Origin of the sequence: Serratia sp. AXJ-M (genome assembly GCF_046531865.1) — a bacterium.
In the GTDB taxonomy this organism is placed as follows: Bacteria; Pseudomonadota; Gammaproteobacteria; order Enterobacterales; family Enterobacteriaceae; genus Serratia; species Serratia liquefaciens.
This window is the reverse complement of the sequence record NZ_CP059394.1, coordinates 2,590,985-2,648,655: the sequence shown is the minus strand read 5'-3', so window position 1 is coordinate 2,648,655 and position 57,671 is coordinate 2,590,985. Positions and strand designations below refer to the sequence as shown.

Sequence of the window (57,671 nt, the reverse complement as noted above, 5' to 3'; positions counted from 1 at the left end):
TTACAACTGGCGGAACATCCGCATATTTACGCTTATAGCCGCACCGTGGGTACACAGCAGAGGTTGGTGCTTTGTAATTTGAGCAACGAGGCGCAACGGATAAATTCACAGGTATTAGCGCTGGGTGAATGGCAGCTGGCATTAGGGAATTATCAGGACAGCGGTGAGCTGCAAAGGCTGCGCCCATATGAAACTCGAGTCTATCAGCGGCAAAAAAATCTCAGCTGTATTTAATCCCGGCCGTGTTCGCTCTCCTCGGATGCAGCTGGCTGCATCCGAGGAGACAGGATCAGAAATCTACCGTAGCCTGCAAACTCAGGCTACGGGGTTCGCCCTCGATCACACGCAGGTTCCCTGCACTGGACTCATAATATTCACGGTTGAACAGGTTTTTGACGTTCAGCTTAATCTGGGTGTGTTTACCCACCAGTTTGCTGTCCCAGGCAATAAACGCATCCGCCACGGTATATGCTGGCATGGTAAAACTGTTTTCCGGATCGCCGGCGCGGCGTCCGACATAGCGTCCGCCGCCACCAAGGCGCACATCACCAGGCACTAACGGCACAGTGATGCGATGGCTGAGGTACAGGCTACCCATATTGGTTGGGGCGTTGACCAACCGGTTACCGACGTTATCCGGATTGAGGTTGTCTTCGACAATCTGGGTTTTGTCGTAGCTGTAATTGGCCGTAAGATCCCAATCGTGGGCCACTTCACCGTTGAGTTCCAGCTCAATGCCGGTGGAGCGAGCCTTAGGAATGCTGCGGGTCACGCCGTTGATGAAGATCGACATGTTTTCTTCATCTATACGGTACAGCGCCAGCGTGGCATCCACCGCCGGAGTGATTTGCCATTTGCCGCCCATTTCATAGGTCGTACCGGTTTCAGGCGTCGCGACGTTACCGTTGTCATCCACCGCCGTCGAGGGGGTAAAGGACTGACTGTAGTTGGCGTACAGAGAAACGCCCGGCGTCAACTTATATACCACGCCAGCCTGCGGCAGAAATTTGTTGCCTTTGTCATTCAGTGTGTTTTGCGGGTTTTGGAATCCGTTGCTGTTGTTCTGGTAGTACGACTGGTAGCGTGCGCCCAGGACGGCAATCCACTGGTCAGTTAAATGAATGCTGTCTTTGGCGTAGACCGAGCGGCTATATAAGCGGCTGCGCAGATTACTTAGCGCATCATTGTAAGTGCTGCTGTTGGTTATCGGCGTTTCGCCGTAGACCGGATCGTACATATTAAAGGTATTCGACACCTTGCCGCGGTAAGAGTAGGCCTTGTACGTTTCATTTTTTTCATAGTCAACGCCAACCAGCAGGTCATGCTGCATGCTCAATACCACCGGCGACCCGTTTACGTCCCAGGAATAGTAAGAGGTTTGATGGTTGAAGCCGCGGTTGGCATCCGCCCTGCGTGAAACCACACCGGTTGTAGTGTTGATGGCGGTGGCGCGCACTTCGTTGCTGTCATAGCGTCGCTGCATCCAGGCATAGTTAAAACGGGTGGTCCAGGTACTGTCCAGCGCGTACTCATAATGAGTATTGAGGCGTTTGTTTTTGCCCCAGGCGTGGTTGGCATAGTCGTCCAGCCTGCGGTTATAGGGGACATCGACCGGCGTGCCATTGATAAAGGCAGTGCCGCGATCATAAGGAATATCGTACTTATACTCACTGTAGGCTATGTTGAAGGTCGCTTTATCACCATACCAACTGAGTGAGGGTGCTAACAGCGTATGTTCATTGGTGCCAAAATTGCGCCAGTAATCCTGATGCTGATGCTCGGCGATAAAACGGAAAGCAAAACCGTTTCCCAAAGGGCCGGTGACGTCGAGGGTACCACTGCCGCCACCAAAGCTGCTGGTGGCAGCGCTGATGCGGGTATTCCAGTCGTATTGCGGTTTTTTGCTGATCAGATTAATGATGCCGCCGGGATTGAGAATTCCGTACAGCAAAGAGGCAGAGCCTTTCAACACCTCAACGCGATCGGTGGTGGCATCCATGCTCAACCCCTGATTGCTGCGGACACCGTCGACAAATACCGAGCCGTCAGAGTTGACGCCAAAGCCGCGTTTGACAAAGCCGTCCTCCGTGCCGCCCAGGGTATTACCTTGAGTCACGCCGCTGACGAATTTCATCGCATCATTGACGCTTTTAACCTGAAAGTCGTTAATGATCTCAGGCGTGACGACGCTGACGGACTGCGGCACGTCACTGAGCGGAGTGGCTGTTTTACTCCCCGTTGAGGCCGTGTCGGCATTGTAACCCTCAGTGGGAAGTGAGCGCGTGGTCACGGTAAGCGTGTCATCTTCGGCCCAGACGGTGGTCATGGACAGCCCCGGTAAAACGGTGACGAGGAGGGGAAGTGTACGAAGCGCCGGATGCTTTTTTGTTTTAGTCGGACGTGGGTTTTCTACCTGATGCATACCATTCCATATCAAATTAATAAATAAAAACGATTATCATTATTATTATAATTTGCATGTGTAGGATTTGTGTAGTGAATGTTTATCAAGCGGGCACTGGTGGGGGAATTTGGCCACATTGTTCCGTGTTGGATTCGGTCGGCGGTGTTTTTATCTGAAGATTAATCGCCAAGATAGCGATATCCGCTCCCTTGCTCTTCAGGCTGCCGCAGAGGTGACAGCTTGAAACATAATAATATTTTTAAATTTTCAATTAGCTGATGCCAGTCCGGTGAAAACTGGCAATAATATCTGTCTGACAGCACATTTTGCGTGCAACGTCAGGCATGCTGGCCAGCGGGTTGGACGCCGTCATGCAGACAGGATTTTTCGTATTTTTTGCAAGCTTCTGGAAGCAAGATGCACACCACTGAGTTACCTGGTGCCACAAAATTACAGCACGCATTAATCGTATTCCTGCTGGTGTTCGGCCTGTGCCTGTTTGGCATTGTGAGCCGGCCCACCGGGCTGCTGTCCTCGTTTTGGCCGGCCAATGCGGTGCTGCTGGCGCTGCTGGTGCGTTATCCGGCGCTGGCCAGCCCCTGGGGTTGGCTGATGGCGATTCTGGGGTATATGGCGGCGGATCTGATCACCGGCAGCACGGTCGTGAAAGCCGCATTGCTCAATGGCGCCAACATTACCGGTGTCGCGGTCGGGTTTTTCCTGTTTATGCGTTTGTCGCCGCAGGTCAGAACGCTGGAACGCACCTCGTCCAGCATTTTTCTGTTCGCCATCTGCCTGACGAGCGCGACCGCCACGGGGTTAGTCGGTGCCGGGGCTTCGGTGCTGCTTTTCGACCGCCAATTCCTGCCCGCCATGGCGCTGTGGCTGTCTTCGGAGTTTACCCATTACATTACCCTGATGCCGTTTATCCTGACTTTCCCCACCGATTGGAAAGGCTACCTGCATAGCCTTAACCAGGCGGTGTTCCGCCGCAGCCAGTGGTACAGCATCTGTAGAAAAATGGCGGTGTTAATCCTGCTGCTGGTGGCGTGCATTTGCAGCGTCCTGATCGGCGGCCCCGGTGCGGTGATTTTCCCGATGCCGATCCTGTTGTGGCTGGCAATGACCTTCTCCTTGTTCAGCACCATGATCGCGGTGCTGGCCTATGTATTGTGGTGCCATTTCGCCATCGACATGGGGCTGATTGCGACCAATCTCGACATGAAGCTGTTGCAGAATACGGTGTCGATGCGGCTTGGCGTGGCTTTGTTGGCGTTGGGCCCGATCGCCGTTGCCAGCATGAACTATGCCCGCAATGCATTGTTGCGCAGGCTGGAACATGTGGCGAATCACGATGCATTGACCCACGTATTAACCCGCAGCGCGTTTATGCAGCGCGGTACCAAGCTGGTCAGCCAGAAAGGGGAACACGTCTGCATCATGATGCTGGATATCGACTACTTTAAGTCGATCAACGATCGTTTTGGCCACGCCGGCGGTGACGCGGCGCTGCTGTCCTTCACGCGGGCCATTACCGCTGATCTACGCGATCAGGATCTGTTTGGTCGCATGGGTGGGGAAGAGTTTGCCATTGTTGCGCCGATAGCCCAGCAGCAGGACGCACTGTCACTGGCCGAGCGGCTGCGCCGTCGTGTGGAAATCGAATCCATCACCATGCCCGCCGGAACCTCGTTGCAAATTACCGTCAGTATCGGCATGGTCACCTGCATTGGTGGGGCAGGCCAAAACCTGGACAACCTGCTGAAAATCGCCGATCTGGCAGTCTACAAAGCTAAAAACAGCGGCCGCAATCGGGTCGCCACGCCAGAATTACTCTCCCGTGCTTATACCGACCTCTGAAGCCACCAGCAGCCTGAATGGTTGACCCCACTAATGGGGTCTAAAATGGTAGAGGGCACCGGCAACTCCGCCGGCGCCACCCCGACTGTCGAATCGACAAGAGGAATCTCCTATGAAATATGTTGATGGCTTTGTAGTGGCGGTGCCGGCCGCCAATAAGGAGGCGTATCTAAAACTGGCTGCTGCGGCAGCTCCTCTGTTTAAGGAATTCGGTGCCACACGCGTTGTTGAGTGTTGGGGCAATGATGTCCCCGACGGCAAACTTACCGATTTTCGTGGTGCGGTGAAGGCCGAAGCCGATGAAGTGGTGGTGTTCAGCTGGATTGAGTACCCCTCCAAGGCGGCGCGTGACGATGCCAACCAGAAGATGATGGCCGATCCGCGCATGAAAGCCTTGGGTGACCAAATGCCCTTTGACGGCAAACGCATGATTTTCGGCGGTTTCGAACCGGTCCTGGATCAGTAGCGGAGGGGGATATCGTGAAAATCACCCAACACTTATGGTTTGAAAAAGATATGGATGCGGCGCTGCGGTGCTACATAGATTTGATCCCCGGCTCCTCCCTGACCTGGCATTCTAGCTTGCCCGCCGATACCCCCAGCGGCCCGGCTGGCAGCGTCAAACTGGCGACTTTTATTCTCGGCGACCAGCGCTATGCGGCGATTGAAGCCGGGCCCCTGGATCCGTTCAATCACAGCTTTTCCATCATGGTCGAGTGTGCGGATCAGGCGGAAGTGGATCGGCTGTGGGAAGCCCTGAGCGACGGTGGCAGCGTTGAACAGTGCGGTTGGCTGCGCGACCGCTGGGGATTGAGCTGGCAGATTGTGCCCAAACGGCTGACGGAGCTGATGGCTGACCCCGATAGCCTGAAGGTGAAAAGGGTCACCGAAGCGATGCTACGGATGGTCAAGCTGGATATCGCCGGGCTGGAAGCGGCGGCTCGTAAGTAATATGGCCTTGGCAAATGCCCCGCAGAAGATACGCCTGCGGGGCGTTTTAGATGATTGCCTGTCATTCAAAACCTACCAAAAGTTTATAAATTGACGTAAATCACCTTATTGCATCAATACTGCTCATCTAAAGCTGATTTTTTATCATTTGTCAGCTCAGGCGAATCGCTGCACTCTAGGGCTAACCTTTTTGCAGCGCAGAGAAAAACAATGGAAAAGACACAGATTCAGCAATTAGTGACGCAATTCCCGCTGGTGCAGGAGCTGATAGACCTTAAGCCGGTGACCTGGTTCAATCCGCAAGCGACGACTTTGCAGGTCGGGCTGCCCCACGTCGGGCTGGGCGCTGACGACGTCGCTGAGGCAGAACAGCGGCTGGCGCGTTTTGCGCCTTACCTGAGCGTAGCCTTCCCCGAAACTCAAGCCACTAAAGGGGTAATCGAGTCTGAGGTTGTCGCTCTGCCTGCGATGCAAACGGCATTGAATCAACGCTATGGCCTGACGCTGGGCGGGCGGTTACTGCTTAAAAAAGACAGCCATCTGCCGATCTCCGGTTCGATCAAGGCTCGCGGGGGTATTTACGAGGTGCTGGCGCATGCGGAAAAGCTGGCTCTGAAAGCCGGGCTGCTTCAGCTGACGGATGACTACGCCAAGCTGTTTTCGCCGGAGTTCCGCGAGTTTTTCGGCGGCTATCGCATTGCCGTAGGGTCGACTGGCAACCTTGGCATGTCGATCGGCATTATCAGCGCTCGCCTCGGCTTTAGCGTCAGCGTGCACATGTCGGCGGATGCCCGCGAATGGAAAAAGCAAAAGCTGCGCGATAACGGCGTCAACGTGGTGGAATATGAACAAGATTATGGGGTCGCCGTTGAACAGGGTCGTTTGCAGGCGGCGAGCGATCCACGCTGCTTCTTCATCGATGACGAAAACTCGCAAACGCTGTTTCTGGGCTATGCCGTGGCCGGTGGGCGGCTGAAACGCCAGTTTGCCGAGAGCGGCATTCGGGTCGATGCACAGCATCCTTTGTTTGTTTATCTGCCCTGTGGCGTCGGCGGCGGTCCTGGCGGAGTGGCATTTGGCTTGAAACTGGCCTTCGGGGACCACGTACGCTGTATCTTTGCCGAGCCAACGCATTCGCCTTGCATGCTGCTTGGTGTGCATACCGGGCTGCACGACGGTATCTCGGTCCAGGATCTGGGTATCGACAACCAGACCGCCGCGGATGGATTGGCGGTGGGGCGCGCCTCCGGTTTTGTCGGCCGTGCGATGGAACGTCTGCTTGCGGGGTTCTATACCCTGAGCGATGTGGAGATGTTTGCGCTGTTAGGCCTGTTGGATCGACATGAACATATCCGGCTCGAACCCTCAGCGCTGGCGGGTATGCCAGGGCCATGGCGCGTAGCGGCCGATGCGGAGTGGTTGGCGAGCCAGGGGTTGAATGAGGAGCAGATGAACCATGCTACTCACCTGGTGTGGGCAACCGGCGGCGGCATGGTGCCGGAAGCGGAGATGGCGAAATACCTGGCTGCGGCTCAGCAATCCCTTTAATGGCTCAGTAACGAAAGCTCCTGCGCGCCTTCCAACAGGATCGGCAAGATGCGGTCGGTCAGCTCGCTTAGCGGGACATGACCGGCCTGCACACCCACGTTTAATGCGGCGGTGACCCGCCCATCCATCGAGGCGATTGGCACGGCAATCGAACGCAGACCAATCTCCAGTTCTTGATCGTTTATCGCATAACCCTGCGCGCGAACCTTATCCAGTTCGTCGCGCAGTTTGTCGATCGAACCGATAGTGTATTGCGTATAGCGCACCAGGCTGATGCGCTGCAGGTAATCATCAAGCTTATCGGGTGGCAAATGGCTTAATAGCACGCGGCCCATTGAGGTGGCAAATGCCGGTAGGCGACTGCCTATGTTCAGATCAATTGTCATAATGCGCTCGGCAGAGGCGCGAGCGATATACAGAATATTGTCGCCGTCCAACGTGGCGATGGAGCAGGACTCATTCAACAACTGGCTGATGTGTTTCAGCACCGGCTGGGTGGCTTTAGCCAGCGGTGTGGCGCCAAGATAGGCGTGGGCCAGTGTCAGAATGCGCGGACGCAGCTCAAAATTCTTGCCGTCCTGCGCGTAGACGAAGCCTAATTTGTTAAGCGTATACAGGCAGCGGCGCACCGCCGCGCGCGGAATACCGGTTTTCTGGCTGATTTGGGAAATGGACATCAGGCGGCGCTGCGGGGTAAAAGCCTGGATCACCTCAAGACCGCGCGCCAGCGACGCCATAAAATTGGGATCGCCCTTGAAAGGATCGCCACTGGCAGGGGACAGTAAAGCATCAGGTGCGGAAATTTCTTCTCCGCCAGCGGTTTTGGTCATCACACAGGCTCCCTGGTTGGCACTTACAGTGTTACATAGCGCAGCGTTGCCATGACGGTCAATCGACGATTACGGATCACCTGATCTTCAGCAGCTTCATGGCTTTCGAACAGCGTATTGAAGGTATACCGGTTGGCCACATAGTGGAAACACAGGCTGCTGATCAAACGGTGCACATCTGTAGCGCTGACGTCCGCAATAAACAGTTGCGCTTGTTTACCTCGCTGCAAAATATCCTCAAGCAAGGTCAGTGCGCTTTGATTCAGCGCCTTGATGCGGAGCGACTGGCGAATGTACTGGCCGCGCATCATGTTCTCCATACAGATAACGCGGATGAAGTCAGGATGCTCAGCATGGTAATTGAAGCTTTCCTCTGCCAGACGGGCCATGGCTTCAACCGGGGGCAATGCGTGCAGATCCAGGCCCGATTCATGCGCGCGGATATGCTGATAGACATGCTCCAACACCTCTATGTAGAGCGACTCCTTATTCTTGAAATGATATACCACCATACGTTTGGTGGTGGCCGCATGCTCGGCGATGTTCTCCATGCGACCGCCTTTAAGGCCGGCTTCAGCAAACTCGCTCAGCGCCGCAGCGAAAATGCGCTGTTTCAGGCCAACGGGGTCATTTTTGCGCTTGGTGGCGGGCATCTCGTCATTCTTCAAAACATCAGTCACTTATCTTTTGGAGGGCACCGGTTAAGATTAACCGGGGTTCGCCGGCAATACAATCTGGCGCGTTAGCGCTTTGCGAAGCTCATCATGTTGAACCACCGTCAGATTACGCAGTAATAATAATGGCGCATCGGGATTATATCTGTATGTGATGATATATCCCCTCTGGTTTTTTTAAAGTTTAGGCAACAGAACATGGAATAGGGGAGGTTAGATAACGTACCGAAAAGGAAATGCAAAAGCTTGGTGTTAATTTTTAATTTCCGCCGCGTGGGCGAGCTGATTAATTCTTTAGATATGACATTTTTGCATAAAAATCTTAATTCAGAGGAGAAAAAGTAAGCCACCCGCCGCTGACGGTGATTTGTACTGATGCTCGTTTTCACTGTCTTTTCTAGCCTCCTACGGTTTTGATATTCATTGTTATGAAGATGATTAAGAAGGAAGCGATCTGAACAAAGTGAGGGAGAGGGCAAGAAACTTCAATGTCGGAAGTGTCTTCATTGATGCCAAAGCAAGGATATTATCGGCAAGTCGAATTGGGTATCCGCGGTTAATGGCACAATAGCAGGTGAAATATTGAAGCCAGACAGACAAAAAAAGCCGGAGGGTTGCAAAAGCCAGCGTAATGTCCTGGCTCAGGCTGACTTGCTCCATTTGGTATGCTCGGTAAACGGGAACATCAGGCCCAGAGCCGCTTTGACACGGGTTTCACTTGATAAAGCCCACCTGCAACGGTAGCTAAACCAAGGTGAAATTTTAGCATTTTTTACGATTTCACTTTTAATTTTACATTAACAACGCGGGTTTTGACTTCAATATTATTTTTTTTCACATGCCAGAGTGCAACTTTGGCGCTACTCTCATTTGGCAATGTCTGATCAAGGAAGATGCCATGCGTGGTATGCAGATTAACATAGGGATATGTTATGAATTACTCTGTTAATTCATTGGGTTTTATTATCTTAAAAGCCTCTCCCAAAACACTCTCTTTATATAATGCTGTAAAACGTTTTTTTACTTTCACGGAAGAATGCCCGGCTGAAATATTGCGCTCAAAACCCCAGAAAAATAAATTTCCGTGGTGATTCGGTTGTTTTTATTGTCATGGCTAATGCGCTGATTCTCGACGGCGATAATGCAGGGTACTTTCGATAGGAACACTCGTTCAAGAGAGGTTCTATCATTCCCATGTCGGGGTTAAGTTTCGTTACGGTATTTTACCGGGCCAATAATATATATCTGGTAAATATTTTTACTTATTCAGGAGCACACTCAATGAACCAGCGTTTGGACTTTATCGGTATTGGCATCGGTCCGTCCAACCTCAGTATTGCTGCGCTTGCTAGCGAAATCGAGGGATTCAGTTGCAAATTCCTCGAGCGCAAACCGCACTTTTCTTGGCATCCAGGCATGATCCTGGCAGAGAGCAGCATGCAGACGAATTTTTTAAAGGATCTGGTCACTGCCGTTGCCCCTACCAACCCTTATAGTTTTCTCAATTATCTGGTGAAGCGGAAAAAGTTCTACCGTTTCCTAACCACCGAGCAACGCACTGCGTCGCGCGAAGAGTTCGCCGACTACCTGAACTGGGCGGCAACGGGTTTGGACTCACTGGCGTTCAACCAGGAAGTCCAGCATGTGGCGTTTGATGACCAGCAACGACACTTTGTCGTCACCACCCAGAATGATGTGCTCTACGCCAAACACCTGTGCGTGGGGATTGGCAAGCAGATCAAACTGCCTGACTGCGTGACGCAGCAAAATGATCAATGCTTCCACGCCAGCGAAATGATGCTGCGCCAGCCGAATCTTACCGGAAAACGCGTGGCCATCGTGGGCGGGGGGCAAAGCGGTGCCGATCTGTTCCTGAACATTTTTAAAGGGGAATGGGGTCAGCCAGAACACCTGGGTTGGCTGTCCCGGCGCAACAATTACAACGCTCTGGATGAAGCGGCATTTGCTAACGAGTATTTTACGCCTGAGTATGTCGAGAAGTTCTGCACGCTGGGCAATGAGGCCAAACGGCACATGCTGCACGAGCAAAAAATGACCTCTGATGGCATTACCAGCGAGTCTCTGTTGGCGATTTATCGCGCCATGTATCATCGCTTCGATGTGCTCCGTGAGAAGCGCTGGGTCCAACTGTTGCCCAGCCGTTCAGTGACCGCCCTCAGCACCAAAGACAATGCCTATCGGTTGGAGACGCAGCATCACCTTGATCACGGTCGGGAAACCTTTGACGCCGACGTGGTGATTTTTGCGACCGGCTATCAACAGGCACGCCCGGCTTTTCTTGACTCCCTGGCCGGCGTTTTATCAACCACCGCTGATGGACAATACCGCATTGCCTCTGATTTTACCCTGGCACGACCAGGAGCCGAGGGGAACTGTTTGTTTGCCGTCAACGCCAGCATGCACCACCACGGCATTGCCGATCCCCAACTGAGCCTGATGGCTTGGCGTTCGGCCTGCATTCTCAATCGCGCCTTAGGCCGCAACCAGTTTGATTTAAGCACCACCCCGGCGATGATCCAGTGGCGCAGTGAGCAAGAAAAAGCCACCGCTTCAGCTTCCTTTGGTGTCTAACCGTCACCGTTTTAATATTTTCGTCATAATGATGAGACAGGGCGTATGAGAAAAAACATTAATAAATTTATCATGAATCAACTGGCGACATTTACGCCGACGTTCAAGACAAAATTTATCTATAAAAAGGCATTTGGAAAAAAATTAAACCTTAATCCGCCGGTGACGTGGAACGAAAAAATCAACTACCTCAAACTGAACGGTTACAGCAAAAATGCGCTGGTCACGCAGTGTGCGGACAAATACGCCGTGCGCGAGTATTTGAAGGCGCAGGGATGCGAAGAGATTCTCAATGAGCTGTACTTCGCCTGCGACTCGGTCGATGAGATCCCTTGGGATTCTTTGCCCGACAAGTTTGTCATCAAAGGCAACCATGGCTCCGGTTACAACCTGATTTGCCAGGATAAAAGCAAGCTGGACATCGGGCGCGCCTCTAAAATCATAGATAACTGGATGCGGGAGGACTATTGGAAGGTCTACGCGGAATTAAACTACAAGAAAATCAATAAAAAGATAATCGGTGAGAAGTATATAGAGTCAGCGGGCGGTCATGGCCCCGAAGACTACAAAATATACTGCTTCAATGGCGTTCCATACTGCACGTTACTTTGTGTCGGCAGGGACAAGGGCATGCCGAAATATTACTTTTTCGATAAGGACTTCAAGTTTCTGTGCTACAGCCAAGACTGTCTGGCCCTAGGCCCAGAAGAGATTGCGGCTTTTGTTAAGCCGGAAGGTTACGATGACCTTTTTGACTACGCCAGAAAGCTTTCGGCGCCGTTTGAGTTTGTCCGTGTCGATTTCTATATCTCCAATGGCAAAGTCATCTTTGGCGAGTTGACCTTCACACCCTCAGCCGGGATTGATACGGATATCCTCGAACCCACGGATATTCTGCTTGGGGAGATGCTTAAACTGAAATAACCGCGTGTGTGTTCAATAGCTCGCAAGAGAAGTCCCCCCGACACCCTGTGGCCCCGCAGGGTGTTTTTATTGGTGCGCAGCCAGTCTTGTTTCTTCAATGTTAATCGGCTCACAGAATCCATGCTCCATCGCCTTACGTGAATGCGACGTATCTTTCTGAAACTAATCTGGTTATGTGAATGTCCCTCTTTTCTCGTTCGGTTATCGCACGCTAATTGATTTAACAATATTGAAACTTATAGCCGCCGATGCTTTGATAATTAGGCGATTAACGAACCAAGTTTCGATAATCGCACAATTAGCGGCTTTGCCAGGGGAACGCCTGGTCGTATCCGCAGGGTTTATTTCGCCAGACCAACCCAGGAAACGCTCTATGTCCCAGCCAAACACGTTAGAAATTCAGTCGTTTATCAATGAAAACCCTTTCTCACGTTACCAGTGGTTGATCCTGGTTCTGTGCTTTTTGACCGTGGCGTTGGACGGTTTCGATACCGCAATCATCGGTTTTATCGCTACCTCACTGGTACAGGACTGGGGGATTGAGAAAACCTCGCTGGGGCCGGTAATGAGTGCCGCCCTGGTCGGCCTGGCGGTTGGCGCGCTTACCGCCGGACCGCTGGCGGATCGTATCGGCCGCAAGAAGGTGCTGGTACTGTCGCTGATCCTGTTCGGCGGCTTCAGTTTATTGACGGCCTTTGCCACCACGCTGCCGATGCTGACGCTGTTGCGCTTTTTAACCGGCCTGGGATTGGGCGCAGCGATGCCGAACGCAGCCACTTTAATGTCGGAATATGCACCGGAGCGTAAACGGGCACTGTTGGTAAACCTGATGTTCTGCGGTTTTCCGCTGGGATCGTCGATGGGGGGCTTCGTCTCCGCCTGGCTGATCCCGCATTTCGGCTGGCAGAGCGTGATGGTGCTGGGTGGGGTAATGCCGCTGCTGCTGGCGGTGGTGTTGATTGTCGCGCTGCCGGAGTCCGCGCGATTTATGGTGGTGCGCGGCTACCCGGCGCAGCGTATCGCTGCCGTACTTAAGCGTATTGCACCGCTCAATCTCGCCGAACCGCTGCACTTTAGCCTGAGTGAAGACGGGCAGGTAAAGAACAAGTCGGCGCTGGGGGTGATTTTCTCCCCTCGTTATCTGTTGGGGACGCTGATGCTGTGCCTGACTTATTTTATGGGACTGATGATTTTCTACCTGTTGACCAGCTGGTTGCCGCTGCTGATCCGTGAAACCGGGGCTTCTATCCGTCAGGCATCGCTGATTACCGCGCTGTTTCCTTTGGGCGGCGGTATTGGCGTGCTGATCATCGGTTGGCTGATGGATCGCATGAACCCGCACAAGGTGGTGGCGGTGGGCTATCTGCTGACCGGAGTGTTCGTCTGCGCGATTGGCTATGTCTACACCGATCCGTTGCTGATGGCCGTGACAGTCTTTATCGCAGGAACCTGCATGAATGGCGCTCAGTCTTCGATGCCTGCACTGGCCGCCGGTTTCTATCCCACCCAGGGACGGGCGACCGGTGTCGCCTGGATGCTGGGGCTGGGACGCTTCGGCGGCATTCTGGGGGCCATGAGCGGCGGGGTACTGATGCAAATGCAGCTGTCGTTCAGCACCATTTTTACGCTGTTGGCGATCCCTGCACTGGTGGCGGCACTGGCGCTGGTAGCCAAACACTTTTCCAGCAAAGCGGCGGCATTGCCCGGTTCGCTCAACAAAGCCTTATAAAGCCTTATAAGGAGATAATCATGCGGACACAAATAGCGATTATTGGTGCCGGTCCAGCCGGATTGATGTTGTCGCACCTGCTGCATCTGCAAGGCATCGAGTCGGTAGTGCTGGAGTCACGCAGCCAACAGGCGGTGGAATCGACCATTCGCGCCGGGGTACTCGAACAGGGAACGGTGGATTTGCTCAATCAAACCGGGCTGGGTGAACGCATGCGCAGAGAAGGGGCGCAACATCATGGCATCCGGCTGGCATTTGGTGGCCAACAATACCGGATCGACTTGACGGAACTGACCGATCGGGCGATCACCGTTTATGCTCAGCACGAGGTGCTGAAAGATATGATTGCCGCACGGCAGGCCGCGCAGGGGCAACTCCATTTTGAGGTGGAGGAGGTGGCGCTGAAGGGGCTGGACGGCGAAAGGCCGCAGGTACATTACCGCCACAACGGCGAACAACGACGGCTTGACTGCGATTTTGTCATTGGTTGCGACGGGTTCCATGGCATCAGCCGGGCCGCGATGCCCGGTGGGCTGCGTCAGGACTACACCCGGGTTTATCCCTTCGGCTGGTTCGGCATTTTGGTGGACGCGCCGCCGTCCAGCGACGAACTGATCTACGCCAGCCATTCACGCGGATTTGCGCTGATCAGCACCCGTTCGCCGGGCGTGCAGCGCATGTATTTCCAGTGTGATCCGGCGGAGAATGTTGACCACTGGTCAGACGATCGCATCTGGAACGAACTGGAAAGCCGGCTGGAAAATCACGATGGCTGGTCGCTGAAAAAGGGACGTATCTTCCAGAAAAACGTGGTTGGCATGCGCAGCTTCGTCACTGAGCCTATGCGCTGCAAGCGCCTGCTGCTGGCCGGGGACTCGGCGCATATCGTGCCGCCGACCGGGGCAAAGGGGTTGAACCTGGCAATGGCGGACGTCTGCCTGTTGTCGCAGGCGCTTGAGGCATTTTACCGGCATAAGAGCTGGCGGCGACTGGACAGCTACAGCGATGATGCCCTGCAACGGGTTTGGCGCGCCGAGCATTTTTCCTGGTGGATGACCAATATGCTGCACACCCACCAGGACGACAGCGCATTCCAGCAACGCCTGCAGCTTTCGGAACTGCAATACACCGTGAAGTCACGCAGCGCCATGACGGTGCTGGCAGAAAACTACGTCGGTTCGCCCTTTCAGATGATGTGAGTGAACACCATGGCTGGCCGGAGCCCGCCATGGTGGAAGGGATCACAGCGGGGCGGAGGGGGATGCCGTTTGATCGTAGCCCCCCCAGACTGACTGATCGAAGTTAACGATAGAACCGGTCATCAGGCCGGATTCATCGCTGGCCAGGAAAGCGACGGTACGTGCCACTTCTTCTGGCTGAATCAAACGACCAAAAGGCTGCTCGGCGGCGGCTTTTTCCAGCCAGTTATCCTCGGCACCATGATATTGCTTCATTATGCGGTCTTCCCCTTCGGATGCCATCCACCCGATGTTCAGACCATTGACGCGGATCCGGTTGCGTAACAGGGCGTAGGCGGTGTTGCGTGTCAACGTAGCCAATGCACCTTTCGACGAACAGTAGGCGGAGATAAAAGGCTGCCCGGCCAACGCTGACATGGAACAGATGTTAACAATGCTGCCCGCCGTATTTTCACGACGCATAATTTTTATCGACTCTTGCATCAGATAAAACGGCCCGCGAACATTGGTGGCAAACATCTTGTCGAACAGCTCGGGTGCCGTATCGATGATGGTGCCGCGATCGGTCATGCCCCCGGCGTTGACCAGAACATCGACGCGGCCAAATAATTCATCTGTTTTAGCGATAACCTGGCGACAGTCTTCCACGGAAGATAAATCGGCGCGTACAAAAATCACTGGGGTGTCAGTTTCTGCATTTAACCTCTCAGCGATTTCTGCACCTTTTGCCTGGTTTCTTCCGCAAATAATCACCCCGGCAGCCCCTTGCTGGCTAAAATGGCGCGCGATTGCGGCCCCCAGCCCCTGCGTGCCACCGGTGATGACGGCCACTTTTCCGACTAACTGATCCATCATATATCTCCTTCTGTATAGCGATAGCCTGCCGCGCTGAGCGCTTTGCACAGGGTGTTATAGCCGAGACGGGCATACTCAAGGGGCGGCGCTTTGGCCGGATCCTGTTCGGCTTCAACCACAAACCATCCCTGATAACCTATAGCGGCAAGCTTATTAATGACGGCGGTGAAGTCGATGGATCCATCACCCGGTACGGTATAAACCCCCTTCAATACGGCATCCAGAAAAGAGTCTTTATGGCGGTCGATACCGTTTAGCACGTCCGAACGGACATCTTTGGTATGCACATGGATGATGCGATCGCCATGTTTTTCCAGCACTCTGACAGGGTCCACGCCGGCGAACACCAAATGTCCGGTATCAAATAACAGGCCAACGTCTTTACTGGTTGCCGCCATTAAGCGGTCAATATCCTGTTCATCTTCAATTGCCGTGCCCATATGATGATGGAAGGCGAGCGGCACGCCGAAATCCTTGCAGAAGGCGGCGAATCGAGACAGTTTGTCGCCATACTCGCTGATTTCTGCGTCGGACAACCGACGTCGTTCAGCCAGGGGGACGTTCTGCCGGTTCTGGATGGTACCGGCAGTTTCTCCGTAAACCAGGCAGGCGGCACCGCAGTCGCGGAAAAGTTGCATTTGTGGCAGCGAGCGGCTGATTTCTTCGTTCAGGCTGTTATCAAGCAGCGTGCCCGAATACCATCCCGAGACCAGTTCAAGCTGGAAGTATTTCAGGGTAGGTTTGAGCTCCTCACTGGTTTTTGGGAATTTGCCGCCCGTTTCAACGCCCTGAAACCCCGCAAGGTGGCTTTCAAACAGGCAGGTTGCCAACGAGGTTTCACCTCCTAGCTGAGGGAGATCGTCATTCGACCAAGCGATAGGCGCGATGCCAAGCTTTGCTTTAAGAACCATGTTCTGCCCCTTCTTTAAATGCCGATACGCTGATTTTTGCGTCCTTCGAGATGTTCGCGATGCGCCTGGTTAACGCTCTCGCGCTCGCTCACTTCCGGCACGCCGACATCCCACCATGCATCTCCGGGCGTCCAGTGGTGGGCGTCGGTGGCAATGGAAATTACCGTGGTACGATCGTTGCCTTTGGCCCATTTAAGGGCGTCTTCAAGCTGTTCGAGCGAGGTCACCTTGCGGGCATAAGCCCCCATCGACTCGGCATTGGCGACGAAATCCACCGGGAAAGGCTCTTTCACGCGGCAATCCTTCAACAGGTTATTGAAGGAAGCACCGCCTTTGGCGTTCTGCAAACGGTTGATCACCGCATAACCGCCGTTGTCGCACACCAGTAAAATAAATTTATGACCGGACAGTACGCTCGAATAGATATCTGAGTTCATCATCATGTAGGTGCCGTCCCCAATCATGACGAAGACATCCTGTTTTTTGCCCGCCATGGCGGCTCCCCAGCCTGCAGAGAGCTCATAACCCATACAGGAAAAACCGAACTCGCAATCGAAGGTGCCGGGATCTTTGACACGCCAGCCTTTCACCAACTCGCCAGGCAGCCCGCCGGCGGCACTGATGATGTAATCTTCCGGCGCCGCCACTGCATTCACCACGCCGATCACCTGGGCGTAGCTGGGGACATCGGTGGTGACCCCAGGTTCTTGGGTTTTTGCAATCAGTGCGTTCCAGTCAGCAAAAGCCGCTCGTCCCTTAGCCAACCAGGCGGGCGCGGCCACCCATTCGCCCAGTGCATGATTTAGCTCGATGATCCCTTCGCGGGCATCGCACACCAGCGGAATAGCGCGGTGTTTATGCGCATCAAAGCGCGCAGCATTGAGTGAAATGAACTGTGCCTGTTGATCGAATACCGTCCATGAACCGGTGACGAAATCCATCAACCGGGTTCCTATGGCGACCACGACATCGGCTCGGGAAGCCAACTCATTGGCTGAGGTGGAACCAAGGATACCAATTGGCCCCATATGGATAGGGTGGTCGTGCGTAAAAGCGCCTTTACCGGCAATGGTTTCCACGACGGGTATGCCATGGCGAACCGCGAAAGCCTCCAGTTCAGCTTCGGCCTGAGAGTAGCGCACGCCTCCACCAGAGACAATCAATGGGCGTTTGGCGTTCATCAGGCATTGTGCTGCGTGAGCAAGCTGAAGGCAATCGGGCCGTGGACGAGGCATCAGATGCAACTGCGGGGCGAAAAAGGCTTCCGGGTAATCCCAGGCCATTTCCTGCACGTCCTGACACATGCCGATAAAGGCCGGGCCGCAGTCGCCCGGATCCAGCATGGTGGCCACGGCCTGCGGCAGCGAGGACACGATTTGTTCAGGATAGGTGATGCGGTCCCAATAGCGGCTTACCGTTTTGAAAGCATCGTTGATGGTTTGTGTCGGATCGTTGAAATGCTCGATCTGTTGCATTACCGGATCCGGATGCCGCCGCGCAAAGCTGTCGCCGCAAATCATCAGCATGGGCAAACGGCTGGTGTGCGCGACGCCGGCAGCGGTTAGCAGGTTGGCGGTACCCGGACCGATCGACGCGGTAACCACCATGATCTGCCTGCGAACCATCGCCTTGGCAAAACCAATAGCCGCAAAACCCATCGATTGTTCATTTTGGCCGCGCCAGGTTGGCAATATATCCTGTACCGCTTCCAGCGCTTCACCCAGACAGGTGACGTTGCCATGGCCAAAAATCCCATACACGCCGGGAAAAAGCGGGACGCGTTCGCCCTCGATTTCCGTAAACTGGTTGCTCAGATAACGAACGACTGCCTGAGCCGCTGTACAACGAATCTTGGCCATATCTTCCCCCATTCGGATTGGACGCCTGAAAGCAGCATGATTATTTTTTTTGCATTTTAAATTGCTGTTTATTTTAATTGGCAATAAAAATTGCAAATTCAAACGACAAGACTCCCATCCCGACAGGGCAGAAGTCTGTTTTAAACGTGACTCAACTGCGATGACGCTTGCGGTTCCCCTCAGTGCGCTTTTCACGCTCGGTAATGGTTTCAATGCAGGGCTGGGCTTTTTCCGGCTGTAATGCCGCAGCCAATGCCATCGCAATGCTCTGCGCCAGACACACCGGCGCCGCCAGAGATCGCGAAAAACTGTATTCTTCTTCCGGTATGGTAAACAGCACTTTTGCACTTTTCGCCAGTGGTGAAAGCTGACTGTCAGTAATGGCCACAATAGGGATGCCACGCGCACCGGCATCATCCGCAATGGCGATCACTTCTTTCGCGTAATGGCGAAATGCTATGGCAATAAGCACATCATTTTCCAGCATATTGTTGGCCATTTGCGGTGCCAGTCCCCCGGCAGCATCCAGCAGTATCACGCGACGATTGAGCATGGTTAAAAGGTACCGCATCAGCGACGCGACAGGTTCGGAGCGCAGCTGGCCGGCAATATAGACAGTTTCAGCCTCCTTCAGCAGATGGGCGGTCTCATCGAGATCCTGTTCGGTGATGTTATTCAATAACTCCTGCAGCGTTGCGATATCACGAATGACCAGACTTTGCAGGAAACCCAAGCTGCCTTTTTCATCATTTTTTCGCAGATCATTTTCCAGTGCGGTGATCCGCTCGTTGTAACCGGGCGCTGCCGTAGCCAACCGCGTCTGGAAAACGCTCTGCATCTGTTTAAAACCGCTATAACCAAAAGCCTGGGCAAAACGCACCAACACCGATGGATGTAATCCGCATTTGGCCGCCACGGCGTTAATCGACTCCAGAGCAACCGTATTGGGGTTCTGGGTTATGTAGCGTGCCGCCTGCTGATAGCGCTCCGACAACTGCGGATAGCGTCGGGTGATTTCGTTGACGACCTGCTCGTAATTGTCATGAGGTAGCGGTTTCAGCGCGGCCAGAGTTGGGTCTGTTTTTTTCACCATCAGAATTTCCTTTCCAGGCATTAGCCAGTCATTTTCCAGCACGCTACAGCAATAAAAATTGCAAGTAAAACTCACATGCAATTATTTCTATCTCATTTGCCTTGGGCTGGGAAAAATTCTTCGTGAGATTTGTGATTCATCTCTAAAATATTTATTTCAATTACGGGTGCGCATTGAAATTTTCAAACCAAAATAATTTTTAATGTCTTGATATATCTGAGTTTAAATCGATTTTAATAATGATTTTTTGCCCAAGGTGATGTTGTTGCAACTTTTATTGCTGTGTGTCTAGTATTGCAAATATTGATGCTTTAGCGGCACTCTGCCGAAGCAAAATGCTGAGGGACAACCCATCATGTATGACAATTTTGGACAGTTTATCAACGGTGAGTGGTGTACCGGCCGTGGCACCGAAAGGATAAAGGTGATCGACCCGGGCAAGGGCTGCGAGTTGGGTCAGATTAAGGCGGCGTCTGCGGTGGATACGCTGGTTGCGTTGGACTGTGCCGATCGAGCATTTCCCGGCTGGAAAAACACACCGGCCTGGCAACGCGCGGATCTGCTTCAGGCGGTAGCGCGTGCCATGGTGGCGATAACGCAAGAAGCTGCAGTGATGGTTTCGAAAGAAAGTGGCAAACCCTTGGCGCAGGCAAAACGTGAATGGGAGCTGTCTGTCGATCAGTTTATTTGGCATGCGGAAGAGGCGCGGCGCATCTATGGGCGAATTGTCGAAAGTCGCGTTCCCGCAGGCCGCTGCGAAGTCCTGCATGAGCCGATCGGCGTGGTTGCGGCGTTCACCGCCTGGAATTTCCCGGTGGTATTGGTGGCTCGCAAACTGGCCCCCGCACTTGCCGCAGGCTGTACGGTGGTGTTGCGTCCTTCGAGTGAAGTACCGGGTTCCGCGATGCTGATCTTCGAATGTTTGCGTCAGGCTGGGCTGCCGGCCGGCGTCGCCAACCTGGTGGTGGGGCCGACCGCAACCACCTATGGGCCTTTAATGTCATCGCCAACGGTCAGGAAGGTTTCCCTGACTGGCTCTACGCAAATCGGTCGGCAGATGATCCGCGATTCTGCATCAACCATCAAGCGGCTCAGCATGGAGTTGGGCGGCAATGCGCCAGTAGTCATTTTTAACGACGCCGATATCGATAAAGCGCTAGATCTCTCAGTTGCCACGAAATTTGCCAACAGTGGTCAGGTGTGTGTAACCGGCGATCGTTTTTATGTTCATGAACACTGCTATCAGGCCTTTGTGGAAGGCTTTGCTCGGCGAGCCAGCCAGCTGAATGTGGGTTATGGGCTCGATGAAGGCACCACCATGGGGCCGCTTATCAACATGAAACGGCTTCACGCGATCGAAGACATCGTTACCGACGCGCGCGCCAAAGGCGGAAGAGTGGTGACTGGCGGGCATCGTCTTGAACTTGGCGGGGGCTATTTTTATGCACCCACGGTGATTGCCGATTTACCCGACGATGCGCTCGCAATGGCTGAGGAGAATTTCGGCCCCATTGCGGCAATCACTTCTTTTAGCGACAGCGAAGCCTTATGGGACAGGGTTAACAATTCCAATTTTGCTCTCTCGGCCTATGCCTTTACGCGAGATCCGGCTCGGATCCGCGAAGCCGTTTCTCGCTTCGAGTCCGGCATGGTGGGGATCAACAGCTATGCGCTGGCAGCGGCTGAAGTGCCGTTCGGGGGAATCAAGGCCAGCGGTATGGGACGTGAAGGGGGTTCAGAAGGTATCCACGACTACATGAACACCAAACTTGCACAGATCGTGGTTTAAGGAGCCGCAATGAAACGCAATAACGTCAAAAAGCGTTGGGATGAGGGGCAAACGGTGTTGAACGGCTGGCTGAGCGTTGCCAGCGCCTTTACCGCCGAGATTATGGCTGAGCAGGGGTACGATGCGCTCACGATAGACCTCCAGCATGGGTTTGTCGGTTACGAGCAGGCAACCCATATGCTGCAGGCGATGCGCGCCAGCGGAATAGCCCCGCTGGTCAGGGTGCCCTGGCTCGAACCGGGCATGATCATGAAAGCGCTGGATGCCGGAGCCTGGGGCATTATCTGCCCGATGGTAAACACTGCCGAGCAGGCCCGCACCCTGGTTTCCTGCGTGCGTTATCCCCCCACTGGCAGCCGGAGTTTCGGCCCCACCCGTGCGGTGATTTCTGCCGGATCGGACTATGGTCAATTTGCCGATGAGCAGGTGGTCTGTCTGGCTATGATCGAGACGGCCGAGGCCGTTGAAAATATCGAATCCATTGTGGCTACGCCAGGTCTGGACGGCGTTTACATCGGCCCGGCGGATCTGACGCTTGGCTTGACCGGTCGAAAATACCGTACCGGGTTTGACCGAGACGAGCCCGAAATCATCGAAGCCATAAAGCATATCCTGGCCACGGCGCATCGTGCAGGCAAGAAGGCAGGGTTGCATAACGGCACTGCCGCCTATGCCGCGCAAGCCGCTGAATGGGGCTTTGACCTGGTGACGGTATCCAACGACGTACAACTACTGCGGTCCGCGGCTTCAGCCAGCGTGGCGCAGTTTCGTCAGTTGAATGGCGAAGTCAAAGACGCAGAGCACGCCGTTCGGGGAGGGTACTGAAATGCCGCATGTACTGGTGGCCGGAAAAATCCACGATGCCGGTTTGGCCATCTTACGCAACGCACCTGGCTTTACGGTACAGCTGGTGGCGGAAGTGAGCGTGGAAAGTTACGCGCCTTATCTTGCCGAGGCCGATGCATTGTTGATTCGCACCCAACCCTTGAGCGCGAAAGAAATCCAGACGGCTCGGCGACTCAGGATCGTCTCGCGCCATGGCGTGGGCTATGACTCGGTGGACGTGGCGGCTTTGACCGAACGACAGATCCCACTGACCATTATCGGCGATGTCAATTCACTGTCGGTGGCTGAACATACCTTCTCCTTGCTGTTGGCTTTGGCTAAGCGTCTCTGTTACTTCGACCGCAGTATTCGTGAAGGTGAATGGAACAGACGCAACGGGTTTTCCGCGATGGAAATGGCCGGAAGGACGCTTTTCATCCTGGGTTTCGGCCGTATTGGCAGGGAGGTGGCCCGGTTGGCTAAAAGTTTCCGCATGCGGGTTACTGCCTACGATCCCTATCTTCCAGACGAGGTGTTTACCCAGCTCGGCGTTGAACGAATGGGTGACATCAGCACAGGGCTGAAGACCGCCGATGCGGTCACTGTTCACCTTCCACTCAGTGACGAGAAACCGCTGATTGGCCGACAGCAGTTGGCGATGATGAAACCAGGCGCACTGTTGATCAACACCGCACGAGGGGGAATTGTCGATGAAGAGGCGCTCGCGGAAGCCTTGCAAAGCGGACATCTCGGCGGCGCCGGTTTAGACGTGCTGAAACAGGAGCCGGCAAACCTGGGTTCGACACTGTTAGCGCAAACTGAACGGCTGATCCTCACGCCACACTCTGCCGGGCTCACTGCAGAGGCGGCGATGCGAATGTCAGTGTCGGCCGCTTCCAATATCCTCGATTTTTTCAATGGTCAGCTCGAGAGCGGACTGGTGGTTAATCAGCAGGCCCTGAAGCTTCATGGGCACCAATAACTGACTTCTTATGGAGACTGTCATGATCAGAATTGCGATTCTCGGCGCCGGGCGTATCGGTCAGGTACATGCGGCGAATGTGGCTCGTCATAACGATGCATTTCTTGCCGCTGTTGCAGACCCTGTTATCGAAAATGCCCAAGCGTTGACCGCGGGCTGGGGGGGCGTTGCGTTAGCGGACCCGCTTGAAGCCATTCAAAACCCTGATATTGATGCCGTCATCATAGGCACACCCACGCATACCCATATTGATCTGATGCTGGCCGCGGCTAAAGCCGGCAAGGCGGTGCTGTGCGAAAAGCCGGTGGATTTGGATATCAACAAGGCGTATGCGGCGCAAAGGGCACTGGGCGAGCATGCCAGTCAGGTCATGCTGGGCTTCAATCGCCGGTTTGATCTGGGGTTTAGTGAGATTAACCAACGTATCCGCAGTGGCGATATTGGCGACCTTCATCAGGTGATCATTACCAGTCGAGATCCTGGATTGGCGCCCATGGGCTATTTGAAAAACTCGGGAGGAATTTTCCGCGACATGGTGATCCACGATTTTGACCTTGCCCGCTGGATCCTGGGCGAAGAGCCGGTGGAGGTGTTTGCAACCGGCAGCCGTCTGTTCGCCCCTGAACTGGAGGCGTTGGGCGATTATGACACTGTAATGGTGCAATTGCGCACCGCCTCAGGCAAACAGTGTCAGATCAACTGCAGTCGTCAGGCAATCTATGGCTATGACCAGCGTATGGAGGTCTTCGGTTCCGGGGGGATGTTGTTGAATGACAACCTGCGGGCGACTCCGGTTAGACGTTATAGCAAGCAAGAAACCGAAGCGCGTGGGCCATTGCTTAACTTCTTCATGGAGCGCTATAGCGATGCCTATCGGCTGGAAATAGACGCTTTTATCTCGGCAATTAAGCAGGGCACACCTATGCCGATCACGGTGCATGACGGTTGCATGGCCCTGAGGTTGGCGGATGCCGCTCAGCTTTCCGCAGACACTCATGCGGCTGTGGCGCTGGATTGAGGAGAATGGCGATGCAAAAAATCGGTATTGGACTTATTGGCACCGGCTTTATGGGGAAATCGCACGCCAGAGCCTGGCGTGCCGCTGCCACGCTTTCCGGTGATATTCAGCCGGTATTAATCAGCGTGGCGGATATTGACGCCGCTGCGGCTGAAAGTGCCGCGCAGCAGTTTGGTTTTATGCGCTGGACCCAACGCTGGCAAGATCTGATCGACGATCCGGATATTGATGTTATTTCGATAACCTCACCAAACAGGTTTCACGCCGAACAGGCCCTTGCCGCCATCGCGGCGGGGAAACATGTGCACTGTGAAAAGCCCTTGGCACCGGACAGCGAGACCGCTGAGCGAATGCGCCTTGCGGCAGAGAAAGCCGGTGTCTTCACCCAGGTGGGGTTCAATTACATTAAAAACCCGTTGCTGAAGTTGGCTCGCCAGATGATAGCCAACGGCGATTTAGGCGAGATTACCGGCTTTAGGGGGATCCACGCGGAGGATTTCATGGCGGATCCTGCAATCCCCTGGTCGTGGCGGTTAGATCCGGCTGGAGGGGCCGGCGCGGTGGCGGATTTGGGCAGCCATATTCTGGGTATGGCCAGATTTTTGCTCGGCCCGGTAAGCGAAGTGTTCGCCGATCTCGATACGGTGATTAAAGCTCGGCCGGAAAGCGCGGGTTCGAGGGTACTGAAACCGGTAGAGGTTGACGACATTGCGCGTCTGACCCTGATATTTGCTCGTGGCTGCCGCGGTCATATAGAAGCCAACTGGGTCGCCACGGGCCATAAAATGCAGCTGGGGTTTGAAGTCACCGGTACCCAGGGGGCCCTGAGCTTCAATCAGGAACGTTTTAACGAAATCCAGTATTTCCGTTATGACGGCCCTAGCGGCCTGAACGGCTTTAAAACGCTGGTTGCCGGGCCGGAGCACGCGCCTTACGGGCTTTTTTGTCCGGCTCCGGGGCACCAACTGGGGTTCAACGATCTAAAAACCATTGAAATGCTTGAGTTCATTCAGTCAATTCAGCGGGGAGATACACAAGGGCCAGATTTTAAAGAGGCGGTTGAAATACAGCGTCTGGTGGACGCTGCGGTACGCTCATCCGCGGAACGAAACTGGATCGCACTTTGACGAGTCCGTCGTATCGGCGGCGTCACCTGCGTTAGCTATGCCGTACAGGCCAACGCAATGTCATAGCAGTAAATAATTAACCCTTCGTACTGAAATTACACGCTATTCACCATTAATGGGAAAACGATTATGAAGAAAATTATCTTACTCTGTCTTTCATTGCTATCGCTCAGCCCTTCGGTATTTGCTGTGCAGGTTGGCGTCAGCATTGCCCAAATGGATGATGTTTTTCTCTCGAGGTTACGCGGCTACATTATCGAAAGAGCAAAAACACACCCGGATCTAAAATTGCAGTTTGAAGATGCCCAGGGGGCGGTAGATAAGCAACTGAGTCAGGTGCAGAGTTTCATCAATGGGAAAGTGGACGTGATTATTGTTAATCCGGTCGATACCCAGGGCACCAAAAATATTACCGAGGCCGCCAGAAAGGCCAAAATACCGCTGATTTATCTTAACCGTATGCCCTCGGATTCCACCATGGGCAATGGCATCAGCTATATCGGCAGCGACGAGATTGAAGCCGGCAGGTTACAGATGCAATACCTGGCTGAGATGGTCAAGGATCGTAAAAGCGTCAATGTCGCCATTATGAAAGGGTTATTGAGTAATGATGCCACTCGTTTTAGAACCCAAGGGGCGAAAGAGATTATTGCCAAGAATCCCAACATGCACGTCATTCTGGAAGACACGGCCAAATGGATGCGTGAAGATGGCATGAATCTGATGAACAACTGGATATTGTCAGGCGACAAAATCGATATTCTTTCCTCTAATGCTGATGAAATGGCGATTGGCGCAGCTATGGCGATTAAAAGTAATGGCAAGAGCGTCGGTAAAGATATTCTGATTGGTGGAACCGATGGCGGACCAAATGGCCTGCAGGCGATAAAAAAGGGCATGCTGACGGTCACGGTGTTCCAGGATGCCAAATCGCAGGCCTACGGCGCGGTCGATATGGCGGAGCAAGCGGCAAAGGGGGAAGCTATCAAGGATGTGAACTTTATTCCTTTCCAACTGGTTACTCCCCAGAACTATGAGAAGTTTATGACCCCTTAATCCACCGATGGCAGTGCAGAATGCGTTCGCGGAATTCGCCAGCGCATTTTTTCCCATATCCCCCCAGCCAGGATCCTCGACCAGCTGGCATTACTGAGAAAAAGATCGCCAATGTTTCGATAATCGCCCAAGGTAGCGTTTATCGTTGTTGACGCTGCCGGCGGCGTCGCGCCATCATCGGGAAAATTGCTTTTGCCCGGAGGATCTATGGAGTTACTGACGCCGTTGCTGCGGTCATCAGCGGTGACGGCTTGTTTTAGCGATGCCGCCACACTGCAGGGAATGCTGGACTTCGAAGCGGCGTTGGCTGCGGCTCAGGCCCGCCTTGGCATTATTCCCCAGGAGGCGGCCCAGCGGATCGCTGAAGCCTGCCACAGTGCCTTATTCGATGAGACCGACTTGGCGCAGGCGGCCGCGCAGGCCGGTAATCTGGCGATCCCTCTGGTTAAACAACTGACGACACGGGTGGCGCAGCAGGATGCTGATGCCGCTCGCTTCGTGCATTGGGGCGCCACCAGTCAGGATGCTCTCGACACCGGATTGATGCTGCAACTGCGAAACGCACTGGCATTAACGCTTATCGACCTGGATCGACTGATGGCGGCGCTGGTGCAGCAAATCACCCGTCATCAGGATTGCGTGCTGGTTGGACGCACCTGGATGCAGCATGCCTTGCCGACCACGCTGGGCTTAAAGCTGGCGGGGACGCTGGATGCGCTGTTGCGCTTTCGGCAGCGGTTGCAAGAAATGCGACCGCGTGTGTTGACGCTACAGTTGGGCGGTGCTGCCGGCACGCTGGCTTCGTTGGGTGAGCAGGGGGCAGAATTGGTGACTGCGCTGGCCGCCGGCCTGCAACTGACCGCCGCCCCTACGCCATGGCACAGTCAGCGCGATCGCCTGCTGGAAATTGCCGGCTGGTACGCCGGATTAACCGGTACGCTGGGCAAGTTGGCGCGGGATATCTCTTTGCTGACCCAAACCGAAGTGGCGGAAGTGGCCGAACCGACGGCCGCGGGGCGCGGCGGTTCTTCTACCATGCCGCACAAGCGTAATCCGGTTGCTTGCGCGGTGATCCTTGCGGCGGCCAATCGGGTTCCGGCGCTGGTGGGAGGGCTTTATGCCGCCATGGTACAGGAGCACGAACGCGGTCTGGGTGGCTGGCATGCAGAATGGGAAAGCCTGCCGCAGCTGGTGATGTTGGCGGCGGGTGCCTTGCACACCGCAGTTGATTTGATTGCCGGGCTGCAGGTATTCCCCCAACAGATGCAACATAACCTGAAGTTAACCGACGGGTTGATCATGGCGGAAGCGGTGACGATGGCACTGGGTGAGACTATGGGCCGCCAGCAAGCGCATCATCACATTGAAAAACAGTGCCATCAGGCGCTGGCGCAGGGGCTCACGTTGCTGGAGGTGTTGTTGGACGATCCGGTCGTCATGGCGAATTTAACGGCGCAACGGCTTCATGAATTGCTGGAGCCGCAGCAATATCTCGGCAGTGCGCGGATCTTTACCCAACGGGTGCTGCAACAGGCCACGGAATTAACTTCAGGAGTCCATAGTCATGAAGGATGAACAACGTTATCAGCAGGGTATTGAGGTACGCAGGTCGGTCTTGGGGGACGCGCATGTGGATCGAACTCTCAGTCAACTCACCCCGTTGAATGAAGAGTTTCAGGACTTTATCAGCCGCTATGCCTGGGGCGAGATCTGGACCCGCCCCGGGCTGGCGCGTCATACCCGCAGCCTGATCACCATTGCCATGCTGATCGCCCTTAATCGCGAGGCTGAACTGCGCATGCACCTGAAAGCGGCGGTGAACAACGGCGTGACTCGCGAGGAAATTAAGGAAGTGCTGATGCAGAGCGCGCTGTACTGTGGTTTGCCGGCGGCGAACTCGGCGTTTCATCTGGCGGCGGAGGTGTTTGCCGAGCAGGATACGCAGACTGACTAAGCCGATCTCACTGCGCCGGCAATATGGCGCACCGTCGCGATGAACGCCAGTACCGCCTCGCTTGGTTGGCCGTCGTTGCGAGTCAGAATGCCCACCGCTTCCTCCATGCCCTGGGTGGGCAGCGGCAAGGGCACCAACTGGCCGGTGGCGATATCGGTTTTCACCGCGCTGGACGGCACAAACCATACATAGTCAAATTGCAGCGTCATTTGACGCGCCAGCGAGGCGGAAAGCGTTTCAATATATTGGGCGGGCAGGCTGAATCCCTGCGTCGACAGCAAATTCTCGGTATTGTGGCGCGGCACCGTGCCTTTTGGCGAGACGATGGCGGAATAACTCAGCGCCCGCTCAAGGGTGACGGTTTCGCTTAGCAGCGGATGGCCAGGTCGGGTCACCATCAGCAACGATTCCAGCAGCAACAGTTCGAAAGCCAGCCCGCTCATCATTTCCGGATCCGCCATTCGGCCTATCGCTACGTCAATCTCACCGGCCTTAAGCTGAGCCAGCAACCCGGTGTTGGTGCCGGTGACCACCTGGATTCGTGAATAAGGATGCGCCTGTTGGTACTGCCCGATGGCCTGTGGCAGCATGCCCAGCGCGGTGGTGGGTAGGGTACCGATGCGTAACATTTTGGCCGGTGCGTCCTCGAGCCGATCGAGCGCATGCCCGGCGGCGGTCAAGGCTTCCAACACCCGTGTGGCATAACCAAGAAATTGCTCGCCCTGTTCGGTCAGCAGCGTGCCCTGTCGATGGCGCACCAGCAACCGGTTACCGGTCAGGGCTTCCAGTTCGGTGAGCGTTTTTGATAGCGCCGGTTGGCTCAGATTCAGTTTTTCGGCGGCCCGGCTTAGCGAACGCTCTTGCGCGACGGCGACAAAACCGTTGATGTGGCGTAAGCGCATGCGCTGAATAAATAAATTGGATTTTTTCATACCTCAGTGTAGGAAGTTTTCCTCAGAGGTAACAAGTGACGGCGGCCGCATATTTGTACTGGCGTGCAAATTCCTGCGGCCGCACTCCTGGAGCATCAGAGATCGAAAAACACCGTTTCACCTTCGCCCTGGATCACAATATCAAACCGGTAAACCCACTCTTCGCCCCGACGCTCAGGCTGCGCAATCAGCGTTTTACGCCGCACCTCCAGCTCAATCAGATTCAACACCGGATCTTGCTGGTTGGCCGCAGCCTCATCGGCAAAATACAGCCGGGTATGTAATCCAAGATTAATACCGCGTGCGACGATCCACAGGTTGATGTGCGGTGCCATCATTCGCCCGTCACGGCCACAAACGGCGCCCGGTTTGATGGTTTCAAACCGATAGAGCCCAGTGTCGAAGTCGGAACAGCTGCGCCCCCAGCCACGGAATGCGGCATCGAGCGGTTTGTGCTGTTGCAGATCGCTTGGGTGGTTGTAACGGCCATGGGCGTTGGCCTGCCAAATCTCCAGCAGCACGTCGCGGATCGGCGTCCCGCTGCCGTCGAACACCCGGCCCTCCAGAGTGATGCGTTGTCCCTGGGTCTCCGGCTGGGTCAACACGTGGCCGAAGTTGTTTTCGAAAATCTCGAAGCCGGCCGCCAGCGGCGCAAGGCCGATATGCACATAAGGCCCGGCGGTTTGTGACGGCGTTTCCGGCAGATACGGTAGTGGCATCATGCTTTCCCCTGCAGGCGGTTTTCAAACAAGGTGGCGCGGTAGCCGCGCAACACCAGATCGAAACGGTAGGCCAGGCTGTCCAGTTGCACCGAGGCGGTTTTGTCCAATCCGGCGATCAGGGTGCGCACCGCATCGTCATTTTTGATGGCGCGGACGATCGGGCAACTGGCAATCAGCGGATCGCCTTCGAAGTACATCTGGGTAATTAAGCGTTGGGCGAAGGCGTCCCCGGACAGCGAGAAGTGAATATGGGCTGGGCGCCAGTCGTTGACCCGGTTGCGCCAGGGATAGGGGCCGGGTTTGATGGTGCGGAAAAAGTAATAGCCGTTATCGTCGGTCAACACCCGTCCGCAGCCACCGAAATTGGGATCGATCGGTGCCAGATACTGGTCTTTCTTATGGCGATAACGCCCACCGGCGTTGGCTTGCCACACTTCGACCAGCGCATTGCGCATCGGCAGGCCGTTTTCATCGCGCACGTAGCCGTGCACGATAATCCGTTCGCCAATCGGCAAACCTTGTTTGGCGTAATTGAGGATCAGGTCGTTATCCAGTCGACCGAGTTCATGCTGGCCGAACACCGGACCGGTGATCTCCGACAGTGAATTTTGCAGCGATATCAGCGCGTTTTTCGGTGAGCGCAACACGCTGGTTTTGTATTCCGGCACCAGCACCGGCGGGTGCAGTTCGTAGTTACGTTGATACAGTTCGTTAATCTGGCTCATGCGGAAATCCTCATGGCGTAGGCAGGGTGCAGAGGGCTGATCTGTTTTATTGTTTTGTCAGCGCGAAGGGGCGTGAATGTCATTCCCCCGTCTGAGTCTCGCAAGCCAGAGTGTTACGATAAAGTGAAATTTAGCGGTTCTTTACTTAACCTAAGGTTATGCATGCGGCGTAAAAAAGGGCGGTAAAACCGCCCTGACGAAATGCACCCTGATTAAAGCTGTTCGCCGTTGCTGGCGATCACGGTGCGGTACCAGTCGAAACTCTTTTTGCGCGAGCGCTCGAGGGTGCCGGTGCCATCATCGTGTTTGTCGACGTAGATAAAGCCGTAACGCTTGCCGTATTCACCGGTGGTGAAGGACACGCAGTCAATGCAGCCCCACGGGGTGTAACCAATCAGGTCCACGCCGTCTTCGATGACCGCTTTTTTCATCTGTTCGATGTGCGCGCGCAGATAGTCGATACGGTAATCATCGTTGATCTGGCCGTCAGCCTCTACCTTGTCGAATGCACCGAAGCCGTTCTCAACGATAAACAGCGGTTTCTGGTAACGCTCGTACAGCACGTTCAGCGAATAACGCAGCCCGACCGGGTCAATTTGCCAGCCCCAGTCGGAGGCTTTGACATGCGGGTTCGGGACGTTACCGGGGAAACTGAACATCTCGTTGTCGCTGCTCACCGCATCGGCCTGCAGGGCGTTGCTCATGTAGTAGCTGAAACCGATGTAGTCCGCGCAACCTTCGCGCAGGGTTTGTTCGTCCTGCGGTTGCATCTCAATCTTGAAGCCTTTGCGCTCCCAGTCACGCAGCAGGTACGACGGATAGTAGCCGCGCACTTGTACGTCGGTGTACAGGTAGCGCGAGTGCATGGCTTCGACGCTGTACATGACGTCGTCCGGTTTACAGGAGTACGGGTAGAAGGGGACGCAGGCCAGCATGCAGCCAATTTGGAATTCCGGGTTAATCTGGTGACCGAGTTTCACTACCAGGGCGCTGGCAACAAACTGATGGTGCAAGACCTGATACAGCGTCTGCTCCGGGTTCTCTTCCTGGGTATACACCACGCCGGAGCAGCAGTAGCCAAACAGCGGATACTGGTAGTTGCTCTGGTTGTTGATCTCATTAAAGGTCATCCAGTATTTCACTTTGTGCTGATAACGGCGCAGCACCACTTCGCTGAAGCGTACGAAGAAATCGACCACCTTTCGGTTCTTCCAGCCGCCATATTCCTTCACCAGGTGATAAGGCATTTCAAAATGGGACAGGGTGATCACCGGCTGGATATTGTATTTCAGCAGTTCATCAAACAAATCGTCGTAAAACTGCAGGCCGGCTTCGTTTGGCTCCAGCTCATCGCCATTCGGGAAGATACGCGTCCAGGCGATAGAGGTGCGGAAGCATTTAAAGCCCATTTCGGCGAATAGCGCCACGTCCTGCTTGTAACGGCCGTAAAAGTCCACCGCTTGGTGATTAGGGTAACGATAGCCTTCCTGCACGCCGTCGGTCATAACGCGATCCACACCGTGAGAGCCGCCCGACAGAACGTCGGCAATGCTTGGGCCTTTGCCGCCCTGATCCCAACCGCCCTCAACCTGGTGCGCCGCCACGGCGCCGCCCCACAGAAAATCTTTCGGTAACTGTTGTTGTTTCATCGTAGGTTTCTCATCGGATTATTATCAGAAAGCACTGAACTGCCGGAATGAGAATATAGTAGCAAGCTGGAATTGAATGTCACGATATAACAAATCACCACTCAGGTGACGTGTCACATTAAAAAAACAGGTTGTTTTATTTTGCGTAATTAATATGCCCCAGCCGCTTGCCGATGGTTTCGATAATGTAAATAACCGGGATCTGGGTGGTGATATTGTGTTGCCCGGCGATCAACTGCGGGGGAACGTGGTAAGAGAGGTTAAAGTCCGCCATGCGTGCCAGCGAGGAGGTTTCGTTGTTGGTGATGCTGATGATTTTGCAGTGGTGCAGGCTGAACTGGCTGGCGAGGCGCAAAATTTCTTCGGTCTCTCCAGACACCGAAAGTATTATTGCGACCGCGCTTTTATACATGTCGCTATTGATGGGGTAATAAGGGTCGTCGATATGGGTGCTGAATTTTCCAACGTTGGAAAAGAAACGCGCGCCGTATTTTCCCAATGCTCCGGAGGTGCTGACGCCGACGAAAATAATGCGCTCAGCAGCGGCAATATGCTGCACCGCCTGATCTAACAGTTGATTAAATTCGTCGTTGTTAATGCTTTTAAAGAAGCTGATGATTTCACTGGTGCCGAAATCCATCGGCGGTGCTTCGGCCTGCTCAAGATACAGCTTGAAACGGATGCGAAATTCGGAGTAACCGTCGCAGCCCATTTTCTTGCAAAAGCGCAGTACGGTAGTGGTGGATACCCCGGCGGCCTCGGCAAGTTCGCGGATGGTCATATACATCACCGGGTTCTTGTTTTTGGTGATGTAGTTATAAACCAACAATTCCAGCGCATTGAGTTCGGCGATTGCTTTATGGGTAAACATAGACCTAATCCAGCGAGTAACAACAGACCTTAATCAGCGGGCTAACATAGCAAATTTTGCCGTAGCCCGCTCGTGGTTTTCGTTGTTATTCAGGCCCGTTTGGCGTTGTCCAGCAGTTTGTCGTGCGTCGGTTCACTGCCGGTCAGGTCACATTCTTTCGGCAAGCGCCAGGCGATGATGCCGGCGATGATCAGTGATACTGCCAGACCGCATACCGCTACGTTCTGACCATAGAGGTAGATCATCACGCCCACCAGGTAAGGCCCGCAGAAACCGCCCAAATTGCCCAAACCGTTAATCACACCGCGTGCGCCGCCGGCCACTTCCGCCGAGGCGATACGCCCAGGCATGGACCAGAACGGGCTGGTAGCGGCTTTGAGGAAGAAGCCGCACACTACCAACGCAATGTAGGCCGCCACCACGTTATGACGCAGCACCACCGAAGCCAGTAGCGCCGCAGCAAAGCAGAACAATGAAACCATCACCCACAGGCGGCGTTTGCCGGTTTTATCGGTGAGCACTGAAATCAGGTAGATCCCCAACAGCGTCGCGACAAACGGCAAGATTGCCAGGAAGCCGACCGAGGCCATGTTACCGCCGGTCAGATTTTTTAAAATGGTGGGCAGCCACAGGGTGTAGCCATAGTCGCCGGTTTGATAGAAAAAGTTCAGCAGCACCAGCTTCATCAAGCCCTTGTTACGGAAGACATCTCTCAGTGGTGCTTTGCTGACCGGTTGCAGTTTGCTGCGTTCTTGCCGTTCGCGCGTTAGTTCGGTTATCAGATAGTCACGCTCACGGGCCGGCAGCCAGCGCGCTTCCTGTGGGCGGTCGCTGATCAGCAGCCACCACACGGCCAATACCACCAGCGACAACAGGCCTTCGATGATAAACAACCAACGCCAGTCGAATGCGTTAATGATGGCGCCAGAGATCGGGGCGGTGAGCATGCCACCCAATGGGGCGAACATCATGACAAAGGCGTTGGCGCGGCCCAGTTCTTTTTCCGGGAACCAGTTGCTGATCATGGTTAACACTACCGGTAACATACCGCCTTCAGAGATGCCCAATACGAAGCGTAATACCAGCAGTTGATAGTGGTTAGTGACAAAGCCGGTCGCAACTGACACCACCGCCCAGGCGCACAGGGACCAGGCAATAAAGCGCTTGCCGCTGCCGTTGACCGCGATGCGTCCGCCGGGAACCTGCAAAAACAGATAACCGATAAAAAAGATGCCACTGGCCAGCCCGGCCATCTGGCTGGTAATGCCCAAATCGCTCTCCATGCCGCCGGGCAGCGCAAAACTGATATTAACCCGGTCCATAAAGGAAATGATGCAGGCGATCAGGATCGGGGCAATAACCCGCAGCCAGCGGGTGTTGGGTATTTTATTATCCATGGCGATCTCTCTTTACAGGGCGCAGGGAGAACCTCTCAATGAAGAGGTTCTGTGATTCGGCGGTAATAAAATCGAAAAGAAAACGCGTCAGTTACTCGATGGCGTGGGGCAGCGGCGCCCGGTTGAAGAAAGCTTCAACGTTGGTAAACACGATATCGCTCATCTTTTGCCGGGTTTCCTGGGTGGCGCTGGCAATATGCGGTTGCAGCACCACGTTTTCCATGGCGATCAATTCTGCAGGAACCTCGGGTTCGTGGGCATAAACGTCGAGCCCGGCACCGGCGATGGCGCCACTTTGCAGGGCGGTAATCAGGTCGGGTTCATTAACGATGCTGCCGCGAGCAATGTTAATCACCAGGGCATGGGAAGGCAGGGCGTCGAATACCGCCTTGTCCACCAGGCCGACGCTGTCTTTACCGCCGGAAATAGCAATGATAAAGAAGTCGCTTTCCCGCGCTAAAGCCAGCAGATCTGGGAAATAGCGATAGGGCAGCGAACTGTCCTGGGTGCGGCTGGCGTATTGGATACGCATATTGAAACCGGCGGCGCGTTGGGCGATGGCGCGGCCGATATTGCCCATGCCGAAAATGCCCAGCCGTTTGCCGCTGACCTGCACCGACAGGCCCGGCGCCTCTTTCAGCCAGCGACCTTCACGCACAAAACGATCGTTGTGGCACAGCTGACGAGCGGTAGCCAGCAACAATCCCAGAGCCATATCCGCCACGTCTTCCGTCAAGGCGCCGGAGGTGATGGTGACGGCAATGCCGTGTTTACGGGTGTAATTCAGATCAATCGCGTCAGTGCCTACGCCGAATACCGCAATCAGCCCGAGGTTGGGTAATTGTTCAAGCACTGGCGTCTCGACCCCAATATCCCCCCGAGTGACGACCGCACGGAAGGTCGCACCTTTTTCGGCCAGAAAAGCGGCCGCATCCTCTTGTTCATATAACCGATGTACCACAAAGGCTGCCTCAAGGCGGGCCAGCAGGTTATCCATTACTGGGGCAATCAACAGCACTTCATTGGATGTAGAGGTCGTCATGGTTTCACCTGTCAATAAATAGCGTTACTTCGTATTGCTATAAAAGCGGTTTTCGGCAGGCGGTTTTGCGACAGATATCACGCTGAAGAGTGTTAAAAAACTGTGTTACCCGTAATGTGATCGACGGAAGGAAAAGGGTTGCTGTCACCGGGGAAGAGCAGCAAAAACTGCCGTATTGCGAGCGAAAATCAGGCTGAGTGCGCAGATCCTGGTCATTTAACGGATGGGTAACATGGGTGCGTAACAAGCGGGAGAGGCAACAAAAAGAAAAGCCGCACCTGAGTGCGGCCGAGCGTTCACGACGAACAAAACAAGGACAAAAATTCCGGTAGACAGGCCCTGAAGCAAACCTCAGAGACAGATCATGATGATAAGCAAAATATTTTCGGGTGTGAAATGCCGAATATGGCTTAGTTAGTCGAATTAATAGATAAATAATCAGCCACTTACTTCCTCTCAGTTTCATGCGCGGCACGGGTTTCCACGTTGGTCGCCAGCAGACCGCACGCTGTAGATCCTTCCGTCAACGACGGGTGCGCAATCACTACGTGCTGCACTAATACCACTCGAAATTGATGATAAATACCCACTTTTCGTTAAAGCAATTGGCACTACATACCCTTAACATTAGAAAGTCTTTTAATGATTATAATTAGCATGCTGTGAGTTATTCACCGCAGTGATATTACGGAGAAATCCGTTTGGTTAAGGATATGTATTCACCATGGAAATAAAAATAAACGGCCGGATGGTCGCGCTGGGCGCCATTTCACCCGAAACGCCGCTACTCTACGTGTTACGCAACGATCTGGGCCTGAATGGCCCCAAATATGGCTGTGGCCTCGGGGAGTGCGGTGCTTGCACGGTACTGATCGACGGCGTTGCCGCCCGTTCCTGCTCGCTGCCGCTGAGCGGCGCCCTCAACAAATCCGTTACCACGCTGGAAGGCCTGAGCGAGGCGGGGCAACTGCACCCGGTTCAACAGGGCTTTATCGATGAGCAGGCCGCGCAGTGCGGTTATTGCACCAACGGTATGATCATGACGCTGGTTGCTCTGTTTGAGCGAAACCCGCAGGCAGATGAACAAGAAATAAAAAATGAGCTGGCTTATAACCTGTGCCGCTGCGGCACCCATATTGAGATCCTGTGTGCTGCCGCCAAAGCCCGTCAGCTGTTGGCGGAAAGGGGGCAAGCATGAGCCGCCTGGAAATAACGCGCCGCCGCCTGTTGCAGGCCGGTGGCCTGGTAATGGTCAGCAGCCTGTTGCCTGTGTCGCTTAATGCCCTGGCAACGACGCCAGTGGTAGGCGGCGATCTGCCGCTCGATCGCGTGGACAGCTTTATCGGCCTGACCGCCGATGGCCGTGTCACCGCATTTAACGGCCATGTGGATCTCGGCACCGGTATTCGCACCGCATTGGCACAGATTGTTGCCGATGAAATCAGCGTACCTTTCGAGCACGTTACGGTGATTTTGGGTGACACCCAGCGCACGCCGGATCAGGGGCCGACCATCGCCAGCGCCACGATTCAGGTGACCGCTATACCGCTGCGCCAGGCAGCCGCACAGGTGCGGCAATTGCTGCTGGCGCTGGCCGCAAAGGCCTTTGCGTTACCGCTGGAACGCCTGCAGGCTGAAAATGGCCGGGTATTTGCGAGGGATAAACCCAACGTCAGTCTGAGCTATGGTGAACTGGCCCGCGGGCAAAATTTACAGGTGGCCCTGGATAAAACCATCAGGCTGAAGAGCGTGGCGGAGAGCCGTTACGTGGGTAAGGCGGTGCCGCGGGTGGATATCCCGGCCAAGGTGACCGGCCAACTGACCTATGTGCATGACCTCCGCCTGCCGGGCATGCTGCATGGCAGAGTGGTGCGCCCGCCTTATATCGGCGCCGACAGCAGCGCCCCGTTGGGCAGCGGCCTGCTGTCGGTTGACCATGACTCCATTGCCCATTTGCCTGGCATCGTAAAACTGGTGGTGATTAACGATTTCATCGGTATCGTCGCCGAACGCGAAGAGCAGGCGATTGCCGCCATGCGGCAACTGAAAACCGTCTGGCGTCCCTGGTCCGGTTTACCCGATCTTTCGCTTACAGGATTGCATAAGGCCCTGGTGGAAAACCCCAAAACCGATCGCGTGCTGCGTGATGATGCCGGGGTCGATGCCGCTTTGGCCTCGTTGCATACCGAGGTCAATGCTGATTACGTCTGGCCTTACCATCAACACGCGTCGATCGGCCCGTCCTGTGCGGTGGCCGACGTCGGTCGCGATCGCGCAGAAATCTGGTCTGGCACGCAAAATCCTCACGATTTGCGTAAGGACATCGCTCATTTGCTCGATTGGCGGCCAGAGCAGGTCCATATCAATCGCATGGAAGCCTCCGGCTGCTACGGTCGCAACTGTGCCGATGACGTCTCCGCTGACGCTGCGCTGTTATCTCAGGCCACCGGCAAGCCGGTCAGGGTGCAGTTGATGCGTGAACAAGAGGCGGGTTGGGAACCCAAGGGTACCGGGCAACTGATGCGAGTCCGCGGCGGGTTGGATGAGCACAATCAGGTGGCGGCTTACGAACTGAAAACCAGCTATCCTTCGAACAATGCTGTGACGTTGTCACTGGTATTGGCCGGTAAAGTGCCCAATCGGGCAGACGTGCAGCAGATGGGGGACAGAACCGCCATTCCCCAATATGAATATCCCAATATGCGGGTGGTGTGCCAGGACGCGGCGCCGATTGTGCGGGCTTCGTGGATGCGTGGGGTCTCGGCGTTACCCAATGTGTTCGCCCACGAATCCTGGATTGATGAACTGGCGTGGCGAGCCGGGCAGGATCCGATCGCGTTCCGCCTGCAATATCTGAAAGATCCGCGTGCCGTGGCGCTGATTCAAGCGTTGAAAAAGCAGGCCAATTGGCAGGATGGCCCGGCCTACCGCAGCCCGGTGTCCGGCGATCCTGAATGGGTGACGGGACGCGGCTTTGCCTATGCGCGTTATTTCCACAGTAAATTCCCTGGGTTTGGTGCCGCCTGGGCGGCCTGGGTGTGCGATCTCAGCGTTAATCGCCACAGCGGTCAGATCAAGCTGGATAAAATCTTCGTTGCCCATGACTGCGGCCGCATCATCAACCCGGCAGGGGTTCGTCACCAGGTGCACGGCAATATCATTCAGTCCGCCAGCCGGGTGCTGAAAGAGTTCGTCACCTTTGACTCTGCGTCCGTGACGTCGCTGGATTGGGGCGGTTACCCGATCCTGCGGTTTGACGAGTTACCGCAGGTTGATATCCAACTGCTGGACTATCCGGATGAACCCTCTATGGGGGCAGGAGAATCCGCCTCGGTGCCGAGCGCGGCGGCGATCGCCAATGCGTTGTTCGACGCACTGGGCGTGCGTCTGCGAGAGGTGCCTTTTACCCCTGAGCGAGTGGTAAAGGCGTTAAAACAGCAGGCTTCCGGCAGCGCAGAAAGGGATAAGTCACTATGAGCAGCATAAAGAAAATCGCCGGCTGGGGCAGTCTGACGGTCGTTGCCGCCGTGGTCATTGGGGCGATAGCCAGCTGGCAATCAGAAATAGCGCCGCTGGAGGAAAAGGATCATCACGTTTTTAGTCAGCAACAGATTGCCCAAGGGAAAGTGCTGGCCGATCTCGGCGACTGCGCGGTGTGCCATACCCGGCCCGGCGGCGAGCGCAATACCGGCGGATTGGCGATGGAGATTCCGTTCGGTACCATTTACAGCACCAATATCACTCCGGATAACGACACCGGCATTGGGAAATGGTCGTATGCCGCCTTTGAACGAGCGATGCGTCATGGGGTTGATCGCGAAGGGCACTATCTCTACCCGGCCTTTCCCTACACGGCGTTTACCCGCACCAGCGATGAAGATCTGCAGGCCTTGTACGCCTACCTGATGTCGCAACCGGCCGTGAAATATCAGCCGCCGGCCACCGAATTGGGTTTCCCGTTTAACATTCGCCAGGGCATCGTCACCTGGAACTGGCTGTTCCTCAAGCCTGGCGCCATGAAGGCCGATCCGACACAAAGCGCCGAATGGAATCGCGGGGCCTATCTGACTGAAGGCCTTGGCCACTGCAGCGCCTGCCACTCGCCGCGCAACCTGATGTTTGGCGAGAAAGGCGGCGCTGAACACCTGAGCGGCGGCGTGGCGGAAGACTGGACTGCTCCGTCGCTAACCGGCAGCTCTTTGGCACCGCTGGAGTGGACACAAGATGATTTGCTCAGCTTTATGCGCACTGGGTATTCGGCAAATCACGGCGTGGCAGCCGGGCCGATGGCACCGGTGATCGAAGAGGGGCTTTCGCGGTTGCCGGAGCAAGACTTGCAGGCCATAGCCACTTATCTGCGCACTTATCATCCGAGCGAGTCTAAGGTGACGGAAGCCAAACGTTTGAATGAATGGGCCGAGTCGCGGACCGAGCCGTTAACCACGGAAGGCGCACGTATTTTCTCCGGTGCCTGTATGGCATGCCATGCTCAGGAAAAGGGGGCTCAGCTGATCGGCGTTCGACCTTCACTGGCGCTGAACACCAACCTGTATGCCGATAAGCCGGACAATGCCATTCGGGTGGTGCTGGACGGCATTCAACGCCCGGCCAATAGCAACCTGGGCTATATGCCGGCATTTCGCCATAACCTGAACGACAGACAGATCGCCGAATTGCTTAACTATCTGCGGCAAAACTATGCGGGGAAAGCGCCGTGGCCCGAGCTGCAAGCGCAGGTCAGTCACTTGCGCGATCAAACGGCGGAAAAATAGATCCATTAGCTTGAGAACCGGGGCCACCAAGGCCCCGTTATCGTCAATAACGCACAGCTCATTCCAGTAACTGAAACGAATGCTCTGCTTCAGTCGGTCATTCCACACGTAGCGTGCCATCGTTAACTCCTCCCGTGTCTGGTTAAATAAATAACAGCTCTTGCCGGCCAGGGCGAATACGTTAATTCGCTGAGCTTTTGATATTTTTGGGATAGGCGTTTCGCTTATTATTCGGCAACGAACGGTTTTAAAAATCGCGCTCAGGGTTGTTGATCACCGGCCACGCGCACGGGTTTGCTCGCCCGTACCAGCCGCCAGCCAAAGTTCATGCCCGCTGCTGCAAGCAAGATGGCGGCGGCGCCCGACAGCTGCATCAGGCTAAGGCGGTGTCCGAATACCGCCCAGTCGACGATAATCGCCACCAGGGGATAGACGAAAGACAACGCGCCTACCAGGGCAGTGGGGATTTTCTGGATGGCACTGTACAGCAGGGAAGACATCAGCCCGGTGTGCACCAGACCCAGGGTCGCCAGCAGCAACCAGCCGTTAGCCGTCGACGGCAGTTGGGCCCAGCCGGCGAACGGTGCCAGCAGTACGACGCCCAGAGTGAGCTGAATCAGCACGATCAGGTGCGGCGGCACCCCTTTCAAACGCTTGACGATCGCCGCCGCTACCGCATACATAAAGGCAGCGCCCAGCGCCAGCAACACGCCAGTGAAGTAATCGGCACTGGAATCGCCACCATCTTGTTTACCGCTAATGATCAGCAACATGCCGACGAAGGCCAGTAGCAGCCAGCCAAACTTTGTCGCCGTCATTTTTTCGCCGAAAAACAGCACCCCGAGCCCAACCAGCATAAAGGGCTGGACGTGGTAGGTGACGGTCGCCACCGCAATAGAGGCATGGCTGTAAGCGCCGAACAACATTACCCAGTTCAGCACCAGGGCGACGCCGCCCAGCACCGCAATGGCAGCCTGACGTCGGGTTAACATGTCTTTTTTAAGCAGGCCAAGCAGGGCGCAGGCGATCAGCATCGCTAGCGCGCCAAACGCGCAGCGCCAGAAAACCACCGTAGCGGGCGGCTGCCCCAGTAGCATTACCGGCCAGCCCACGGTTCCGGAAATGACCATGGCGAGGGTCATCTGTAATACGCCGCCGGTTCTTATCTTCATTTGCCTTCTCCCTGCTAGTGCGCTTGCCGCCGTTGGCGGTTATCATTAAAATGAACAATTGAACATTATGATGAACACTTGACAGCTGTTCGTCAAGCCGAACAAACGAACGATATGGTGAACAATGAGCGACTTTGTCAGCAATAACGCTACGCCCATCGGCCTGCTTTCGGCCGCCATTCGCCGTGAACGCGAACGATTGGGCCTCTCGGTTACCGAATTGGCTCGCCGAGCCGGCATTGCAAAATCGACGCTTTCGCAGCTGGAAACCGGCAGCGGCAACCCCAGCCTGGAAACCTTGTGGGCGTTGGCGATGGCGTTGGATGTGCCGGTCAGCCGGTTGATTTCTCAGCCACGCCAACACGTACAGGTGATCCGTGCCCATGAAGGGGTGACCACGGTTTCCGAACAGGCCAACTACGCCGTCACCCTGTTGGCGACCTGCCCGCCAGGGGCACAGCGCGATATTTACCGTCTACAGGTTCAACCGGGCGAAGCCCGCATTTCGCGGCCGCATATGCCGGGTACCATTGAGCATGTGATTATCAGCAGTGGCAGGGCGTTAGTCGGGCCGACGGACCAGCCGGTAGAATTGAACGCAGGGGATTACATCAGTTATTCCGCCGACCGCGAGCATATTTTTGACGCTTTGGAGAACGATACTACGGCTGTCATGTTGATAGAGCAGGGTTAGGTCGGGCACACCCGGCCGAATCGGTATTTTATTGAAAACGATTCTCAGTTGTATTAGTGTGCCGCTCTTGCGCCAGTGGTCCGCACTTTATCAATGTCACTGTTATCGTTTAAAAAACTTCAAGGAACGAAGATGAAAATTGTCATCCCTTCTCTCGTGTTGGCCGCTGGACTGGCGGCGACGCACCCGGCAACGCTGTTGGCCGTGGAAGCGCCGTCGGTCGCCACCAAGGATGCCGCCGTTAGCAATGATTTCAGCTTTGTGCGTTACCGCGCGGATTATCAAGTCCATGCCAATGCCAGCAACACCAAGACCGAGAGCTATGAGGTGCTGCTCAAAACCAAGGCGGCAGTCGAGAAGTTCAGCCAAATCCGCCTGAGCTACAGCGAAAAAATGGAAACGCTGAAGGTGGTTTCGGCCTATACGCTGACGGCCGATGGACAGCGCCATGATGTCGCGCCCGATCGCATTTATACCCAGGAAAGCTACTCCAGCGCCTCTGCGCCACTGTATGCCGATCGCAAGGTAAAGGTCATCGTCTTCTCCAACCTGGCGCCGGGTTCTCGCGTGATGTATCAGGTGTTGCGCACGCAAAATACCCCGTACTTCCCAGACTACTTCGGCCTGTGGGAAACCTTCAGCGTCTTCGACCAGTTTGATGACGCCGAGGTCAATTTGCAGGCGCCGGCCAATGTGCCGATGCATGTCTTTACCCGAGGAGTAGAGGGCGCAGATAAGCCGCAGATCCGTGACGGTCAGGCCCACTGGCGCTGGCATTACCGGCGCAGTGAACCGCTGAAAGCGCAAAACTGGTCGGCGAACAGCTGGACATTTAGCCCAACCATCATGGCCAGTACCTACCGCGAATGGCCACAGCTGGCCAAAGCCTATCAACAGAAAGCCAATCAGGCGGCCAAGGTGACCCCGGCGATCCAGGCGTTGGCGGATAAAATTACCGACGGCATCAGCGACCGTCGTGAGCAGACGGCGGCGATTTATCGCTGGGTGGCGCAGAATATTCGTTATGTGGCGGTCTATTTGGGCAACGGCGGGCTGGAGCCGAATTCGGCGCAGAGCATCCTGGATAATCACTATGGCGATTGCAAGGATCATGTGGTGATGCTCGAGGCGTTGCTGGCCGCCAAGGGCATCGTCAGTTCACCGGTGCTGATCGGCATGGACCAAGGGCCGATATTGCCGAAGGTGCCGCTGCTGGGGCGCTTTAACCACGCGATTACCTACGTGCCGGAGTTCAATCTGTATCTGGATTCTACCAGCCCCTGGGCGCGATTTGGCCAACTGCCGGGGGCTGACCTTGGGGCTCCGGTCCTGCTGACGCGCGAAGCCAAACTGGCGCGTACCCCTGACAATGACGAACAGCGCAACAATACGTCGCTCAGCGTGGACTTCTACTTCGATAAAGCGGGCAATATGCGTGGCCAAACCGAACGCAAGCTGGGTGAGGTGGATGAGATCGACCTGAGAGGCTATTTCTCGCAAATCAATCAGCAGAACCGGGCGCGAGTCGAAGAGAACATCATGGCGTCCTCAGGCATTGATGGCCGTGGGGTTATCGCGATGCACGGCGATGCGTTCGATCTCAAAAAGCCGTTTGCCTACAGTTATAAATTCAAAGCCGAGGATTATGTCGATTTCAGCGTGGTGGGCGGTATGGCCGTACCGACGCCGCCCGGCGGCAAGTCTTTCCGTACGCTTTACTCGACGACGTCCGCCCCGACTAACGAAACGCCGTTCTTCTGCACCGCGCAGCAGTACGACGAGACCTATCGCCTGCACCTGCCCGCCAACGTGCCGATTATCGCCATCCCCAAGAACCAGCAGTTCAGCAATGCGGCCGGCAAATACCAGGTTGAATGGCAGCTCGAAGGGCAACAGGTGGTGGTCAATCATCGGCTACGGCTGAATGCCGTTCGCGGTAAGGACGCGCTCTGTCAGGCACAGGATTATCCTGCCTTCCGCGCATTGTTCCAGCAGGTTCGGCGCGGCTTCCGTGGCCAGGTAGTGTATGGCGAGCTGGCGAACGTCGGGGTTAATTCTGCTGTAGTCGCCAAATAGAAACAAAAAAACCGGGCGCACTTCTCATCAAGGCACCCGGTTTTTTATCGCTACTGCATTGACTATTACGGGGCCAGCGCGTCCGCGCTAAGGGTAACGCGCAGCGTGCCGGTAAAATGGCCGGCGGCTTTGCTCAGCTTGGCGAACGGCAACACGTCCAGCGTGAGCGGTGCCGGGGTGCAGACCACCGGGAAGGGGATGCCGGGCAACACCACCGGGCGGATCAGCGCGGTATTGACGCCAGTCAGGGTAATCGCCTGGCCGTTATTCACCTTTTGCGGCTGATTGTTGTAGTTGAGGGTGACGCGGTAATCGATGCGATCGGCGGTTGCCGTGGCACTGCTGCCGTCGCGGCTGACCGAGAACACATCCGCCGCGCGGCCGGCGACGCTTTGCTGATCGGCCAGCGTGACCTTTAGCCAGGGGCTGTTGCTGTTATAGCCGTCGTACAGGCACATATCGATATTGGACTGGCCGGAGACCTCGCCGCCGGGGGCGGTGGACAGCGGTTTGGTGCGCAGGTTGAGATCCACGCGCGGCGTGGCGCTGCCAAAGGCCGGCAAATAAATCGCGCCGTTGTTTTTATCGGTGACGTTGAGGGTGATATCGGCGGAGAAGGTGGCGACTTTATGAATCGGGCCGACATCCAGAACCCAGTCCTGTTGGCTGAGCACCAACTTTGCCTGCCAACTGCCGCCGGTAGGGATTTTGGCCAGTTCGGCCTGTGGGAGCCAGAGGGTTAGGGCGAGGCCAGCCGTTTTCGGTTTTTTATGACCATCGTCACACCACCTCGCATAATAACCACCACTCCAAAATGCACGTGGTGCACTGTATCTTGCTGCCCAACAATCAGTCGCCGGAGATTGACTTTCATTAAACCCCAATAACTTTATATCAACCGACATGTGAGAGCGTTTTTCCGTAAAACGCAATGTCAGAGCTGATGGGACGGGGCCCTCATCCCATGCCCAGGTTCCCACCGGTGTACAGGCACCATTGGTGGTATCGGTGGCAGACAGGCACTGCCAGGCACCGTTACGCCAATTCCATGAGGATCCTATTGTTGAGTCATCAGTTCCACCTGAAGCCCGGTTCCAGATATAGCTGTCCGCCGGCGGTGCGCTTTTATCATAGCTCAGGTTTATCACCTGATGGTTGTCCGCCGGCGGTATAATCAGCGCTTGCACAGGCAGACTGGCTACGGCCATCAGCAGCAGGCTGTGGCATAGCACTTTTTTTATCATCCTTTCTAACATCGCATTCATTTTGTTTTTCCGTCCTGTGGTTAGCGTTTGGCGGTGGCCAGCAGTTTCATCACCCGTGGCGTCATCAGCAGCGACTGCGGCAGCCCCTCGGCACCGGCGGCGGAGCAGCGCGTGGCACCGACGATTTGCAAAATATCCCGCACCGTTTTGACCCGCAGCGGGCAGCGCATCAGTTGGCCGTCGCTCATCAGCCACAGCGCCGGCACCTTCTGGTTGGCCTGCAGGGTAAAGCCGCCGTCGGCCCCCAGCGCCGGCAGCGCCTGATTGAGCACCTGTGCGTTGGCCAGCGGCAGGCCGGTCGGCCCCAGCGCCTGGCCGATATACACCCAGGTGATATTGGCGCTGACCTCGCGCACCAGTAGCCGGCCCGGCGGCAGGAAGTAACGGCTTTCACCCGCGCCGCCGTTCACGTTGGCGACCCCGCCGCCGGAGGTGCCGGTAATGTCGCGCACCGCCACGCTGGAAAGCTGGTAGCCCTCCAGCGGCAGCAGGGTGCTTTGGCCAAAACCCAGCGTCAGCGGGCGGCTGCCGCCGTTTACCTGCGCGGCCGCCCCGTTTTCGTCCGCCGGGGCCACCCGCACCACCAGGCCGGCGGAAGGCTCACCACCGCCGTTGCCGCCCCAGAACAGGCCGTCGGCGGACACCGCCATCGCCGAGGAGTACCCCCCGGTCAGTGCGCTGCGGTTACCGCCACTGCGGCGGCGGCTGTCGCTCAGCGTGCCGCTCAGGTCGCCATAGCGCCCGTTGGTACGGCCACCGACGCTGCCGCTGTAGCTTTCGTCGTTGTAACCGGAGAAGTTCATCGCCAGCTCGCGGTAACCGTCCTGCTGCCACATGCGGGTATGGTTGAGGTTGTAGCTGGTCTGCGCTTGCCCGCCGCCGTTGCGCCAGTCCACCCCGGCGCTGCTGTAGCTGTCGCTGCCGCCGGCCTGTGCCGCGCTGTCGGCCCGCGACAGGGTAAAACCGAGATACAGGCCGTTATCGGTGGTCTGGCCGTTGCGGTTGCGAAAGGCCCCCAGCCGGGTGCTGACGGTGGTGCCGCCCCAGTTGAAGGCGCGGGACAGCCCCAGTTGCCAGGCGCGGTTGCGCTGGTCGGCGCTGCGCAGGGTTTGCGCGGGCACCAGGCCGTCTGCCGAGACCGGGCGTTGGTAGCTGCGCCCGTTGTTTTGCGTGTCGCTGTAGCCCAGCGTGGCGCTCCAGCCGGCGAACGGCACCGAGAATGACCCGTTGAGCGAGGTGTAGCAACCCATGTCGTTGCTGCGGCCGCTATCCGTCTGGCCACACTGCGCACCACCGATACGGTAGCGGTACAGGCTGGCGGAAAAACCGTCGACAAAGCTCAGTTGCTGGCTGTCGCCGCGCACGCCATTGTTGCCGGCCAGCCCGCTGGCGGCCATCGTCAACACGCCGAAGCTGAAGGCGTGTTGCGCGTCGAGCCGGGTTTCGTTGTAGGTGGTGCCCTGGGTTTTCGCCACGCCGCTGGTCAGTTGCAGGTTGCGCCACAGCGCCAGCTGCACCCCGGCGGCCCCGGTACTTTGTGAGGTGGATTGCTGCGGTGCGGCGCTTTCCGCAGCGGCTTTCCCGCCCTGAAAAAACCATTGCCAGCGGTCGCTGAAGGCGCTGCCGCCCTTGCTGAACGGCTGGTTTTCGCTGCGTTGCAGCACCCCGTCTTCATACACCCGCAGCTCCAGCGGGTAGCTGCCGGGCGGAAAGCTGTCGCTGTTCAGAGGGTGCATGCCCGGCGCAAAGTACTGGCTGCCCAGCAACTGGCTGCCGCGGTAGATATCGACCCGGGCATTGCGGTTAACCTGGACCATCACCGGGGTGGCGTCACGGCTGATGCTTTGATTAACGTAGGCGTCGGTGGTGCCGAGCCGCAGGCCGTCAAAGCGGGTCAACGGCAGCAGGGTAAAGCCGAAGTTACCGCCCAACGGGCTGGAAAGGTTGCGCTGGTCCATGCGGCCTGCCTGCAGGTAGTAGCGGTTGCCCATGTCCTGACGCGCATAGAGATTGTCGAACCACAAACGGCTGGCGCTGGCGTCGCGCACCCGGTTCCAGGTGTAGGCCCAGTTGCCGCCCAGAAAGCGGCGTTCGCCCAGCCCCAGCGCACCGGTGCCGTTCAGCGCCAGATTCTGGCTGTCCTTGTCGCCGCTGTAGTTGGCGGTCTGACGGTGAATAAAGGCGTTTTTTGCCGCCGGCGTCGGGGTCAGCCAGCGTTGATCCTGTTTCAGGCTGGCCAGCCAGGTGGGTTTCATAAACAACAGCACCGCGCCCTCGCTTTCATCCAGAATGGCCGCCACGCTGTCGGTGGCGACATAGCCGCAGCCCGGCGTCGCGCTGCCGTTGCAGGCCAGGTTGCCATGGCGTGCCAGCGGTTGGCTCAGGGCCTGCAGTGCCTGTTTTTGTTGTTGTTCAGATAACGTTTGCAGGCCAGCGGCCGCCAGCACCGTTTCCGGCTCTTCAAAGGTGAGGGTATCGGGCTTGACTTCGACGACAAACAGCCCGAGCGAACGGCCCGGCAACCGGACCTCCAGCCGCTCCGTCTGCCCCAGCAGCAGGGATTCGAAGCCTGGCGGTACCTGCGACGCGGCCGTCGCCTGACAGGCCCACAGCAGGGCCAGATACAGAGGGTGATAGCGATAGCGGGTATTCATGGCGCTCATTCCCTTGGTCGAACCAGGGTCATCCAGACCCGGGAAAAGGGCGCACCGGGTGCGCCCTGTCGGTGGGGCGTTGTTATGGTGTTACAGGGACGGTAGAGGTATTGAGTATCAGGCTGACCACGCCCTGGTAGCTGCCGGACTCGGAGATGATGCCGGTGGTGGTCTGCGCAATCACCAGATCGAAGGGCACCGAGCCGCCATCAATACGCCCCTTGGGGAACAGGTCAGCGGGCTTGAGCGTGGAGTCGGCGGTCACCGCAGTGGTCAGGGTCTTGCCGTTGTAGCTGACGCTTAACGGAATGGTCGTCGCGCTCGGTTTGGTGTTGGACGCCAACACCGGGGCGGTCAACAGGCGCATTTCCACCTGGCTGGTCGTGTCGTTGGTAAAGATTTTGGTGCTGAGGGTCTTTTTTTGCAGGCCGACACCGGGTATGTAGGTCATCTTCAGGCTGGATGGCAGCGCGGTGCCGTCCGCCTGCAGCAGTTCGACCGTCGGGTCGATATCGGCGGTAATGGTGATGTCTTTCTGTACCGCCATGGCAGACAGGGAGAACAGGGCGGCCAGGGCGACAGGGGTAAAGGTATATAACTTTTTCATACAACATCCTTATTGGTTATTTCAGTTTTTTGGGGTTGATGCTCCGGCCGGCAAGTCCGCCGTCGTCGGAGTGGCAGCGCCGTCGCGGTATTCCACGCGCACCACGCCACCTGACATCCCGGCGGGCAGCATCAGGGCTTCACCGGGATAGACACTGCGGTCAATCTGCTGCCAGCGACAAGCCGGCGTACAGTGACCCACTTTCAATACTCCCAGGCGGACGTTGCCCGGGTTGAGTAACTGGCTGCCGTCGGCGCTGCGCGCGAGCTGCGGCTGAGCCACCGCTGGCCGCAGGCGGACCAGTACGCCCCAGACCAGGTTGAGGTTGACCTGGGCGTTTTGGGTGGCGGGGGCTTCGTCTTCGCTCAGTGAGGCCACGGGTTCGAAGTAGACCCGCCAGGCTTCTTCCTGCTGGGGCGTTGCCAGGCTGATTAACCGGACGGTGCGGGTGGCACCGGCGGGCAGGGCGAATTTGTCCGGCGACACCACCAATCCTTGCTGACTGTCAACATCCACCTCGGTTTCGCGTGGCGTGGCCGGGTTGAGGATACGTTTGACGCCGACGCGTACGTATTGGGTCTGCGGGGATTTGGACAGCACCTGCAGGGTGGTGGCCTCCTGGCCGGGGCCGATGTCGGCGCTGATGGGGTAGACCGTCAGGTTGGCCAGGCAGCCGGTGTTGACCAGCATCAGGGCGGCGGCCAGCCCGGCGAGTTTGCTGCGGGTGAGCCCCACAGCACGGTGGATTTTTGGCATGTCTGCACACTCCCTGTGATGCATGAAAAGGTCTGAATAAGACCCGTTTTACGACCGATAAAAACGCAACATAATGAACCAAAGTGTCACATTATGGATTTATGACTTGAAAGGCGGGTGATGGCGTACGATATCGCTAAAAAAAGGCCATGGATGGCGCTATTTCAGCGTAATAAACTGGGTTGGCGAGATGGGTAGCGACAGAGTGACGGAGCTTAAAAAGTGGGAAAGTATAATATGCTGGATAATTGCGTTTCAGCCAGATGATTCTAACTGGGTGATATTCAAAAATAAAAATTAAATTACGGAAATATTGCAGAAAAAAATTGACGTTTTTAGCAGCAGAAACTTAGTATGGTGACACTTTGGTTCAAAATGTTACATTTTCCTCGAACCACAGCGCCTTAAATCGTCCTGCATTACTGGCTGTATACAGCACAGTATGCTGGATGTTGCGATGGCCAAGATAATCCTGAATCAGCCGGGTATCCGCCCCTTTATCCGCCAAAGCGTAGCCGCAGGCATGGCGTAACATATGCGGGTGCACCGCAATAGCCAAACCTGCCCGTTCCCCTAATTGCCTCAGTATCCGATAGATGCGCGAACGAGAAAGCCGTCCGCCCTTGTGGGACAAAAATAACCAGTCGTAGTCGTTCGCCCCCGGATAACGCTGTCTGCGCTCTAGCCAGCGCGTCAGCAATTTTCGCTCCATGGGATGCAAAGGTTGCACGGTGGACAGGCCGTTTTTAAGGCGACGTACGTACAGGCTACCTGCCGCCATATCCAGATCCGCCAGGTGCAGGCCGGTCAGTTCGCTGACCCGGCAACCGTGGATAAAACACATCCACAGCAGGCAGGTATTGCGTTCCGGATCGGGGCTGTCGCTGGCGGCTGCCAGCATGCGCTCGATCTCCGGGCGCGTGAGATGCTTGCGCTCGTTATTTTTCATCGTGACTCCTTGTGGGTGAGGATAGAAAAGAAACGCGGCCCGTTAATGGGCCGGCAGGAGAGTATAAGAAATGAAGGCATTGCGTGCCGGAAATTAGGAATAAACTGTGTGACTGTTGATAAAATGAGCAGGTTGAGGACGTAAATCAAACAAACGTATGGCATGCCGCAGGGTAAAAATAAAACCCGGGCGCACCTCTAACGGATCCGCCCGGTGTTTTATCGTTATTTTTTCACTACCAGCCCCACACCGCGGCCACGCGGATCGGAGGCGGTTTCCGGCGTGTCACCCTTGACGCGGATCGCCTGTATGTCCCCCATGTACCAGCCCTGATCTTCCAGTGTGTAACCCATCGCTTTCAACTGTTCAGCCACTTTGCCGGTCAGTGGAGCAAAAGCGTCGTAGAAGATAGTGTCTTTCGGCAACAGTTGGTGATGGACGCGCTGCGCGGCCACCGCTTGTTGCAGCGGTAACTGGTAGTCATAGAGATTGTTTATCACCTGGAAAATCGAGGTGAAAATGCGAGAACCGCCAGGGGTGCCGATCACCAGGCTAACGTTGCCGTCGCGGGTGATAATGGTCGGGCTCATGGACGAAAGCATGCGTTTGCCTGGTTCAATGGCGTTGGCGTCGCTACCGACCACGCCAAAGGCATTGGCCACGCCCGGTTTGGCGCTGAAGTCGTCCATTTCGTCATTCAACAGGAAGCCAGCACCTTTCACCACCACGCCGCTGCCGAAGTCCCAGTTTAGCGTATAGGTATTGCTGACCGCGTTACCCTGCGCGTCAACAATCGAGAAATGCGTGGTTTGATGGGGTTCCAACCCAGGCCGCACCTTCTCGGTCGGTGAAATGGCGGTCGGGTTGATCTCCGCAGCCCGCTTTTGCAAATAATCCGGGGCGACCAATTGAGCAACCGGCACCTTGGCAAAGTCAGGATCGCCGAGGTAATCGGCGCGATCGGCAAAGACGCGCTTTTCGATTTCCGACAGTAAGTGAATATAGCGGGCGGAGTTCAGCTCAACGCCTTTGAAATCGGCAGCACGATCTTCCTTTATGCCCAGCAACTGCGCCAGCGCGATGCCGCCGGAGCTCGGCAGCGGGGCGGTATAAAGGGTATTGCCGCGCCAGGCGATTTTCATCGGTTCGCGCCATTTCACCCGGTAGTCTGTCAGATCCTCCTGGGTGATCAGGCCGCCATCGCGTTGCATCTGGGCGATCAGCAGCTTGGCCGTTTCCCCCTGATAGAAGTCGTCAGCGCCTTTGTTGGCGATGCGTTCCAGCGTTTTGGCCAGCTCCGGCTGTTTAAACACCGCGCCGGGTTTCATGCTGCCAAAGTAATCGCCGAAGTTGGTTTTGTCGGCGAACAGCTTGTTGGCATCCTCACGGTATTGGTATTGCTGGCCGGCCACCTTAAAGCCTTGTTGCGCATAGCCGATAGCCGGGGTCAGCAGTTCTGCCCAGGGCAACTTGCCGAAGCGTTTATGCGCTTCCCACAGCCCGAGTACCGTGCCGGGTACGCCGGCGGCCTTGGTGCCCACCAGGTTGAGGTTCTCGATCACTTCGCCTTTTTCGTTAAGGTACATGGTTTTGGTGGCCGCTTTGGGGGCGACTTCCCGGTAGTCGAGGAAGTAGGGCTTGCCGTCGACGTACAGGGTCATAAAACCGCCGCCGCCGATGTTGCCGGCCTCCGGGTAGGTCACTGCCAGCGTAAAGGCGGTGGCGACCGCAGCATCGACGGCGTTACCACCGGCCTGCAAAATTTGTGCGGCCACTTTGGCACCGTATTGATCCGGCGCCGCCACGGCACCGGCGTTCAGATTAGCGGCGAATACCGAAGGACTGAGGGTGGCCAGCGCCACGCTGAGTGCCAATGTTTTCAATAAACCAGAATGCATAGCCTTTCCTTTTCGAATTGAACGATGACAGGTGAATTCAATCTCAACAACCACTTAGCACCATTGTTTAAGCTTTTTCTGGCGCTTGATTGAAAGTAGCACCGCTCAATCCGCCGCGCTTTATCCGGCGTTTGGAAGCGTGAGGTAGAACGTTAAATCGCCGCCGGCAATTGTGTTAGTAACCACTCACAAAAATGCCGGGCGAGCGGGTTGTTCTCGCTATCGCGATGAATAAGCCAGGCCCACTGAGGGCCACGCACGCTTTGCTCCGTCATCGGCTGCAATACCCCACGTGCCTGGGCCTGTTGCGCCAGCAGTTCGCTGACCAGAGCGATGCCCAGGCCGTCGCAGGCCGCATCCAACAGCAGGCCGGGATCGGAGAAGTTCAGGCCGTGGCTGCTTTGCCCAACGTTGGCGCCGCCCTGAACGGCCCAATGGCTCCAGTCCATCTCGCGTTCGCCGTGCAGGGTGGTGCGTTGTGCCTTGTCCTGTTTCAGCAGCTCAGGATGGCAAGCCGGATAGAGCCGATCCTGATGCAGCATTTTGAGGCTACATTCAATTTGCGCACTGAGATCGTCACGGATCGCCAGATCGACGGTTTCGGTCGCCATATCCGGCGGGTCGAAGGTGGTGAACAGCCACAGGTCGATATCCGGATGCTGCCGGTGGAAGCTTTTAAGGCGCGGAACCAGCCAGTGACGGGCGAACGCCGGCGTGGTGTTGACGATCAACTGGTTGGGTTTGCGGTACTGCTCCAGACGGCGGATGCCAACGGCCAACTGTTGCAGCATCACCTGGGCGGTACTGTAGAGATCCTGACCGGCATCGGTCAGGCTGACGCTGCGGCCGCTACGGAAAAACAGCGGTTGCTCCAGGAAGGCTTCCAGGCTGCGAATTTGTTGGCTGATCGCCGACTGAGTGAGGTGCAGCTCATCGGCGGCCTGGTGGAAGCTGCCCAGCCGGGCGGCGGCTTCAAAACCGCGCAGGGCGTTCATCGGGGGCCAGTGCTTTAACATTATTGATAAGCCTATCTAATCAGGTGTCCGCTAAATGTATCCTTTGTTTTACCTGGATTAAAGGGATTAACATAGCCGTTATCGACATCGCGCCGTCTTTTGCTGAATAGTTTAGCTTATTATTTTGGCGGCAATACAGGAGCAAACCATGTCAACACGTCGTGAATTTATCAAACAGGCTTCCCTGATTGCCGGCATTAGCCTGACGGCCTCGATGGGGCTGGCATCATTGTCCAGCCACGCGGCTCAGAAAACGGCTGGCGGAAACTGGCGCATGCCCGATGAGGGTGAGCCTCAGCAATGCGCCTTTATCGCTTTTGGCGCACAGCGGGCGATTTGGGGGGCGTTCACGGCGGACGTGCAAGATGCTCTGGGGCGCATTGCCCGTGCTATCGCGGTTTACCAGCCGCTGACGGTATTTTGTCGCGAACGTGAACGGGAGTTAGCGGAGATAAAATGCGGCAGCCACAATGTGACCTTTGTCATTACCGAGCTCGATGATATTTGGATGCGCGATATCGCTGCCAATTTCGTTACCAACAATGCGGGTGAATTGGCGGCGGTGGACTTCAACTTTAACGGCTGGGGCAATAAGCAACGGCACGGTAAAGATGCTCAGTTGGCCGCTTTCCAGGCCAGACATTTCGGCGTTAACCCACTGCGCCGCAGCGCCTTGACAGGAGAAGGCGGGGGCATCGAGGTGGATGGTCATGGCACCGGCATCATGACCGAGAGCAGTTGGGTCAATCGCAACCGCAACCCTGGCTGGAGCCGTGAGCGGGTAGAGCAAGAGCTCAAAGCGATGCTGGGCCTGCGAAAAATCATCTGGCTGCCGGGGATTAAAGGCAAAGACATTACCGACGCTCACGTCGATTTTTACGCCCGTTTCGTCAGCCCAGGCGTGGTGATCGCCAATCTGGACAGCGATCCTGAGTCCTACGACCACCAGGTCACGCTGGATCATTTGGCGATCCTCAAACAGGCCACGGATGCCGATGGCCGCAAGATACAGGTGCATACGGTGTCGCCACCGCTGGATCCACGCCGTAGCCGCTTCAGCAAGGGCAATGCGGATTTTGCCGCCGGTTACATCAATTACTTTGTCATCAACGGCGCGATTATCGCCCCGGAGTTTGGCGATGCCGGGGCGGATGCCGCAGCTTTGGAATTATTGACGGCGCTTTACCCGCAGCGTGAAGTGGTGCAGTTGAATATCGACGCTATCGCCGCTGGCGGTGGGGGCATCCACTGCGTGACCAGTCAGCTGCCGGCCATTTAAGTCTTGTTACAACAGGGCCAGCCTTGGCCCTGTCGAGAGAACGCGGATCAATACGTGTGGAAGTAATCCTGAATGACGCGAGGATTATGGGTTTTGGTCAGCGACAGCATCAGCAGAATACGCGCCTTGGCCGGGTTGAGCGAATCGGACACCAGGCCAGGTTGCCCGCTGTCCTCGGGGACAATACCGCTGCCGGTGCGGCTGGCGCGAACCACCAGCACACCGGCTTTCTCCGCTTTTTTGATCCCGGCAGAGCTGCGCACTGAGACCGAGCCGGCACCGGTGCCAGCGTAAACAATGCCATCCACTTTATGCTGAATGGCCGCATCGTACATGTATTCAGGGTCGTCCTGATAACCATAAATAATGTCGACTTTTGGCAGCACCTTGACATCACGTACGTCAAATACCGAGCGAGTGGTGTGGATCTTGTCGACTCGGGTTTCAAAGTAGGGCTTGCCACCGACAATTACGCCCAGATAGCCTTCTTCCGGGGCTTTGAAGGTGTCCAGCGTGGTGGCGTTGGTTTTGGTGCTGAAACGGGCCGAGCCAATGCGATCGTTCAGAACGACCATAACGCCACGCCCCACGGAGTGCTTGTCGGCGGCAACGGTGACCGCATCCAGCAGGTTCATTGGGCCGTCGGCGCTGATGGCCGTGGCAGGGCGCATCGCGGCGGTAAACACCACCGGTTTGTTGCTCTTGACCGTCAGATTAAGAAAGTACGGCGATTCGTCCAGCGTATCGGTACCGTGCGTGATCACCACGCCATCCACATCACTGCGTGAAAGCAGCTCATTGACCCGCTTGGACAGCTTGAGCAGGATATCGCTGGTCATGTTTTCGCTGCCGATATTGGCAATCTGTTCGCCGTCTACGCGGGCGACTTTCTGCATTTCCGGCACCGCTGCAATCAGCGTTTCCACTCCCAGTGCCCCAGCCTTATAACCGGTGGTTTGTGTATTACTGGCCGCAGAGCCGGCGATGGTGCCGCCGGTGGCTAAAATCACGATGTGCGGTAAGTCCCCGGCGGCGCTTGCCACGCCGGCAAAGCTGAAGGTGAAGCAGATCAATGCCACTCTAATTGTTTGAAACATAAGCTACCCCTGATTAACAAGCCAAATTAGCAGGAGTAGCCAAAGCAAAAAGGGTGCCAGTTAGACAGTTAGCGGTAGCAGAGGACAAGGAGCCATACCGATGCGAAAAGACGCTCGTTGGAGGAGCGAGTCGCACCAAAATGGATCTCGTTCTAGCGCTGCGGTCCCAGCCCGTAGCTTAATAATGCAATGGCATGCCGCGCGATGACTTCAGCGCTCTGCGGGCCGTTGCTGCTGTTGTTGTCACGGTGCCATTTCGGCGCGGTGGCCAGCGGCAGCAGCGTCATGCCAAACAGGGTGATAAACAGCAAAGAGGGTTCCAGATCGGCACTCAGCTTGCCTTCTGCCTGCCAGCGCATAATCGACTTCAGGGCCGCTTTGCGCTGCGCATCACCAAAACGCTCATCCATCCGTTGCTTCAGTACGCCGTTATCACTCATCACTTCTCGCAACCACAGCGGGGCGAACCAGGGATGCGCGGTGGAGATATCGATAAACCTTTGGGCCAGTTGGGTGAAGGCGGCAATAGGATCGTCCGCATTGGCGTCGAAAACGCTGCCGGCGGCCAGCCGTACCGGCAGGAAACGCTCTTCGATCAGCACGTCCAGCAGCTGTTCGCGGTTGTGAAAATAGTAGTGGAGCATGGCGGGGGTGACGCCGGCTTCACGGGCAATGGCATTGAGCGAAGTATCGGCAATGCCTTGGCGGGCAAACAAATTAAGCGCCGTGTCCAGCAGGTGCTCGCGTTTTTCTGTGCCCTTGGTGCCGCCGCTTGGCCGACCAGGGCGGCGCGGGGCTTGAACGTTTTGTGCTGTCATCGCGGTGAGATCCATTGACCGGAGAAAAGAATCACTCATATATTAATTACTCGATTAATTAATTACAAGTGAGCTCATCTAAATGGGGATCGGTCATCTGGCAGGCAGCGAAGACAGCGGCAGAGCGTCTGGGCAGGCGCCCTCGATCCGGCTGTTGTTCTCCGCATTGCTGCTGGTCATGTTGCTGGCGGCGCTCGATCAAACCATTGTCTCTACGGCATTACCGACCATTGTTGGCGAGTTCGGTGGCCTGGAAAATCTGTCGTGGGTAGTCACCGCCTATTTGCTGGCATCGACGATAGTGGTGCCGCTGTATGGCAAGTTCGGCGATCTGTTCGGCCGTAAAATCGTGCTGCAGATTGCCATTGTGGTCTTCCTGCTCGGCTCGGTGCTGTGCGGATTGGCGCAAAACATGACCCAGCTTATCCTGATGCGTGCCCTGCAGGGGCTGGGTGGTGGCGGTTTGCTGGTCGTCACCATGGCGGTGGTGGGCGATGTGATCCCGCCGGCCGAACGCGGACGCTATCAGGGCCTGTTTGGCGGCGTATTCGGCTTGGCGACGGTGGTAGGCCCGTTGATTGGTGGGGTGCTGGTGCAGCATTTCTCATGGCGCTGGATTTTCTATATCAACCTGCCGCTGGGGATTTTCGCGCTGCTGGTGATTGGGGCGGTGTTCCAATCCCGGGTCAATCGGGTCAAGCATGAAATCGATTTCCTGGGGGCCAGCTATCTGGCTGCCGCGCTGACCTGCATTATTCTGTTTACCAGTCAGGGCGGTACGGTCATGACCTGGTCTGACGGGCAGCTGTGGTGCATTTTGGCCTTTGGTTTGGTGTCATTGGGCGGGTTTATCTACGAAGAACGCCTGGCGAGCGAGCCTATCATTCCGCTCGACTTATTCCGCAACAGGACCTTTTTGCTGTGCGCCTTGGTCGGCTTTATCGTCGGTATGTCGCTGTTTGGTTCGGTGACTTTCCTGCCGCTGTATTTGCAGGTGGTGAAGAATTCCACGCCGACCCAGGCCGGGATGCAGCTGCTGCCGCTGATGGGCGGGATCATGATCAGCTCCATCGTTAGCGGTCGGTTAATCAGCAAGCGCG

General features: G+C 56.0%; 48 protein-coding genes (2 of these 48 running past the window's edge). 24 read left to right on the top strand and 24 right to left on the bottom strand.

Annotation, left to right across the window (positions count from 1 at the left end):
• Nucleotides 1–234, top strand: the 3' end of a protein-coding gene (locus H0S68_RS12395; RefSeq protein ID WP_410528733.1) for a glycoside hydrolase family 13 protein. Its footprint begins 1,461 nt before the window's first position; only the last 234 of its 1,695 coding nucleotides appear in the window; the start codon falls outside the window, past its left edge; the stop codon is at nt 232–234.
• 55 nt (nt 235–289) lie between these two features.
• Here the strand turns inward: H0S68_RS12395 and H0S68_RS12390 are convergent, their stop codons facing one another.
• Nucleotides 290–2,326 carry a TonB-dependent siderophore receptor gene (locus tag H0S68_RS12390; protein ID WP_410528732.1) on the bottom strand — a complete coding sequence of 679 codons (2,037 nt, stop codon included), beginning with the start codon at nt 2,324–2,326 and terminating at the stop codon, nt 290–292.
• A 495-nt stretch (nt 2,327–2,821) separates the two neighbouring features.
• Between H0S68_RS12390 and H0S68_RS12385 the strand changes: the two genes are divergently transcribed.
• The 4 genes from H0S68_RS12385 to H0S68_RS12370 all read left to right on the top strand — a co-directional run bounded on the left by H0S68_RS12385 (nt 2,822) and on the right by H0S68_RS12370 (nt 6,763).
• Nucleotides 2,822–4,264, top strand: a complete 1,443-nt coding sequence (locus H0S68_RS12385) for a GGDEF domain-containing protein (RefSeq protein WP_128865234.1) — start codon at nt 2,822–2,824, stop codon at nt 4,262–4,264.
• Between the two features lie 112 nt (nt 4,265–4,376).
• Complete coding sequence (locus H0S68_RS12380) at nt 4,377–4,730, top strand: DUF1428 domain-containing protein (protein WP_410528731.1); 354 nt, start codon at nt 4,377–4,379, stop codon at nt 4,728–4,730.
• A 14-nt stretch (nt 4,731–4,744) separates the two neighbouring features.
• Nucleotides 4,745–5,215, top strand: coding sequence for a VOC family protein (locus H0S68_RS12375; RefSeq protein WP_410528730.1), 471 nt, complete (start codon nt 4,745–4,747; stop codon nt 5,213–5,215).
• A gap of 210 nt (nt 5,216–5,425) precedes the next feature.
• Nucleotides 5,426–6,763, top strand: a complete 1,338-nt coding sequence (locus H0S68_RS12370) for a D-serine ammonia-lyase (RefSeq protein WP_410528729.1) — start codon at nt 5,426–5,428, stop codon at nt 6,761–6,763.
• On the opposite strand, the gene H0S68_RS12365 is transcribed toward H0S68_RS12370, so the two are convergent.
• Together H0S68_RS12365 and H0S68_RS12360 are read right to left on the bottom strand one after the other, a co-directional pair.
• Nucleotides 6,760–7,593: an IclR family transcriptional regulator C-terminal domain-containing protein gene (locus H0S68_RS12365; protein ID WP_130015783.1), complete on the bottom strand. Its 834-nt coding sequence runs from the start codon at nt 7,591–7,593 to the stop codon at nt 6,760–6,762. The two genes, H0S68_RS12370 and H0S68_RS12365, sit on opposite strands and share 4 nt — an antisense overlap.
• 23 nt (nt 7,594–7,616) lie before the next feature.
• Nucleotides 7,617–8,246, bottom strand: coding sequence for a TetR/AcrR family transcriptional regulator (locus H0S68_RS12360; RefSeq protein WP_122079422.1), 630 nt, complete (start codon nt 8,244–8,246; stop codon nt 7,617–7,619).
• Between the two features lie 1,302 nt (nt 8,247–9,548).
• On the opposite strand from H0S68_RS12360, the gene H0S68_RS12355 reads away from it, so the two are divergent.
• The 4 genes from H0S68_RS12355 to H0S68_RS12340 all read left to right on the top strand — a co-directional run bounded on the left by H0S68_RS12355 (nt 9,549) and on the right by H0S68_RS12340 (nt 14,711).
• Nucleotides 9,549–10,859 (top strand): lysine N(6)-hydroxylase/L-ornithine N(5)-oxygenase family protein, encoded by a 1,311-nt coding sequence (locus H0S68_RS12355; protein WP_410529446.1) that lies wholly within the window; start codon nt 9,549–9,551, stop codon nt 10,857–10,859.
• 45 nt (nt 10,860–10,904) lie between these two features.
• Nucleotides 10,905–11,783, top strand: a complete 879-nt coding sequence (locus H0S68_RS12350; protein ID WP_130015781.1) for an ATP-grasp fold amidoligase family protein — start codon at nt 10,905–10,907, stop codon at nt 11,781–11,783.
• A 373-nt stretch (nt 11,784–12,156) separates the two neighbouring features.
• Nucleotides 12,157–13,512 (top strand): MFS transporter, encoded by a 1,356-nt coding sequence (locus H0S68_RS12345; protein ID WP_122079419.1) that lies wholly within the window; start codon nt 12,157–12,159, stop codon nt 13,510–13,512.
• Nucleotides 13,513–13,532: 20 nt separating this feature from the next.
• Nucleotides 13,533–14,711, top strand: coding sequence for a 4-hydroxybenzoate 3-monooxygenase (locus H0S68_RS12340; RefSeq protein ID WP_187961330.1), 1,179 nt, complete (start codon nt 13,533–13,535; stop codon nt 14,709–14,711).
• A gap of 42 nt (nt 14,712–14,753) precedes the next feature.
• On the opposite strand, the gene H0S68_RS12335 is transcribed toward H0S68_RS12340, so the two are convergent.
• From H0S68_RS12335 to H0S68_RS12320, 4 genes are all read right to left on the bottom strand, one after another.
• Nucleotides 14,754–15,566, bottom strand: coding sequence for an SDR family oxidoreductase (locus tag H0S68_RS12335; protein WP_170868559.1), 813 nt, complete (start codon nt 15,564–15,566; stop codon nt 14,754–14,756).
• Nucleotides 15,563–16,477, bottom strand: a complete 915-nt coding sequence (gene iolE, locus H0S68_RS12330) for a myo-inosose-2 dehydratase (RefSeq protein ID WP_128865241.1) — start codon at nt 16,475–16,477, stop codon at nt 15,563–15,565. Before iolE ends, H0S68_RS12335 begins: the two co-directional genes overlap by 4 nt.
• A gap of 14 nt (nt 16,478–16,491) precedes the next feature.
• Entirely contained in the window at nt 16,492–18,336 is a 1,845-nt protein-coding gene (iolD, locus tag H0S68_RS12325; RefSeq protein ID WP_410529445.1) for a 3D-(3,5/4)-trihydroxycyclohexane-1,2-dione acylhydrolase (decyclizing), read from the bottom strand.
• A gap of 151 nt (nt 18,337–18,487) precedes the next feature.
• Entirely contained in the window at nt 18,488–19,429 is a 942-nt protein-coding gene (locus H0S68_RS12320; RefSeq protein ID WP_273854487.1) for a MurR/RpiR family transcriptional regulator, read from the bottom strand.
• Between the two features lie 355 nt (nt 19,430–19,784).
• Between H0S68_RS12320 and H0S68_RS12315 the strand changes: the two genes are divergently transcribed.
• The 8 genes from H0S68_RS12315 (at nt 19,785) to pcaC (ending at nt 28,180) form a co-directional block, all read left to right on the top strand.
• A complete protein-coding gene (locus tag H0S68_RS12315; protein WP_273854488.1) occupies nt 19,785–21,218 on the top strand; it encodes an NAD-dependent succinate-semialdehyde dehydrogenase in 1,434 nt (477 codons plus the stop codon).
• Nucleotides 21,219–21,227: 9 nt separating this feature from the next.
• Nucleotides 21,228–22,043, top strand: coding sequence for an HpcH/HpaI aldolase family protein (locus tag H0S68_RS12310; RefSeq protein ID WP_128865243.1), 816 nt, complete (start codon nt 21,228–21,230; stop codon nt 22,041–22,043).
• Nucleotide 22,044: 1 nt separating this feature from the next.
• Nucleotides 22,045–23,025: a hydroxyacid dehydrogenase gene (locus tag H0S68_RS12305; protein ID WP_130015776.1), complete on the top strand. Its 981-nt coding sequence runs from the start codon at nt 22,045–22,047 to the stop codon at nt 23,023–23,025.
• Nucleotides 23,026–23,047: 22 nt separating this feature from the next.
• Nucleotides 23,048–24,043 carry an inositol 2-dehydrogenase gene (iolG, locus tag H0S68_RS12300; protein WP_232807736.1) on the top strand — a complete coding sequence of 332 codons (996 nt, stop codon included), beginning with the start codon at nt 23,048–23,050 and terminating at the stop codon, nt 24,041–24,043.
• Nucleotides 24,044–24,048: 5 nt separating this feature from the next.
• On the top strand, nt 24,049–25,170 hold the full coding sequence (locus H0S68_RS12295; RefSeq protein WP_410529444.1) for a Gfo/Idh/MocA family protein: 1,122 nt from the start codon (nt 24,049–24,051) through the stop codon (nt 25,168–25,170).
• A 129-nt stretch (nt 25,171–25,299) separates the two neighbouring features.
• The gene (locus H0S68_RS12290) at nt 25,300–26,226 is read left to right on the top strand and encodes a substrate-binding domain-containing protein (protein ID WP_130015774.1); all 927 of its coding nucleotides are present in this window, start codon (nt 25,300–25,302) and stop codon (nt 26,224–26,226) included.
• A gap of 207 nt (nt 26,227–26,433) precedes the next feature.
• Nucleotides 26,434–27,801: a 3-carboxy-cis,cis-muconate cycloisomerase gene (locus H0S68_RS12285; RefSeq protein ID WP_410529443.1), complete on the top strand. Its 1,368-nt coding sequence runs from the start codon at nt 26,434–26,436 to the stop codon at nt 27,799–27,801.
• Nucleotides 27,791–28,180: a 4-carboxymuconolactone decarboxylase gene (gene pcaC / locus H0S68_RS12280; protein ID WP_198639643.1), complete on the top strand. Its 390-nt coding sequence runs from the start codon at nt 27,791–27,793 to the stop codon at nt 28,178–28,180. The genes H0S68_RS12285 and pcaC overlap by 11 nt, the downstream gene beginning before the upstream one ends.
• Here the strand turns inward: pcaC and H0S68_RS12275 are convergent.
• The 7 genes from H0S68_RS12275 to H0S68_RS12245 all read right to left on the bottom strand — a co-directional run bounded on the left by H0S68_RS12275 (nt 28,177) and on the right by H0S68_RS12245 (nt 35,518).
• Nucleotides 28,177–29,112, bottom strand: coding sequence for a LysR substrate-binding domain-containing protein (locus H0S68_RS12275; protein WP_122079415.1), 936 nt, complete (start codon nt 29,110–29,112; stop codon nt 28,177–28,179). The genes pcaC and H0S68_RS12275 overlap by 4 nt on opposite strands.
• Nucleotides 29,113–29,207: 95 nt before the next feature.
• Nucleotides 29,208–29,831, bottom strand: coding sequence for a protocatechuate 3,4-dioxygenase subunit alpha (gene pcaG / locus H0S68_RS12270; RefSeq protein ID WP_122080627.1), 624 nt, complete (start codon nt 29,829–29,831; stop codon nt 29,208–29,210).
• Nucleotides 29,831–30,559, bottom strand: coding sequence for a protocatechuate 3,4-dioxygenase subunit beta (gene pcaH, locus H0S68_RS12265; protein ID WP_128865248.1), 729 nt, complete (start codon nt 30,557–30,559; stop codon nt 29,831–29,833). The genes pcaG and pcaH overlap by 1 nt, the downstream gene beginning before the upstream one ends.
• A gap of 212 nt (nt 30,560–30,771) precedes the next feature.
• Nucleotides 30,772–32,208, bottom strand: coding sequence for a 6-phospho-beta-glucosidase (locus H0S68_RS12260; RefSeq protein WP_130015772.1), 1,437 nt, complete (start codon nt 32,206–32,208; stop codon nt 30,772–30,774).
• Nucleotides 32,209–32,344: 136 nt separating this feature from the next.
• Nucleotides 32,345–33,079, bottom strand: a complete 735-nt coding sequence (locus H0S68_RS12255) for a MurR/RpiR family transcriptional regulator (RefSeq protein WP_187961321.1) — start codon at nt 33,077–33,079, stop codon at nt 32,345–32,347.
• A gap of 89 nt (nt 33,080–33,168) precedes the next feature.
• Nucleotides 33,169–34,476 (bottom strand): MFS transporter, encoded by a 1,308-nt coding sequence (locus H0S68_RS12250; RefSeq protein ID WP_046373497.1) that lies wholly within the window; start codon nt 34,474–34,476, stop codon nt 33,169–33,171.
• A gap of 91 nt (nt 34,477–34,567) precedes the next feature.
• Nucleotides 34,568–35,518: a 2-hydroxyacid dehydrogenase gene (locus H0S68_RS12245; RefSeq protein ID WP_410529442.1), complete on the bottom strand. Its 951-nt coding sequence runs from the start codon at nt 35,516–35,518 to the stop codon at nt 34,568–34,570.
• Nucleotides 35,519–36,242: 724 nt separating this feature from the next.
• Here H0S68_RS12245 and H0S68_RS12240 point away from each other — a divergent pair.
• The 3 genes from H0S68_RS12240 to H0S68_RS12230 are packed head-to-tail and all read left to right on the top strand — an operon-like array spanning nt 36,243 to nt 40,290.
• Nucleotides 36,243–36,716 (top strand): (2Fe-2S)-binding protein, encoded by a 474-nt coding sequence (locus tag H0S68_RS12240; protein ID WP_410529441.1) that lies wholly within the window; start codon nt 36,243–36,245, stop codon nt 36,714–36,716.
• Nucleotides 36,713–38,995, top strand: a complete 2,283-nt coding sequence (locus H0S68_RS12235; protein WP_128865253.1) for a xanthine dehydrogenase family protein molybdopterin-binding subunit — start codon at nt 36,713–36,715, stop codon at nt 38,993–38,995. The genes H0S68_RS12240 and H0S68_RS12235 overlap by 4 nt, the downstream gene beginning before the upstream one ends.
• A complete protein-coding gene (locus H0S68_RS12230; RefSeq protein WP_130015769.1) occupies nt 38,992–40,290 on the top strand; it encodes a cytochrome c in 1,299 nt (432 codons plus the stop codon). Before H0S68_RS12235 ends, H0S68_RS12230 begins: the two co-directional genes overlap by 4 nt.
• A 260-nt stretch (nt 40,291–40,550) precedes the next feature.
• Here the strand turns inward: H0S68_RS12230 and H0S68_RS12225 are convergent, their stop codons facing one another.
• Entirely contained in the window at nt 40,551–41,462 is a 912-nt protein-coding gene (locus H0S68_RS12225) for a DMT family transporter (RefSeq protein ID WP_128865255.1), read from the bottom strand.
• A gap of 124 nt (nt 41,463–41,586) precedes the next feature.
• Between H0S68_RS12225 and H0S68_RS12220 the strand changes: the two genes are divergently transcribed.
• Together H0S68_RS12220 and H0S68_RS12215 are read left to right on the top strand one after the other, a co-directional pair.
• Entirely contained in the window at nt 41,587–42,156 is a 570-nt protein-coding gene (locus H0S68_RS12220) for a helix-turn-helix domain-containing protein (RefSeq protein ID WP_128865256.1), read from the top strand.
• Between the two features lie 132 nt (nt 42,157–42,288).
• Nucleotides 42,289–44,232 carry a DUF3857 domain-containing protein gene (locus H0S68_RS12215; protein ID WP_130015768.1) on the top strand — a complete coding sequence of 648 codons (1,944 nt, stop codon included), beginning with the start codon at nt 42,289–42,291 and terminating at the stop codon, nt 44,230–44,232.
• A gap of 65 nt (nt 44,233–44,297) precedes the next feature.
• On the opposite strand, the gene H0S68_RS12210 is transcribed toward H0S68_RS12215, so the two are convergent.
• The 7 genes from H0S68_RS12210 to H0S68_RS12180 all read right to left on the bottom strand — a co-directional run bounded on the left by H0S68_RS12210 (nt 44,298) and on the right by H0S68_RS12180 (nt 53,377).
• A complete protein-coding gene (locus H0S68_RS12210) occupies nt 44,298–45,497 on the bottom strand; it encodes a CfaE/CblD family pilus tip adhesin (protein WP_410529440.1) in 1,200 nt (399 codons plus the stop codon).
• A 20-nt stretch (nt 45,498–45,517) separates the two neighbouring features.
• Nucleotides 45,518–48,151, bottom strand: a complete 2,634-nt coding sequence (locus tag H0S68_RS12205; protein ID WP_410529439.1) for a TcfC E-set like domain-containing protein — start codon at nt 48,149–48,151, stop codon at nt 45,518–45,520.
• An 82-nt stretch (nt 48,152–48,233) separates the two neighbouring features.
• A complete protein-coding gene (locus H0S68_RS12200) occupies nt 48,234–48,758 on the bottom strand; it encodes a CS1 type fimbrial major subunit (RefSeq protein WP_128864864.1) in 525 nt (174 codons plus the stop codon).
• 21 nt (nt 48,759–48,779) lie between these two features.
• Nucleotides 48,780–49,514 carry a fimbrial protein TcfA gene (locus H0S68_RS12195; RefSeq protein WP_128864865.1) on the bottom strand — a complete coding sequence of 245 codons (735 nt, stop codon included), beginning with the start codon at nt 49,512–49,514 and terminating at the stop codon, nt 48,780–48,782.
• Between the two features lie 370 nt (nt 49,515–49,884).
• Entirely contained in the window at nt 49,885–50,463 is a 579-nt protein-coding gene (locus H0S68_RS12190; protein ID WP_128864866.1) for a tyrosine-type DNA invertase, read from the bottom strand.
• A gap of 224 nt (nt 50,464–50,687) precedes the next feature.
• Complete coding sequence (gene ggt / locus H0S68_RS12185; RefSeq protein ID WP_410529438.1) at nt 50,688–52,361, bottom strand: gamma-glutamyltransferase; 1,674 nt, start codon at nt 52,359–52,361, stop codon at nt 50,688–50,690.
• Nucleotides 52,362–52,513: 152 nt separating this feature from the next.
• Nucleotides 52,514–53,377, bottom strand: coding sequence for a LysR family transcriptional regulator (locus H0S68_RS12180; protein WP_130015762.1), 864 nt, complete (start codon nt 53,375–53,377; stop codon nt 52,514–52,516).
• Between the two features lie 148 nt (nt 53,378–53,525).
• Between H0S68_RS12180 and H0S68_RS12175 the strand changes: the two genes are divergently transcribed.
• Complete coding sequence (locus tag H0S68_RS12175) at nt 53,526–54,656, top strand: agmatine/peptidylarginine deiminase (protein WP_410529437.1); 1,131 nt, start codon at nt 53,526–53,528, stop codon at nt 54,654–54,656.
• Between the two features lie 47 nt (nt 54,657–54,703).
• Here H0S68_RS12175 and H0S68_RS12170 read toward each other — a convergent pair whose 3' ends face one another.
• Nucleotides 54,704–55,753, bottom strand: coding sequence for a type II asparaginase (locus H0S68_RS12170; protein WP_217331277.1), 1,050 nt, complete (start codon nt 55,751–55,753; stop codon nt 54,704–54,706).
• 152 nt (nt 55,754–55,905) lie between these two features.
• Nucleotides 55,906–56,571 (bottom strand): TetR/AcrR family transcriptional regulator, encoded by a 666-nt coding sequence (locus H0S68_RS12165; protein ID WP_020826951.1) that lies wholly within the window; start codon nt 56,569–56,571, stop codon nt 55,906–55,908.
• An 82-nt stretch (nt 56,572–56,653) separates the two neighbouring features.
• Here H0S68_RS12165 and H0S68_RS12160 point away from each other — a divergent pair, with 82 nt between their 5' ends.
• On the top strand, nt 56,654–57,671 hold the 5' portion of the coding sequence (locus H0S68_RS12160; RefSeq protein WP_410529436.1) for an MDR family MFS transporter. The gene runs 497 nt beyond the window's last position; the window shows 1,018 of its 1,515 coding nt (coding positions 1–1,018); the start codon lies at nt 56,654–56,656; its stop codon lies beyond the right edge, outside the window.

Excerpts from the sequence above, each read along its gene's own strand:
- H0S68_RS12390 (WP_410528732.1), bottom strand. The coding sequence starts at position 2,326 with ATGACCACCGTCTGGGCCGAAGATGACACGCTTACCGTGACCACGCGC.
- H0S68_RS12200 (WP_128864864.1), bottom strand. The coding sequence starts at position 48,758 with ATGAAAAAGTTATATACCTTTACCCCTGTCGCCCTGGCCGCCCTGTTC.
- H0S68_RS12250 (WP_046373497.1), bottom strand. The coding sequence starts at position 34,476 with ATGGATAATAAAATACCCAACACCCGCTGGCTGCGGGTTATTGCCCCG.
- H0S68_RS12190 (WP_128864866.1), bottom strand. The coding sequence starts at position 50,463 with ATGAAAAATAACGAGCGCAAGCATCTCACGCGCCCGGAGATCGAGCGC.
- H0S68_RS12240 (WP_410529441.1), top strand. The coding sequence starts at position 36,243 with ATGGAAATAAAAATAAACGGCCGGATGGTCGCGCTGGGCGCCATTTCA.
- H0S68_RS12230 (WP_130015769.1), top strand. The coding sequence starts at position 38,992 with ATGAGCAGCATAAAGAAAATCGCCGGCTGGGGCAGTCTGACGGTCGTT.
- H0S68_RS12370 (WP_410528729.1), top strand. The coding sequence starts at position 5,426 with ATGGAAAAGACACAGATTCAGCAATTAGTGACGCAATTCCCGCTGGTG.
- H0S68_RS12215 (WP_130015768.1), top strand. The coding sequence starts at position 42,289 with ATGAAAATTGTCATCCCTTCTCTCGTGTTGGCCGCTGGACTGGCGGCG.
- H0S68_RS12205 (WP_410529439.1), bottom strand. The coding sequence starts at position 48,151 with ATGAATACCCGCTATCGCTATCACCCTCTGTATCTGGCCCTGCTGTGG.
- H0S68_RS12290 (WP_130015774.1), top strand. The coding sequence starts at position 25,300 with ATGAAGAAAATTATCTTACTCTGTCTTTCATTGCTATCGCTCAGCCCT.
- H0S68_RS12360 (WP_122079422.1), bottom strand. The coding sequence starts at position 8,246 with ATGCCCGCCACCAAGCGCAAAAATGACCCCGTTGGCCTGAAACAGCGC.
- H0S68_RS12305 (WP_130015776.1), top strand. The coding sequence starts at position 22,045 with ATGCCGCATGTACTGGTGGCCGGAAAAATCCACGATGCCGGTTTGGCC.
- H0S68_RS12335 (WP_170868559.1), bottom strand. The coding sequence starts at position 15,566 with ATGATGGATCAGTTAGTCGGAAAAGTGGCCGTCATCACCGGTGGCACG.
- H0S68_RS12180 (WP_130015762.1), bottom strand. The coding sequence starts at position 53,377 with ATGTTAAAGCACTGGCCCCCGATGAACGCCCTGCGCGGTTTTGAAGCC.
- H0S68_RS12285 (WP_410529443.1), top strand. The coding sequence starts at position 26,434 with ATGGAGTTACTGACGCCGTTGCTGCGGTCATCAGCGGTGACGGCTTGT.
- iolE (WP_128865241.1), bottom strand. The coding sequence starts at position 16,477 with ATGGTTCTTAAAGCAAAGCTTGGCATCGCGCCTATCGCTTGGTCGAAT.
- H0S68_RS12340 (WP_187961330.1), top strand. The coding sequence starts at position 13,533 with ATGCGGACACAAATAGCGATTATTGGTGCCGGTCCAGCCGGATTGATG.
- H0S68_RS12210 (WP_410529440.1), bottom strand. The coding sequence starts at position 45,497 with ATGAATGCGATGTTAGAAAGGATGATAAAAAAAGTGCTATGCCACAGC.
- H0S68_RS12165 (WP_020826951.1), bottom strand. The coding sequence starts at position 56,571 with ATGACAGCACAAAACGTTCAAGCCCCGCGCCGCCCTGGTCGGCCAAGC.
- H0S68_RS12350 (WP_130015781.1), top strand. The coding sequence starts at position 10,905 with ATGAGAAAAAACATTAATAAATTTATCATGAATCAACTGGCGACATTT.
- pcaG (WP_122080627.1), bottom strand. The coding sequence starts at position 29,831 with ATGCCACTACCGTATCTGCCGGAAACGCCGTCACAAACCGCCGGGCCT.
- H0S68_RS12220 (WP_128865256.1), top strand. The coding sequence starts at position 41,587 with ATGAGCGACTTTGTCAGCAATAACGCTACGCCCATCGGCCTGCTTTCG.
- H0S68_RS12255 (WP_187961321.1), bottom strand. The coding sequence starts at position 33,079 with ATGTTTACCCATAAAGCAATCGCCGAACTCAATGCGCTGGAATTGTTG.
- H0S68_RS12170 (WP_217331277.1), bottom strand. The coding sequence starts at position 55,753 with ATGTTTCAAACAATTAGAGTGGCATTGATCTGCTTCACCTTCAGCTTT.
- H0S68_RS12275 (WP_122079415.1), bottom strand. The coding sequence starts at position 29,112 with ATGAAAAAATCCAATTTATTTATTCAGCGCATGCGCTTACGCCACATC.
- H0S68_RS12175 (WP_410529437.1), top strand. The coding sequence starts at position 53,526 with ATGTCAACACGTCGTGAATTTATCAAACAGGCTTCCCTGATTGCCGGC.
- H0S68_RS12295 (WP_410529444.1), top strand. The coding sequence starts at position 24,049 with ATGGCGATGCAAAAAATCGGTATTGGACTTATTGGCACCGGCTTTATG.
- ggt (WP_410529438.1), bottom strand. The coding sequence starts at position 52,361 with ATGCATTCTGGTTTATTGAAAACATTGGCACTCAGCGTGGCGCTGGCC.
- iolD (WP_410529445.1), bottom strand. The coding sequence starts at position 18,336 with ATGGCCAAGATTCGTTGTACAGCGGCTCAGGCAGTCGTTCGTTATCTG.
- H0S68_RS12345 (WP_122079419.1), top strand. The coding sequence starts at position 12,157 with ATGTCCCAGCCAAACACGTTAGAAATTCAGTCGTTTATCAATGAAAAC.
- pcaC (WP_198639643.1), top strand. The coding sequence starts at position 27,791 with ATGAAGGATGAACAACGTTATCAGCAGGGTATTGAGGTACGCAGGTCG.
- H0S68_RS12355 (WP_410529446.1), top strand. The coding sequence starts at position 9,549 with ATGAACCAGCGTTTGGACTTTATCGGTATTGGCATCGGTCCGTCCAAC.
- H0S68_RS12385 (WP_128865234.1), top strand. The coding sequence starts at position 2,822 with ATGCACACCACTGAGTTACCTGGTGCCACAAAATTACAGCACGCATTA.
- H0S68_RS12380 (WP_410528731.1), top strand. The coding sequence starts at position 4,377 with ATGAAATATGTTGATGGCTTTGTAGTGGCGGTGCCGGCCGCCAATAAG.
- H0S68_RS12365 (WP_130015783.1), bottom strand. The coding sequence starts at position 7,593 with ATGACCAAAACCGCTGGCGGAGAAGAAATTTCCGCACCTGATGCTTTA.
- H0S68_RS12235 (WP_128865253.1), top strand. The coding sequence starts at position 36,713 with ATGAGCCGCCTGGAAATAACGCGCCGCCGCCTGTTGCAGGCCGGTGGC.
- H0S68_RS12195 (WP_128864865.1), bottom strand. The coding sequence starts at position 49,514 with ATGCCAAAAATCCACCGTGCTGTGGGGCTCACCCGCAGCAAACTCGCC.
- H0S68_RS12310 (WP_128865243.1), top strand. The coding sequence starts at position 21,228 with ATGAAACGCAATAACGTCAAAAAGCGTTGGGATGAGGGGCAAACGGTG.
- iolG (WP_232807736.1), top strand. The coding sequence starts at position 23,048 with ATGATCAGAATTGCGATTCTCGGCGCCGGGCGTATCGGTCAGGTACAT.
- pcaH (WP_128865248.1), bottom strand. The coding sequence starts at position 30,559 with ATGAGCCAGATTAACGAACTGTATCAACGTAACTACGAACTGCACCCG.
- H0S68_RS12320 (WP_273854487.1), bottom strand. The coding sequence starts at position 19,429 with ATGGTGAAAAAAACAGACCCAACTCTGGCCGCGCTGAAACCGCTACCT.
- H0S68_RS12225 (WP_128865255.1), bottom strand. The coding sequence starts at position 41,462 with ATGAAGATAAGAACCGGCGGCGTATTACAGATGACCCTCGCCATGGTC.
- H0S68_RS12260 (WP_130015772.1), bottom strand. The coding sequence starts at position 32,208 with ATGAAACAACAACAGTTACCGAAAGATTTTCTGTGGGGCGGCGCCGTG.
- H0S68_RS12315 (WP_273854488.1), top strand. The coding sequence starts at position 19,785 with ATGTATGACAATTTTGGACAGTTTATCAACGGTGAGTGGTGTACCGGC.
- H0S68_RS12245 (WP_410529442.1), bottom strand. The coding sequence starts at position 35,518 with ATGACGACCTCTACATCCAATGAAGTGCTGTTGATTGCCCCAGTAATG.